Annotated in this window: 58 protein-coding genes and 2 tRNA genes (1 of these 60 only partly in view); 32 read left to right on the top strand and 28 right to left on the bottom strand. The window is 50.8% G+C overall.

The features are described from left to right. The 13 genes from FN808_RS13345 to FN808_RS13290 all read left to right on the top strand — a co-directional run. A protein-coding gene (locus FN808_RS13345; protein WP_142715103.1) for a RuBisCO large subunit C-terminal-like domain-containing protein crosses the window boundary here: on the top strand, positions 1-1,027 show its 3' portion. 95 nt of this gene lie to the left of the window's left edge; the window shows 1,027 of its 1,122 coding nt (coding positions 96-1,122); its start codon lies beyond the left edge, outside the window; it ends in the stop codon at positions 1,025-1,027. Then, complete coding sequence (locus tag FN808_RS13340; protein WP_142715102.1) at positions 1,017-1,481, top strand: cupin domain-containing protein; 465 nt, start codon at positions 1,017-1,019, stop codon at positions 1,479-1,481. The genes FN808_RS13345 and FN808_RS13340 overlap by 11 nt, the downstream gene beginning before the upstream one ends. 320 nt (positions 1,482-1,801) lie before the next feature. After that, positions 1,802-1,873 (top strand) — tRNA-Gly (locus FN808_RS13335). Between the two features lie 49 nt (positions 1,874-1,922). Next, positions 1,923-2,189: a GIY-YIG nuclease family protein gene (locus tag FN808_RS13330; protein WP_142715101.1), complete on the top strand. Its 267-nt coding sequence runs from the start codon at positions 1,923-1,925 to the stop codon at positions 2,187-2,189. Between the two features lie 128 nt (positions 2,190-2,317). Next, positions 2,318-2,584, top strand: a complete 267-nt coding sequence (locus FN808_RS13325; RefSeq protein ID WP_142715101.1) for a GIY-YIG nuclease family protein — start codon at positions 2,318-2,320, stop codon at positions 2,582-2,584. A gap of 128 nt (positions 2,585-2,712) precedes the next feature. Further along, positions 2,713-2,814 (top strand): GIY-YIG nuclease family protein, encoded by a 102-nt coding sequence (locus tag FN808_RS18945; RefSeq protein ID WP_185958408.1) that lies wholly within the window; start codon positions 2,713-2,715, stop codon positions 2,812-2,814. A gap of 141 nt (positions 2,815-2,955) precedes the next feature. Then, entirely contained in the window at positions 2,956-3,657 is a 702-nt protein-coding gene (locus tag FN808_RS13320) for a 3-keto-disaccharide hydrolase (RefSeq protein ID WP_221930050.1), read from the top strand. A gap of 229 nt (positions 3,658-3,886) precedes the next feature. After that, complete coding sequence (locus FN808_RS13315) at positions 3,887-4,978, top strand: aldo/keto reductase (RefSeq protein WP_142715100.1); 1,092 nt, start codon at positions 3,887-3,889, stop codon at positions 4,976-4,978. 226 nt (positions 4,979-5,204) lie between these two features. After that, complete coding sequence (gene purF / locus FN808_RS13310) at positions 5,205-6,707, top strand: amidophosphoribosyltransferase (protein WP_142715099.1); 1,503 nt, start codon at positions 5,205-5,207, stop codon at positions 6,705-6,707. After that, positions 6,707-7,291: a ribosome biogenesis GTP-binding protein YihA/YsxC gene (yihA, locus tag FN808_RS13305; RefSeq protein WP_142715098.1), complete on the top strand. Its 585-nt coding sequence runs from the start codon at positions 6,707-6,709 to the stop codon at positions 7,289-7,291. Before purF ends, yihA begins: the two co-directional genes overlap by 1 nt. 38 nt (positions 7,292-7,329) lie before the next feature. Further along, positions 7,330-8,928, top strand: coding sequence for a phosphoglycerate dehydrogenase (gene serA, locus FN808_RS13300; protein ID WP_142715097.1), 1,599 nt, complete (start codon positions 7,330-7,332; stop codon positions 8,926-8,928). 76 nt (positions 8,929-9,004) lie between these two features. Then, the gene (mce, locus tag FN808_RS13295; RefSeq protein ID WP_142715096.1) at positions 9,005-9,406 is read left to right on the top strand and encodes a methylmalonyl-CoA epimerase; all 402 of its coding nucleotides are present in this window, start codon (positions 9,005-9,007) and stop codon (positions 9,404-9,406) included. 138 nt (positions 9,407-9,544) lie between these two features. After that, positions 9,545-9,621, top strand: a tRNA-Pro gene (locus FN808_RS13290). Between the two features lie 271 nt (positions 9,622-9,892). On the opposite strand, the gene FN808_RS13285 is transcribed toward FN808_RS13290, so the two are convergent. Further along, entirely contained in the window at positions 9,893-10,537 is a 645-nt protein-coding gene (locus FN808_RS13285) for a hypothetical protein (protein ID WP_142715095.1), read from the bottom strand. 674 nt (positions 10,538-11,211) lie between these two features. Here FN808_RS13285 and FN808_RS13280 point away from each other — a divergent pair. The 3 genes from FN808_RS13280 to FN808_RS13270 all read left to right on the top strand — a co-directional run bounded on the left by FN808_RS13280 (position 11,212) and on the right by FN808_RS13270 (position 14,311). After that, a complete protein-coding gene (locus FN808_RS13280; RefSeq protein WP_185958407.1) occupies positions 11,212-11,901 on the top strand; it encodes a class I SAM-dependent methyltransferase in 690 nt (229 codons plus the stop codon). 127 nt (positions 11,902-12,028) lie between these two features. Next, positions 12,029-13,219 carry a C40 family peptidase gene (locus tag FN808_RS13275; protein ID WP_221930049.1) on the top strand — a complete coding sequence of 397 codons (1,191 nt, stop codon included), beginning with the start codon at positions 12,029-12,031 and terminating at the stop codon, positions 13,217-13,219. Between the two features lie 15 nt (positions 13,220-13,234). Then, complete coding sequence (locus FN808_RS13270; protein ID WP_221930048.1) at positions 13,235-14,311, top strand: N-acetylmuramoyl-L-alanine amidase; 1,077 nt, start codon at positions 13,235-13,237, stop codon at positions 14,309-14,311. 222 nt (positions 14,312-14,533) lie between these two features. Here the strand turns inward: FN808_RS13270 and nhaA are convergent, their stop codons facing one another. From nhaA to FN808_RS13245, 6 genes are all read right to left on the bottom strand, one after another. Next, on the bottom strand, positions 14,534-15,889 hold the full coding sequence (gene nhaA, locus FN808_RS13265; protein ID WP_142715092.1) for a Na+/H+ antiporter NhaA: 1,356 nt from the start codon (positions 15,887-15,889) through the stop codon (positions 14,534-14,536). 57 nt (positions 15,890-15,946) lie between these two features. Beyond that, complete coding sequence (locus FN808_RS13260; RefSeq protein ID WP_142715091.1) at positions 15,947-17,236, bottom strand: APC family permease; 1,290 nt, start codon at positions 17,234-17,236, stop codon at positions 15,947-15,949. Positions 17,237-17,242: 6 nt separating this feature from the next. Next, positions 17,243-17,590, bottom strand: a complete 348-nt coding sequence (locus FN808_RS13255; protein WP_142715090.1) for a DUF6787 family protein — start codon at positions 17,588-17,590, stop codon at positions 17,243-17,245. Between the two features lie 69 nt (positions 17,591-17,659). Beyond that, positions 17,660-18,103 carry a hypothetical protein gene (locus FN808_RS13250; protein WP_142715089.1) on the bottom strand — a complete coding sequence of 148 codons (444 nt, stop codon included), beginning with the start codon at positions 18,101-18,103 and terminating at the stop codon, positions 17,660-17,662. Between the two features lie 166 nt (positions 18,104-18,269). Continuing rightward, complete coding sequence (locus FN808_RS18940; protein WP_185958406.1) at positions 18,270-18,428, bottom strand: hypothetical protein; 159 nt, start codon at positions 18,426-18,428, stop codon at positions 18,270-18,272. A 303-nt stretch (positions 18,429-18,731) separates the two neighbouring features. Then, on the bottom strand, positions 18,732-19,673 hold the full coding sequence (locus tag FN808_RS13245; RefSeq protein ID WP_142715088.1) for a sugar phosphate isomerase/epimerase family protein: 942 nt from the start codon (positions 19,671-19,673) through the stop codon (positions 18,732-18,734). A gap of 175 nt (positions 19,674-19,848) precedes the next feature. Between FN808_RS13245 and FN808_RS13240 the strand changes: the two genes are divergently transcribed. The 4 genes from FN808_RS13240 (at position 19,849) to FN808_RS13225 (ending at position 21,419) form a co-directional block, all read left to right on the top strand. After that, the gene (locus FN808_RS13240) at positions 19,849-20,211 is read left to right on the top strand and encodes a hypothetical protein (RefSeq protein WP_142715087.1); all 363 of its coding nucleotides are present in this window, start codon (positions 19,849-19,851) and stop codon (positions 20,209-20,211) included. 152 nt (positions 20,212-20,363) lie between these two features. Beyond that, positions 20,364-20,567 carry a transglycosylase gene (locus FN808_RS13235; RefSeq protein ID WP_142715086.1) on the top strand — a complete coding sequence of 68 codons (204 nt, stop codon included), beginning with the start codon at positions 20,364-20,366 and terminating at the stop codon, positions 20,565-20,567. Positions 20,568-20,579: 12 nt separating this feature from the next. Further along, a complete protein-coding gene (locus FN808_RS13230) occupies positions 20,580-20,741 on the top strand; it encodes a DUF1328 domain-containing protein (protein ID WP_142715085.1) in 162 nt (53 codons plus the stop codon). A 174-nt stretch (positions 20,742-20,915) separates the two neighbouring features. Beyond that, complete coding sequence (locus FN808_RS13225; RefSeq protein ID WP_142715084.1) at positions 20,916-21,419, top strand: hypothetical protein; 504 nt, start codon at positions 20,916-20,918, stop codon at positions 21,417-21,419. Here FN808_RS13225 and FN808_RS13220 read toward each other — a convergent pair. The 3 genes from FN808_RS13220 to FN808_RS13210 form a co-directional block, all read right to left on the bottom strand. Continuing rightward, positions 21,411-21,761 (bottom strand): Rossmann-fold NAD(P)-binding domain-containing protein, encoded by a 351-nt coding sequence (locus tag FN808_RS13220; RefSeq protein ID WP_142715083.1) that lies wholly within the window; start codon positions 21,759-21,761, stop codon positions 21,411-21,413. The two genes, FN808_RS13225 and FN808_RS13220, sit on opposite strands and share 9 nt — an antisense overlap. A gap of 21 nt (positions 21,762-21,782) precedes the next feature. After that, a complete protein-coding gene (locus FN808_RS13215) occupies positions 21,783-21,989 on the bottom strand; it encodes a Rossmann-fold NAD(P)-binding domain-containing protein (protein ID WP_142715082.1) in 207 nt (68 codons plus the stop codon). A gap of 68 nt (positions 21,990-22,057) precedes the next feature. After that, positions 22,058-22,243 carry a hypothetical protein gene (locus FN808_RS13210; RefSeq protein ID WP_142715081.1) on the bottom strand — a complete coding sequence of 62 codons (186 nt, stop codon included), beginning with the start codon at positions 22,241-22,243 and terminating at the stop codon, positions 22,058-22,060. Positions 22,244-22,436: 193 nt separating this feature from the next. Between FN808_RS13210 and FN808_RS13205 the strand changes: the two genes are divergently transcribed. Both FN808_RS13205 and FN808_RS18935 read left to right on the top strand, forming a co-directional pair. Next, positions 22,437-22,811 (top strand): co-chaperone GroES, encoded by a 375-nt coding sequence (locus FN808_RS13205; protein ID WP_185958405.1) that lies wholly within the window; start codon positions 22,437-22,439, stop codon positions 22,809-22,811. A 91-nt stretch (positions 22,812-22,902) separates the two neighbouring features. Further along, positions 22,903-23,073 (top strand): hypothetical protein, encoded by a 171-nt coding sequence (locus tag FN808_RS18935; RefSeq protein WP_185958404.1) that lies wholly within the window; start codon positions 22,903-22,905, stop codon positions 23,071-23,073. Between the two features lie 8 nt (positions 23,074-23,081). Here FN808_RS18935 and FN808_RS13200 read toward each other — a convergent pair whose 3' ends face one another. Next, on the bottom strand, positions 23,082-23,711 hold the full coding sequence (locus tag FN808_RS13200; RefSeq protein ID WP_142715080.1) for an ABC transporter ATP-binding protein: 630 nt from the start codon (positions 23,709-23,711) through the stop codon (positions 23,082-23,084). Between the two features lie 222 nt (positions 23,712-23,933). On the opposite strand from FN808_RS13200, the gene FN808_RS13195 reads away from it, so the two are divergent. The 3 genes from FN808_RS13195 to FN808_RS13185 all read left to right on the top strand — a co-directional run bounded on the left by FN808_RS13195 (position 23,934) and on the right by FN808_RS13185 (position 28,717). Then, positions 23,934-25,571: a DUF8457 domain-containing protein gene (locus FN808_RS13195; protein ID WP_142715079.1), complete on the top strand. Its 1,638-nt coding sequence runs from the start codon at positions 23,934-23,936 to the stop codon at positions 25,569-25,571. Between the two features lie 20 nt (positions 25,572-25,591). Further along, positions 25,592-27,142, top strand: a complete 1,551-nt coding sequence (locus FN808_RS13190) for an acyl-CoA carboxylase subunit beta (RefSeq protein WP_142715078.1) — start codon at positions 25,592-25,594, stop codon at positions 27,140-27,142. Between the two features lie 201 nt (positions 27,143-27,343). Further along, the gene (locus tag FN808_RS13185) at positions 27,344-28,717 is read left to right on the top strand and encodes a replication-associated recombination protein A (protein WP_185958403.1); all 1,374 of its coding nucleotides are present in this window, start codon (positions 27,344-27,346) and stop codon (positions 28,715-28,717) included. A 47-nt stretch (positions 28,718-28,764) separates the two neighbouring features. On the opposite strand, the gene FN808_RS13180 is transcribed toward FN808_RS13185, so the two are convergent. Then, positions 28,765-30,207, bottom strand: coding sequence for an ammonium transporter (locus tag FN808_RS13180; RefSeq protein WP_142715077.1), 1,443 nt, complete (start codon positions 30,205-30,207; stop codon positions 28,765-28,767). A 218-nt stretch (positions 30,208-30,425) separates the two neighbouring features. Between FN808_RS13180 and FN808_RS13175 the strand changes: the two genes are divergently transcribed. Continuing rightward, entirely contained in the window at positions 30,426-30,992 is a 567-nt protein-coding gene (locus FN808_RS13175; protein WP_246068359.1) for an NADPH-dependent FMN reductase, read from the top strand. Between the two features lie 40 nt (positions 30,993-31,032). Here the strand turns inward: FN808_RS13175 and FN808_RS13170 are convergent, their stop codons facing one another. The 4 genes from FN808_RS13170 to sppA form a co-directional block, all read right to left on the bottom strand. Next, positions 31,033-31,737, bottom strand: a complete 705-nt coding sequence (locus FN808_RS13170) for a response regulator transcription factor (protein WP_142715076.1) — start codon at positions 31,735-31,737, stop codon at positions 31,033-31,035. Next, on the bottom strand, positions 31,727-33,415 hold the full coding sequence (locus tag FN808_RS13165) for a sensor histidine kinase (RefSeq protein WP_142715075.1): 1,689 nt from the start codon (positions 33,413-33,415) through the stop codon (positions 31,727-31,729). Before FN808_RS13165 ends, FN808_RS13170 begins: the two co-directional genes overlap by 11 nt. A gap of 235 nt (positions 33,416-33,650) precedes the next feature. Then, positions 33,651-34,493: an MBL fold metallo-hydrolase gene (locus tag FN808_RS13160; protein WP_142715074.1), complete on the bottom strand. Its 843-nt coding sequence runs from the start codon at positions 34,491-34,493 to the stop codon at positions 33,651-33,653. A gap of 6 nt (positions 34,494-34,499) precedes the next feature. Then, the gene (gene sppA / locus FN808_RS13155; protein WP_142715073.1) at positions 34,500-36,290 is read right to left on the bottom strand and encodes a signal peptide peptidase SppA; all 1,791 of its coding nucleotides are present in this window, start codon (positions 36,288-36,290) and stop codon (positions 34,500-34,502) included. Between the two features lie 107 nt (positions 36,291-36,397). On the opposite strand from sppA, the gene FN808_RS13150 reads away from it, so the two are divergent. Together FN808_RS13150 and alr are read left to right on the top strand one after the other, a co-directional pair. After that, positions 36,398-37,999 (top strand): phytoene desaturase family protein, encoded by a 1,602-nt coding sequence (locus FN808_RS13150; RefSeq protein WP_142715072.1) that lies wholly within the window; start codon positions 36,398-36,400, stop codon positions 37,997-37,999. A 13-nt stretch (positions 38,000-38,012) separates the two neighbouring features. Then, a complete protein-coding gene (gene alr / locus FN808_RS13145; RefSeq protein ID WP_142715071.1) occupies positions 38,013-39,086 on the top strand; it encodes an alanine racemase in 1,074 nt (357 codons plus the stop codon). A gap of 14 nt (positions 39,087-39,100) precedes the next feature. On the opposite strand, the gene FN808_RS13140 is transcribed toward alr, so the two are convergent. Next, a complete protein-coding gene (locus FN808_RS13140; protein ID WP_142715070.1) occupies positions 39,101-39,649 on the bottom strand; it encodes an FKBP-type peptidyl-prolyl cis-trans isomerase in 549 nt (182 codons plus the stop codon). 233 nt (positions 39,650-39,882) lie between these two features. Then, entirely contained in the window at positions 39,883-40,722 is an 840-nt protein-coding gene (gene tatC, locus FN808_RS13135; RefSeq protein WP_246068358.1) for a twin-arginine translocase subunit TatC, read from the bottom strand. A 315-nt stretch (positions 40,723-41,037) separates the two neighbouring features. On the opposite strand from tatC, the gene FN808_RS13130 reads away from it, so the two are divergent. Then, positions 41,038-41,211, top strand: a complete 174-nt coding sequence (locus FN808_RS13130; RefSeq protein WP_142715069.1) for a Sec-independent protein translocase subunit TatA/TatB — start codon at positions 41,038-41,040, stop codon at positions 41,209-41,211. A gap of 4 nt (positions 41,212-41,215) precedes the next feature. On the opposite strand, the gene glyA is transcribed toward FN808_RS13130, so the two are convergent. The 8 genes from glyA to FN808_RS13090 form a co-directional block, all read right to left on the bottom strand. Then, on the bottom strand, positions 41,216-42,514 hold the full coding sequence (gene glyA, locus FN808_RS13125) for a serine hydroxymethyltransferase (RefSeq protein ID WP_142715068.1): 1,299 nt from the start codon (positions 42,512-42,514) through the stop codon (positions 41,216-41,218). A 4-nt stretch (positions 42,515-42,518) separates the two neighbouring features. Next, positions 42,519-42,962, bottom strand: coding sequence for a ribose 5-phosphate isomerase B (gene rpiB / locus FN808_RS13120; RefSeq protein ID WP_142715067.1), 444 nt, complete (start codon positions 42,960-42,962; stop codon positions 42,519-42,521). Positions 42,963-43,222: 260 nt separating this feature from the next. Continuing rightward, positions 43,223-44,026, bottom strand: coding sequence for a ferritin-like domain-containing protein (locus tag FN808_RS13115; RefSeq protein WP_142715066.1), 804 nt, complete (start codon positions 44,024-44,026; stop codon positions 43,223-43,225). 35 nt (positions 44,027-44,061) lie between these two features. Beyond that, a complete protein-coding gene (locus tag FN808_RS13110) occupies positions 44,062-44,808 on the bottom strand; it encodes a ferritin-like domain-containing protein (RefSeq protein WP_142715065.1) in 747 nt (248 codons plus the stop codon). A gap of 326 nt (positions 44,809-45,134) precedes the next feature. Continuing rightward, entirely contained in the window at positions 45,135-46,031 is an 897-nt protein-coding gene (locus FN808_RS13105; RefSeq protein WP_142715064.1) for a DUF4249 family protein, read from the bottom strand. 2 nt (positions 46,032-46,033) lie between these two features. Beyond that, a complete protein-coding gene (locus tag FN808_RS13100; RefSeq protein WP_246068357.1) occupies positions 46,034-48,286 on the bottom strand; it encodes a TonB-dependent receptor in 2,253 nt (750 codons plus the stop codon). Between the two features lie 335 nt (positions 48,287-48,621). Then, positions 48,622-48,831, bottom strand: a complete 210-nt coding sequence (locus FN808_RS13095) for a hypothetical protein (RefSeq protein ID WP_142715063.1) — start codon at positions 48,829-48,831, stop codon at positions 48,622-48,624. A gap of 135 nt (positions 48,832-48,966) precedes the next feature. Beyond that, on the bottom strand, positions 48,967-49,542 hold the full coding sequence (locus FN808_RS13090; protein WP_142715062.1) for a DNA-3-methyladenine glycosylase I: 576 nt from the start codon (positions 49,540-49,542) through the stop codon (positions 48,967-48,969). Positions 49,543-49,629: 87 nt separating this feature from the next. On the opposite strand from FN808_RS13090, the gene ppc reads away from it, so the two are divergent. Further along, positions 49,630-52,425: a phosphoenolpyruvate carboxylase gene (ppc, locus tag FN808_RS13085; protein ID WP_142715061.1), complete on the top strand. Its 2,796-nt coding sequence runs from the start codon at positions 49,630-49,632 to the stop codon at positions 52,423-52,425. A 61-nt stretch (positions 52,426-52,486) separates the two neighbouring features. Here ppc and FN808_RS13080 read toward each other — a convergent pair whose 3' ends face one another. Then, positions 52,487-53,176: a uracil-DNA glycosylase gene (locus FN808_RS13080; RefSeq protein WP_142715060.1), complete on the bottom strand. Its 690-nt coding sequence runs from the start codon at positions 53,174-53,176 to the stop codon at positions 52,487-52,489. 300 nt (positions 53,177-53,476) lie between these two features. Between FN808_RS13080 and FN808_RS13075 the strand changes: the two genes are divergently transcribed. Next, positions 53,477-54,553, top strand: a complete 1,077-nt coding sequence (locus FN808_RS13075; protein ID WP_142715059.1) for a branched-chain amino acid aminotransferase — start codon at positions 53,477-53,479, stop codon at positions 54,551-54,553. 29 nt (positions 54,554-54,582) lie between these two features. Here the strand turns inward: FN808_RS13075 and FN808_RS13070 are convergent, their stop codons facing one another. Next, positions 54,583-55,512: a 2-hydroxyacid dehydrogenase gene (locus FN808_RS13070; protein WP_142715058.1), complete on the bottom strand. Its 930-nt coding sequence runs from the start codon at positions 55,510-55,512 to the stop codon at positions 54,583-54,585. 266 nt (positions 55,513-55,778) lie between these two features. Here FN808_RS13070 and FN808_RS13065 point away from each other — a divergent pair, with 266 nt between their 5' ends. Next, positions 55,779-56,549 (top strand): queuosine precursor transporter, encoded by a 771-nt coding sequence (locus tag FN808_RS13065; protein WP_142715057.1) that lies wholly within the window; start codon positions 55,779-55,781, stop codon positions 56,547-56,549. Positions 56,550-56,841 lie beyond the last annotated feature (292 nt).

Below are 56,841 nucleotides of genomic sequence, written 5' to 3'. Positions count from 1 at the left end.
ACTGCCTGAGAAGGTTCTGAGCAAGGCCATTGCGGAGAAGATCGTGGGCCGGGTCCGGCAGACCATTAAACGATCAGATGCCGTCTATGAAGCTGTTATTGCATGGCCTTTGGACAACGCAGGCACGGAAATAGCCCAGTTTCTGAATCTGCTGTATGGAAATATTTCCCTGAAGCCGGGCATAAAAATTCTCAGTGCTGACTGGTCATCCCTGGCAGACACCCTCTTTGTCGGCCCACGGTTTGGCATTGACGGTATCCGGGATCGCTTTCATATCTTTGACCGTGCCCTCAGTGCCACGGCCCTCAAACCCATGGGGAGTTCCGTTTCAGATCTGGCTGATCTTGCTTTCCGGTTTGCTGTGGGGGGCATCGACCTTATCAAGGATGATCACGGTATTGCCAATCAGAATTATGCCCCTTTTGTGAAACGAGTGGAGGCCTGTGTGAAGGCCATGGACCGGGCTGCCCGCCAAACGGGACAACGATCCCGGTATTTCTCCAATATAACAGCCGATGCCGGCGAGGTTGAGTACCGTTATCGCAAGGCTTATGAGCTGGGAGCAGATGGAGTCATGATTTGCCCGCATATTACCGGGTTGCCTGTGCTGCACCGGCTGGCCCGTCTGGATATAGACCTGCCGATCATCGCCCACCCGGCTTTTGCGGGGCCGTTGACCATGGACGAGAGCCGGGGCTTTACTCCGGATTTCCTGTATGGTCAGCTGTGGCGCGCTCTGGGAGCTGATTTTGTCATTTATCCCAATGCCGGGGGACGGTTTTCATACAATCTGTCGGAATGTATGGCCGTTAATGAATCCGCACGGCAACCTTATTCGCCTTTTAAGACTTCTTTTCCCATGCCGGGAGGCGGCATTAAAATAGAGAATATCGGCCGATGGACGAGGGCCTATGGCAAAGACAGCTGCCTGCTGGTGGGGAGCAGCCTATACGAGTATCCGGGAGGTATTGAAGCCGCTGCCCGACAGTTTACAACCCAACTGAAGGAGATCAATTATGAGAGCTAAATCAAAAGTGATAAAGGCCGACGACACCGGTTATGCCTGGGAGTCGGTAAGCCGGGAGGAATACAAAGGGGACCGCAGCTGCTACAAGGGGGTGCATCGCTGTTCCCTGCTGGGAGAAAAGGCGGACGAACAGCAGCTGAATTTTCAGACGAGATATTTTGAAGTGGAGCCCGGCGGATATACCTCTTTCGAATATCACCGCCACCCGCATTCGGTGGTGATCATCAGGGGAAGCGGCACCGTCATCCTCGGGAATGACCTCCATAAGCTCCACCTTCATGATGTGATTTATGTGACTCCCAACACCCTTCACCAGTTCCATGCCGACCGGGGTGAGCCGCTCGGCTTCATTTGTGTGGTGGACCGCTACCGGGACCGCCCCGTGCTGGCGGATGAAGAATATACCGCTCGAAAGATTCAGTCAAGCGAAGTACTGGAAAAAATAAGGCGCTGAGCTGGGAGATGGAGCTGCCTGCAGACAGTACATTAGGGTTTTGGCAATTTTTTAAAAATTAGAGTTGATATATATAGGATGAAGCCCTTATATTTGGGACTCTTTGAAAAGCGGGAATAGCTCAGTGGTAGAGCATCCCGATGGTTCGGGACCAAGGTTGGGTCTTCAAATCGGGACGGCCAACTGAAAAATTGATTTATTGATTGTTTCATTAAGCGGGAATAGCTCAGTGGTAGAGCATCCCGATGGTTCGGGACCAAGGTTGGGTCTCCAAATCGGGACGGCCAACTGAAAAATTGATTTATTGATTGTTTCATTAAGCGGGAATAGCTCAGTGGTAGAGCACAACCTTGCCAAGGTTGGGGTCGCCGGTTCGAATCCGGTTTCCCGCTCACAGTACAAGCCCTTGCAGAAGCCTGCAGGGGCTTTTTATATTGGGGCATGTTTTACACCTACATCATTTACAGTAAGACAAGAGATCAGTACTATACCGGCTCCACGTCGGTGGAAGTGGAGCTGCGGCTGAAACGTCATAATGAGGGCTGGACACGATCTACGAAGGCCGGTATCCCGTGGGAGCTGAAATACTACCGCTCCTTTTCAGAGAAGTCGGAGGCCCTGAAGTGGGAGTATGCCGTCAAGCGCCAGAAAAGTCGTGCTTTTATTGAACGGCTGATAGCATCTCCGGAAAATGAAATTGAGGGATAACTCAGCGGTAGAGCATCCCGATGGTTCGGGACCAAGATTGGGGGTGCTCCCGACCCTTCGGGAAATCCGGTTTCCCGCTCACAGTACAAGCCCTTGCAGAAGCCTGCAGGGGCTTTTTATATTGGGGCATGTTTTACACCTACATCATTTACAGTAAGACAAGAGATCAGTACTATACCGGCTCCACGTCGGTGGAAGTGGAGCTGCGGCTGAAACGTCATAATGAGGGCTGGACACGATCTACGAAGGCCGGTATCCCGTGGGAGCTGAAATACTACCGCTCCTTTTCAGAGAAGTCGGAGGCCCTGAAGTGGGAGTATGCCGTCAAGCGCCAGAAAAGTCGTGCTTTTATTGAACGGCTGATAGCATCTCCGGAAAATGAAATTGAGGGATAACTCAGCGGTAGAGCATCCCGATGGTTCGGGACCAAGGTTGGGGGTGCTCCCGACCCTTCGGGAAATCCGGTTTCCCGCTCACAATACAAGCCCTTGCAGAAGCCTGCAGGGGCTTTTTATATTGGGGCATGTTTTACACCTACATTATTTATAGTAAGACAAGGGATCAGTACTATACCGGCTCCACGTCGGTGGAAGTGGAGCTGCGGCTGGAAACATTGGTTCGCTGATGGTTCTCACCATAAATCTTTCAAAGGATTTGCACCTCAGTGATGGGATAAATAGATTGAGCAATTGAAATGCCTGTCGGGAATGTGTTCTACGGGGGATTGATTAACTACATTACAAGAATATAGAAAAGAAGGGAATTTATGATTAGACATTCTGCACTGATTGTTTCACTGACGATGATGATGCTTCTGTTCGGGGCATTCGTACTGGCACCTCCTGGTAATAGTCCGGAAACCAGCGGTAGAGAATGGATCTCACTTTTTGATGGAGAAAGCCTGAACGGCTGGGTTCAAAAGAACGGTACAGCCACCTATGAAGTGGTCGATGGTGTCATCCGCGGAACCACCGCAGAAGGGAGTCCCAATTCTTTTCTCTGCACATTCAACGAATTTGGTGATTTTGAACTGTATTTTGAGGTATTCCTACATGACAATGAGCTTAATTCGGGCGTCCAGATTCGATCTCAGACCCGTGAGCCAGAAGGAGATGAAGCCTATGGCCGGGTTAATGGTCCCCAGGTCGAAATAGAATCGAGCAGTACGGGCAGTCCTGAATCGGGCTATATCTACGGGGAAGGGGGCATTGGCGGATGGTTAATCTCTGATGATGAGCGAAAGCATCACAAAACCTTTCGGGATGGCGAGTGGAACCAGTACCGGGTAGTAGCCGAGGGCCCCCGCATCCAGGTGTGGATCAACGGAGAAAAAATCAGCGACTTGTGGGACGAAGAGGTATATATGACCCACCCGCGAGGGTTTATCGGGCTACAGGTGCATGGGATCTCTGAAAATGAGGGGCCGTATTCGGTTTCGTGGAGAAACATCAGGATCAAGCCGTTATAGGAAACAGATGTGTTTATTTATTGCCAGGCCGTTTCCGGGATACCGGGGATGGCCTTTGTTTTTGGCGATGGCCGTGCTTGTCGACTACAGGGAGGGGAGGCTTATGGATGAACAGGAGACATATCAGTCCTGCCATTCCTCTCTTTTTTGATTATGTTTAGGGCATAATTAATACAGGTATTTATCGAACAGGCATATTAACTGATTATCAAGACAAAGAGGAATAGCAATGAAGTATAGAAAGCTGGGAAATAGCGGACTCATCGTGAGTGAAGTGGGCCTCGGAACCATGCAGTTCGGCGAAGCCATGCAGATGGGAGGTCTCGGGCAGAAGGAAACAAACAAGATGGTTGATTTTGCCCTGGATCATGGTATCAATTATATCGATACCGCCGATGTATACAGCCTTGGTGAGAGCGAGAAGCTGCTGGGCAACGCCCTGAAGGGGAAGCGGGAAGAGATTGTTCTTTCTACCAAATGCCGGCTGCCGATGGACGAAAATGTGAATCACAGCGGGGCTACCAGGGTGAATATCATGCGGGAGGTGGAAGCCAGCCTGCAGCGGCTGCAGACCGACTACATTGACCTGTATCAAATGCACAGCTGGGATCCGTACACGCCGCTCGAAGAGACGTTGCGGGCTCTTGATGATCTGGTGCGACAGGGCAAAGTGCGATACATAGGGTTGAGTAATTATATGGCGTGGCAGGCATCTACAGCCCTGGGACTGCAGGAGCAGCAGGGACTGGAAAAATACATCACCGCCCAGATGTACTACAGCCTGGTAGGGCGCGATCTGGAGAACGATTTCATGTCGTTTGCCGACTATCACGATATGGGCATCATTGTCTGGAGTCCACTGGCCGGCGGTTTTCTGGCAGGCAAGTATGATCGTAACAACCCGCCGCCCGAAGGCACCCGCTTTGCCGAGGCTGGGCAGTTTGTCCCGTTTGATCTGGACAAGGGATTTGAAATTGTGGATACCCTCAAAGAGGTGGCACAGCGTCACGGGGTGAGTGCGGCAAGGACCGCCCTGGCATGGACGCTCTCGCGCGAGAACATCAGCAGCGTGCTGATTGCCGCCCGGAAGCTCGAGCACCTGGAGGATAACATCAAAGCCGTGGACCTGGAGCTTAGCGAGGAGGATCTGAAGCTGCTCAATGATGTATCTGATCCGGGAGTCCCATATCCCCGGTGGATGGTACTGCAGCAGGCCCAGGCTGAGGATCCGCGTGCTAAGACGCTGGAGCCGGAACGGTTCAGGGATGAAACGCCTTGGGAGGACCTCCGGTTCAAGAAGATGCCTCTTGAGGGCGATTAGCGTGAGAAGCTGGCTCATCCAGGGTCGCATTCGGGGTAGGACAGATCCCCGCTAAAATGAATAGGACCAGGCCTGCCGGGGCTCCAATCCCGGTGGGCTTTTTCTTTGCACCCCTGGGCCGACGGAAGGGGCTTCGGCTCATTTTTGCTGGTGATACGACTATCAATTACCGCCTATTTTTATTAAATTCTTCATCATTGAAAATATTTTACTACTTCCAGGATTCATGATCGACAAGCCACGAGATTATTGCGGAATTTTTGGGATTCAGAATCATCCCGATGCAGCACTTCTTTCCTATTACGGATTGCACGCGCTGCAGCACCGGGGGCAGGAGTCGGCCGGCATTGTAACCTCCTATTTTGATGAAGAAAAAGAACGGTGGATTATGCCTGCCCATCGCGACTTCGGACTGGTGTTGAATGTGTTTGACGACCAGGAGATGTTTAAGAACGAACTGAAAGGCCGGGCCGCCATCGGTCACAACCGCTATTCAACGACGGGAGCGGCCAAAAACCCGGCCAACATTCAACCCTTCAGGGTGCATTATCACAAAGGAAACATCGCTATTGGTCACAACGGGAACCTGGCTAATGCCAAACAGCTGCGTAATCGTTTCCGGCAGGAGGGGGTGCTCTTCCAAAGCACGTCTGATACCGAACTGATTCTTCACCTGATTTCGCACAGCCAGAAAGAAACACAGATTGAGCAGGTGCTGGATGCCCTCGAGCAGATCGAAGGGGCCTACAGCCTGGTTATGCTTACTGACGACAAACTGATAGCTGTGCGCGATCCCAATGGATTCCGTCCTCTGGCCCTTGGCAAGGTGGATGGAAGCTACTGTGTGGCCAGTGAAACCTGTGCTTTCGATATTATTGATGCCGAATACGTCAGGGACATTGAACCCGGCGAGGTGCTGGTTATGGATCAGGAGGCCGGTAGTGATTCGGAACCTGAATCCTATCACCTCGACCCGGAATACGGCACCGACACGAGCCAGTGTATTTTTGAATTTGTCTATTTCTCGCGTCCGGACAGCAAGATTTTCGGAGAGAATGTCGACAAGGTGCGCCGAAACCTGGGCAAGTACCTGGCCAAGGAACACCCGATCAATGAAGTGATTACCAAAGACACCGGCGATACGAAGCCTATTGTCATTTCGGTGCCCGACTCCAGCAATACGGCGGCCCTGGGCTATGTTCATGAAAACCAGAAACTCGGCTACGAATGCAAATATGAGATCGGGCTGATCCGAAACCACTACGTGGGACGGACCTTTATTTCGCCGGGACAGAAGTCGCGGGAACAGAAAGTGCGAACCAAATTCAATACCGTGAAGGGCGTTATAGAGGGGCGTTCGGTGATCATCGTGGACGACTCTATTGTCCGTGGCACCACCTCTCGCTACCTGGTCAGCATGATTCGTCAGGCAAATCCCGCGGAGGTCCATTTCCTGGTAAGCTCTCCTCCCGTTATCGGGCCGTGTTATTATGGACTTGATTTTCCCGATCCCAAAGAATTGATTGCCAACCGGTACGGCCGTGATATTGAGGAGATGGCCAAGGAAATTGGCGTGGACAGCCTGCGGTATTTGTCAGCCAGCGGATTGGTGGATGCCGTCCGGGAGTCTAACGTTTCATCCGGGGGATACTGTACCGCCTGCTTTACCGAGAAGTATCCCGTTCCGGTAAATTTTGGAATCGCCAAAGAAGAAAATGAGATTGTTTAATGGAGTTTAAGAAAGCCCACTTTGTGACAGGCGCTCCATCACTGGATGAATGTCCGGAGGCTTATTACCCGGAGATATGCCTGGCGGGACGTTCGAATGTAGGTAAATCATCGCTCATCAATGCCCTGATGAACCACAAGGGATTGGCCCGCACCAGTAATACGCCGGGCAAGACGCGGGAGATGAACTACTACTTAGTAGATGACAAGACCTACCTGGTAGATCTGCCCGGTTTTGGATATGCTAAAGTGTCGAAGAAAGAGCGGGAACGCTGGGGACGGGATATTCGTGCTTACCTATTGGAGCGCCCTACGCTGCGGCTGGTTATTCACCTGGTGGATATCCGGCATAAGCCCAGTAAGCTGGATGAAGAGTTTTTCTATTGGCTGGGCGCTCAACGCCTGCCGTTTGTGGTGGTTCTGACCAAAGGGGATAAACTCTCCCACAACAAGCGCCAGCAGTCCAAGGCCCGTGTAAAACGAATTCTGGATGAAATGAATATTGAGGTTCCCATTGTTATAAGTTCCGTGAAAGATAAAACGGGTATTGAGGAAGTAAAGAAATTGATATCTGAATTTGCATAATCAAATAAAACCTAAAGCTAACCGTATAATCCATTTCCATGTCATTTAGCATTCTTATCCTGGATAATGTAGACCCGCTTGCCGAAAAAGTATTTGAAGAGCGGGGCATTAACGTAACTCGCAACCACAATCTGAGTGGTGAAGAGCTGCACAATGAAATTAAGAAGTACGACGGTATCGTAGTGCGCAGCTCTACCACGGTGAGCGCAGATGTACTGAAAGCGGCCGAAAATCTGAAGGTCGTGGGACGAGCTGGTGTCGGTGTTGACAATATCGACATTGACGCGGCGACGGCCCATGGTGTGCTGGTCATGAATACGCCCGATGGAAATACCATCTCCACCGCCGAGCATACCTGCGGTATGATTTTAGCCATTGCCCGCAATATTCCCCAGTCGGTGGAAAAAGTGAAAAGCGGCGGATGGGACCGCAAGAAGTATATGGGGACGGAAGTGCACAATAAGACCCTCGGTATCATCGGTCTGGGTAAAATCGGGGGCGAGGTGGCCAAGCGGATGCAGGAGTTTGGTATGAACATCAAAGCCTATGACCCCTTCGCTTCGGTAGAGAAGGCCGAAAGCCTGAATGCAGAGCTGCTGGAGCTGGATGAGCTGCTGGGAGCAGCCGATTTTCTGACCGTTCATACCCCGCTGACTGAGAAGACCAAGGGGCTGGTGTCGATGGAGAACGCTGACAAACTCAAGGAAGGCGTATTCCTGATCAACTGTGCCCGTGGCGGGATTTACAAGGAAGAGGACCTTCCCCAGCTGATCGACGAAGGCTATGTCGCCGGGGTCGCCGTGGATGCCTATTCCTCCGAGCCTCCCACCGAGGATCTCTACGAGATTCTGAAACATCCTAACATTATCAGTACCCCGCACCTGGGGGCTTCCACCGAAGAGGCGCAGGAGAAGGTGGCCGAGCAGATTGCCCACCAGATGTCTGATGCCCTCGAGCAGAAGAGTTTCAAGGGAAGCCTGAACGGCAAGTCTATCGCCCTGACAACCAACAAGGAAGTACAGCCCTACTTGGCGCTGGCCGAAAAGCTGGGAACTGTGGCCATCCAGCTGGCCCCCGAGCATGCCAACGAGTTTTCATTTGAATACAGCGGTGCCTGCTCCAAATTCTCGGATGTGCTCACCGACTCTATTCTGAAGGGCATCCTCTCGCAGCATGTGAGCGAAGCCGTGAACCTGATCAACGCCCGCCATTATGCCGACGAGCGCGGGATGAAGATCAAGGAGACCAAGGCCGCTGAGACCAAAACCTTCAATGACCTCATCACCATTACCCTGGGAGATGATGCCGAATACCAGACCCTCTCAGCCACGGTCTTCGGCGATGGCGACTACCGCATCGTGGAGATTGACGGCTACGGCATCGAGCTTCGGATGGAAGGCGACATCGTGATGTACCAGAACGTGGACAAGCCCGGCATGCTTGCCAGCGTGAGCAACGCTATGGCCAAGCAGGGTATCAATATCGGTTCCCTGAGCCTGGGACGTACCGGCAAGGGCTCCAACGCCATTACAGCCATCTCGGTAGATAAGAAACTTGAGGAGGAGGAGCTGGAGCCGATCCTGGCACTGGACGGTATCAAGGCGCTGAAATACATTAGCCTGACGAATAACAAGTAGGGAGCTGCCTTTAGGATCCGGAATTCGGGCACTGACACCCGCCCCCGGATCCGGACTCCCTGATACATAACCGGCCATGAAAGACCTCGACCATATCGGCATAGCGGTGGCAGACCTCGAGCAGGCGATCGATACCTATGAGCGGCTGCTGGATACGGAATGCTACAAGCGCGAGACGGTGGAGCAGCAGCAGGTGGAAACCGCTTTTTTCCAGACCGGAGGCTCCAAGGTGGAGCTGCTGGGGGCGACCCATTCCGAGTCTGTCATTGCCCGCTACATAGCCCGGAAGGGCGAGGGCATGCACCATGTTGCTTTCGAGGTGGATGATATTCATGCAGAGCTCAAGCGGCTGAAGGCGGAAGGTTTTACCCCCCTTTCTGAAGAACCGAGCCGGGGAGCGGATAACAAGCTGGTGGCATTTGTACATCCCCGCGACAGCCACGGAGTGCTGGTGGAACTGTGCCAGAGCATTGACTGATCTGTGGGAGCGGGCCGGGCTGCCGGATTCCTCATTGGCAGATGTAACCTCGACCGAAGTGATCTGATCAAGGGGCAGAAAGTATGGAAATACGGTTGAGTTTTGTTGCCGACAGCCCTATCTTAAGCATTCTTATTTCGGGACGTGGCGCAGTCCGGTAGCGCACACGACTGGGGGTCGTGGGGTCGCAGGTTCAAATCCTGTCGTCCCGACCACGAATAAAGGCTTCAAGCCGCTTTAAAGCAGGTTTGGAGCCTTTATTATTTTGGCTTTTCTATCGGTAATAGCCTCCAGGATGCAGTCACTGCTATCCTATTGCTATCGAGATATACACGCTTCCCCATTTTAATTCTTAACTACAAAGTAAAGGTTTCGGTTGCGTTAACAATTCCATCGGTGGATGGTTTTCCGGTAACTTTTAGAGGCATTTGGATTATAATCGCATTTCTATAGAGGCAACTACCATTGCCTGATCTTCGATATTTCTCAGGGGCGGCGAGGTCGTGGCGGATCGGCCACAATGGGGAAAACTTCATACCTCAATACTACGTTTCTGGGGCCGCTTGGGTGTTGTTTATACTCTTTGATTTGAACTAATGCTACATTCTTGGCCGATGTCTTTAATGAGAATGCGTATCCGGGCAGAGGTGCACTGGTAATATGCGAAAGGTACAGGTATTTTTCGTCCTTCCTCCTGGGATGGGGAAATAAGTGTCGAGGCTCCAAATATTCACTATCTCTAATTTCACGATAGCCTACAGAGGCGAAATCTACAATACCGAATGGGAACCAGGTGACGTTATCATTGGCACGAAAACCTTCGTAACTACTCAAATCGATATTGAACTGTAGATCCCACGCGCCCGGGATCCTGCCCATACTCACCTGCCCTTTGTCAAGGTCTATATACCGGCCTCCCAGGATTTCAACTTCATGAATCCCATGGGAGATTGACTGGGGAGAAAATTCTCTCCACACTTTAAGCTGCTCTTGGTATTGTCGTTGTCTTTCGGCCTGTCTGGCGTCCATATACTGCAGTAGAGCAACCAAACCTCCTCCAGCTCCTATAAATGCAATAGCAACACCTATAGTCCATTTGAACCAAGAGCGCGAATTAGAATCATTACTCATAACAAGGATCCCTTTTATTATAAATCTAACTCGCCCTCCTCAATTTTCCTATCCCCATTATGATCTTGCCGATAAAAACCGTTTGTGGACAGCTGTTGAATTATTTGCTTAAAGCTCTTCTGGAATTGCTGCTTGAAGGGCCGGTGACCCAAAATTAAATAACGAGATAAAGATGTACTCAAATAATAACTCTCCCATCAATACCCTTTATCCTTTGGAAACCCCATCAGTCAGCAGTTGAAACTGCTGACTCCGGACCAATCAGATTTCAATTAAAAGTGAGGCTCACAACTGCTTGAGCACCTTTTATGTTATTTTATTGGTTATAGTTTGTTACAATGCGGCAATTGGTCCGCAAAAAGGTTGAAATCCTTACCAGAGACATCATGCAATCCAATAGGATACCGAATAGGCGGCAGCGCAGGCAACGGGGGTCTGGTTGGCATGCTCATGGACAGGCTCAAAACAGTTGGCTATTATCCCCGAGCCCATTGTGACCGCCAGGAAAGGACAGTCAAAAGCCTTTTCGCTCTGTTTATCTGTTATATTTGCCACCCCCATTATGAAACCGGGAGGGTCTTATGGTCGCTTTTCTAATATTATGCAAAACCTGCGGATTTATTATTTTAAGCGAAGGAGCGTGTTATACATCCAAAATTAATCCTTTGGCCGTTATGAGTGATCGCCGCCGGCAGGTTCCCTTTGATCCCTACTATTTTGAAAAGCAGAAGCAGGACGGGAGAGGACTATCCATGCAGGAAACATTCAGTGAGATTCATCACAACAATCACTGGCAGGGCGCAGAGTCGGTATCCGGGGAGGGATCCAGCCGCAGTCAGACCGACAAGCTTGCCCGGAAACTGCCGGAGCTATTAAAGGATTACGATATCGACTCCATGCTTGATCTGCCGTGCGGTGATTTCAGCTGGATGAAACACCTGGCGCTGCCCCTAACCTCCTACATCGGGGCCGACATCGTGCCGGAGCTGATAGCTGAAAATAAAAGGCGCTACGGCAGCGAGCAACGCTCGTTTGTGATGCTGGATCTTACTGCCGACCCCCTGCCCGCGACAGATCTGCTGTTCTGCCGCGACTGCCTGGTCCATTTTTCCTATGCCGACATCCACAAGGCGCTGGCCAACATCCGCTCGCACGCTATTGGCTATCTGCTCACCACGACCTTTCCCTCCTGCGAATCGAATGAAGACATCACGACGGGGGATTGGCGTCCGCTCAACCTGCAGGCCGAACCCTTTAACCTGCCGGAACCGCTTATGATCATCAGGGAGGATTGCACGGAGGGTAAAGGCCTCTACCGGGATAAAAGCCTGGCGTTGTGGAAGATTTCAAAGGTGCTGCTATAATAATTGTTTAGCGGAAAGAAGGCGATCTGCTCTAAATGCTTACATTAAGACTTGATACTTAAAGCAGAAATGAGCACCCTCTATTAATTGACAGAGAACAAGGATTAACACGAAGGAATTGATGGGCATGAAATTAATTGGGAGTATATGGGCGGCGGTGGTGGTCACGCTGGTAGCAGCCTGCAGTCCGCAGCAGGATCCGGGAATTGAACAGGCGATCAGTCATACGGGGGATCATTTTGCCCCCGACCGCCGCGTTGCACTCTTCGACATCTGGGCGGAGCAAGCCAATGGGGCCTGGATTCTGAAAGGAGAGACCAATAACGCGAAGGCGAAGGCAGCCCTGATGGATTCGCTTGCTGCCATGGGGATACCGGTTACGGACAGTGTCCGGGTGCTTCCCGCTGCTGAGCTGGCGGGAAAAACATTTGCCATTGTCAATAACTCGGTGGCCAATATACGGTCTCGCCCCTCACACCCGTCGCAGCTGGCGACCCAGGCACTGCTGGGCATGCCGCTGCAGATCCTTAAAAAGGAGGGGGGATGGTACCTGGTGAAAACACCGGACGACTACATCTCCTGGGTGGATGGCGGGGGCATTGCTCCAATGAATCAGTCGGAATATGAGGAATGGGCAAGCGCTCCCAAGCTGATCTATCTCCAAACGTACGGATTTTCCTACCAGGCGCCCGATGTGTCGTCGGGGAAGGTGACCGACCTGGTGGCGGGCAGTGTTCTAAAAATGGAAGGGAAGGCGGGCTCATTTTATGAAGTTTCGTACCCGGACGGGCGCCGGGGATATGTTGCCCGGCAGGAAGCCAACGTATTTGATCAATGGCAGCAGGAGTTGAAAACCAGTCAGACCTCGCTGCTTGAGACATCGAAAACCATGATGGGAGCCCCATACCTCTGGGGCGGTACCTCTACCAAGGGGATGGACTGCAGTGGTTTCACCAAAACCGTCTATTATATGAACGGGATGATCATACCCCGTGATGCCTCCCAGCAGGTCAGAGCCGGTACACGGGTGGACGACCAGAAGAAATTTGACCAGCTGCAGGTGGGAGACCTCTTGTTTTTCGGTGAGCCGGCAACCAACAGCCGTCCGCAGAAGGTCGTACATGTAGGTATGTGGATAGGCGATAGCCAGTTTATCCACTCGTCGGGACGTGTGCACATCAGCAGCGTGGATTCGACCGCCGATAATTTCGATGCCTACAACCTCGGCCGGTACCTGGAAAGTCGCCGCTATTTGGGAGACAGGCAGGGAAATATCATGCCTGTGGGTGCCATGTACGCCCTGGATGGACGTAACTGATAGGTTGGACCGAGGATGAAACTTTCAAACGTTAATGATAAGGTGACCATGATGCCACAGTTTTTCTTTCGCTTGTTTTTCCTGGTGTTGGTCCTGAGCTGTATTACCGGCCCGGGTATGGCCCAGCAACCGCAACATGTGCTCCAGGGAAAAACCATCTGTCTGGATCCCGGCCACGGGGGCACCGCGGAAACGGATCAGTACAGGGTGGGGCCGAGCGGCGAGCGTGAAGAATGGGTTAACCTGCGCGTTGGACTGGCCTTGGAGAAGCTGCTGGAAGAGCAGGGGGCAACGGTGGTGATGACCCGTGACGAGGATATTGATGTGCCGTTGGCCGAACGGGCGCAGTTGGCTGTTGAGCACGAGGCCGACCTTTTTGTCTCTATCCATCACAATGCCACTGCAGACCCTTCGGTCAATTTTCCCATCGTGTATTTTCACGGAAATGCATCGGAGAACAGGGCAGGGGTCCGCCTCGGCCGCTTGCTGATTAACCGGCTGTCGGTCGAACTTTTTGAGGATGAGAATCCGGCAAGCCTGGTCTCAGACCGGGTCATCTTCCCCGGCCGGGGAACATCAGTCTTGAGGGGCACCTACGGCATCCCGGCTGTGTTGGCGGAAGCGTCATTTTTTACCAATCCGGCGGAAGAGCAGCGACTGAAAGACCCGGACTATAATCAACGTGAGGCCCGGGCCTATCTTAAGGCGATCAAGTCGTTTTTTGCGAGCCCGCCCCCTCCCATTCATGAGAAGGACTCTCGTGTGGAAGTCAGACCGTTCCAGGTGCTGCAGGAAGCGGAACGCATGAAACCGGTGGCTCGAAAATGGAGATCGAATTTTATCAAGGGACGTTCATTGTATCAAAAGGGGGATACGCTTTCGCTGGAGCAAGCGCTGGATCTTTTTACGATATCGGCACGCAGTTTCCCGGACTCATGGCTGGCGCGGCAAGCTCATAGATACCGGGCCCGGATATTCGAAAAGGCCGGGGAACACCAGAAGCAGCGGGAGGCAGAAACCCGGGTGGAGGAGCATTATGTTCCCCTCTTGAGAAATGAGAGATATCTGAATCAGTTGAAAAAAGAGAACTGAGCTCACTTCCTGCACGGCAGCTCTCCAATGTCCGATCATCCTGTGGGCCTATGCTGAGCCATGGCTGATGGAATTCCTCTAAAAGCTACTGCACAAAGACGTCATCATCTATATCCCCCGGGAGGAAAGACCTCGAGGCAGTTGGTGAGGCAGAAGGCTGCGATGGTACATCCTGATCTTTCGAAGGCCATTCTTCTTATCCATTTTATCGTGCTGCCGGGGCTACTTGACCTCCGTACCCACGGCTTCTTCCGGCACGTCAAAAACCTGCTGTGTTTCGGAGCCGTAATGGGGACGGCGGCTCAGGAGAAGATAGCCGCAAATACCACTGATGATGGAACCGGTCAGGATCCCCACCTTCGAGAAGTCCAGGAACCCAGCATCAGTGAACGAGAGGTTGGCAATGAACAGCGACATGGTAAAGCCGATGCCTCCCAGCAGGGCCAGGCCGTAGACCACTTTCCAGGTCTCCCTGTTGTCAGACAGGCCCGAAAAATTCAGCTTGGTCAGCAGCCAGGTGGAGCTGAATATTCCCAGCTGTTTACCGAAGAATAACCCGAGGATGGTCCCCCAGGTCAGGGGTGAGTGGAAAGCCTGGTCGAGGATCTGGGGGTCAAAGACGACCCCGGCATTGGCAAAGGCGAACAGGGGCATGATGATAAAATAAACCGGAATATGAAGCTTGTGCTCCAAACGATGCAGCGGTGATTCTGTGTGCTCCATGGTTGCTTCCATATGATGCAGGGCCTGCTCGCGGGTCACCGGCAGATCCTTGTCCTGTGCCTGTGTGAACAGCTCAAAGCCTTCCCGGGCGTAATCCTTGAGGCGCTCCAGGCCCCATCCGGGTCGTGCCGGGATAGTGAACCCGAGAACGACACCGGCAATGGTGGAATGTACGCCCGATTCGAGGACCGCCCACCACATGATGAATCCGATTACCAGGTAGGGGCTCAGCTTGTTGATCTTCTTATAATTGAGCAGCAGCAGACAGCACAGGCATACGGCCGCAACTCCCAGGGCAGTTATGCTGATTTGGGCGGTATAAAACAGGGCGATGACAAGCACCGCGATAAGGTCATCAACTACGGCGATGGTGGTTATAAATACCTTGGCCCATACCGGTACGCGGGAACCCAGAACAGCCAGGACCCCGATGACAAAGGCGATATCTGTTGCCATGGGAATTGCCCAGCCGTTCATATAGGCAGATCCTCCGTTCAGGGCCCAGAAGATCAAGGCGGGCAAGGCGGCTCCGCTCATGGCCGCAAAAACCGGCAGCAGTGCCGATTTGAGGGTGGAAAGCTCCCCGTACTTCAGTTCACGTTTTATTTCGAGTCCCACCAGCAGGAAGAAGATCGCCATCAGTCCGTCGTTGATCCATTCGTGCAGCGGATGGTCGATTACCAGGGAGGCAATACCCAGCGTAATTTCCAGCTCCATTATATGATTATAGAGTTCATGCAGCGGGCTGTTGGCCACTGCCAGGGCTGCAAAGGTGGCAAAAAGCAGCATCATGCCGGCTGCGGAATCTTTGGCGAGTATTTTTTTTAGTGAGGTTATGAATGTTGATTTTGTCACGATATAAGCAGTTTAGTATTATGGTTTGATTCTTCCGGCTTTGTTTGGCTGCCGATGTCAGGCATCCTGTTGTACTCCTTTATATTCCGGGTGGAGGGCGATGTAAGCTTCCCGAATGCATAAGAGTCCCAGCGCGAGGGCTCCTGCTACATAGAGGGTCGCAGGATTCGACAGGTAGGACTCGTAAAGGAGTACGATCATGGCTAAAGCACATCCTACCGAGCCGACCAGCGGCAGTCCGGACTTCCATCCCTCAAAAATACGATGTTTGTACCCCATGAAGTTGACTATCGAAAAGACGAATAAAAACACCAGGCTTGAAAAGACAGTGATCTGTTCCAGGTTGCCCAGCGCCTGCACGGCAATGGCCAGGATAGCGGTGAGCAGGGTGAAATAGACCGGCACTCCCGAATGCTGTTTACGGGTAAGCTGGGAGGGCAATTGCCGATCTTCAGCAATACGTCTGGCGAGCCGGGAGATGGCAAAGACCGTAGCCAGGATAGCCGAGGATGTTGAAAATACCGCGGCCACCAGTACAATCACAATGCCTGCCTGGCCCAATACTGGTTCGGCCACCATGGCAAGTACGGTTTCCTTATGCTGGGCGATTACTTCCGGAGACAGGGAGCCGGTCAGTACAAAGGCGATCAGCATATACAGTACGAGGACCGTGGGAATGGAAATGAGCACCGCTTTGGGCAGATTCTCCTTGTGGTTCTCAATGGTGTTGTAATCATATGTGAGCAGCTGGAATCCCTCGTAGGCCACAAAGACAAGAGCTGCAGCCTTGATGGTGCTTCCCACGCCCTGATTAAAGACCGGGTATATCTTGCCGGGGCTTACGTTGATAAAACCGATGGCTGCCAGGCCAAGCAGAATGGTGATCTTGGTGTAGACCAGCAGGTCTTCGGAGGCCCCGGACTCACGCACACCACTCAGGTTCAGCATTGCAATGAGCAGCACAACGGTGCTGCCCAGCCAGAAGCTGGACCCCGACCCAAAACCGAAAAGACGTCCTGCATAGGCGCCAAACGTATAGGCATAGAGGCTGATGGTAAAAATATAGCCGAGCAGCAGAAACCAGCTGATGGTACCCGCAAAACGGACACCGGCTATTCGTTCGATAAAAATGAATTCGCCGCCGGATTCATCAAAGTCAATGGTTAGCCGGGAATAGACCACTCCGGTGATAAAGGCCAGTAATCCCCCGGTACCGAGGCTGATAAATGCTGCGTTGCCCGAGGTGGTTACGGCTTCGCCCAGTATGGCGAATATACCTCCACCCACCATTCCCCCAATAGCCATGCCACAGGCATCGAAAAGTGAAAGTTTGTTGGATGAGGCCATGCGTGATCACCTCAATATTACAATGATGATGCAAAATATTGCACTTAGCTTGCTGAGCCATTTTTTCAGCCGGCTGAAATTCTTTTTTTCAAAGTGCCAGACGAATTCAAATTGTCCCAGAATAGTTCCATACAAAAGGAGCAGGATCTGGTAGGAGGGGACGACTACCAGCAGCCAGGCTGCAGCTTCTTCCCAAAAAGGGGTATACTTTCCGAAACCCAGAAGGTTGAATACAAATCTGCGTATGTAGAGTACGCTCATTCCGGATATGGAGAAAATAAACAGGATCAGGGCTACCTGGCCGGAGTCTGTCAACCCCCAGCGGTTTTTTAAGTGGTCTAATAATTTCTGCATAGGAAAATCTTTTTAATAGGAAGTGCCTGTAGCGGTACAGGTTGTGTTAGCTGGCAAGCTCAGAAGTTCCTAATGCAGCAGAATAACCGTGGTGAGACCGAGCAGGACTGGATTTATGACCTGCGTAAGCCGGTTGAGGTACAGTTGGGGCGATTGAAAATTCGCGAAAAAAGCATGAGTCGAAAGCTCTCCGCGTTGTTTGTTATTGTTTTCGTTATCGCTGTTACTGCTCTCCTTCTCTTCAGCCAGGTACAGCGGATCCGCCAAATCACGGACCGGTTTGTCCTGTGCCTCATAGGAGCTCATCCCATGTCGGAGTGATAGATAAGCCGGGTCCAGGGGAGGGGGCTCATGAATGATCTGGGATACGGCAGTCTGGCTGGTTTTACTTTTTGGGCCCGAAGAACTGGAATGAAGAAGAGCCGGCAGCGTCAGCAGGATGGAAAGCAGGAGGAACATTGACAGCGCCCGGCCGTGCGGATTCCCGTAATATGTCTCTTTACCGTATTTCATATGTCATCGTCAAATACTAAGGTAAGAATAAAGCAGACAGGATAAAAGTAATAGGGCAGGGTACTTGATGAAAGAGGGCACTGCTGGGTATTTATATCCGAATACTACTTCTATTTTCTGTCTAGAAGGGCCCGTTTTATCTCTGGCGGACCACTAGAAAGGAAGTTTACCAGAGCACCCAGTAGAGCAGGAGCAGGAGGATCATCACCCAGACAAGAATTTTGATGTGAATGGGCTGGCGGGGAAATTCATAGCCGCAAATCGGGCAGACATCAGCCTTCCGGTCTGTCTCCATGGCGCAGGCGGGACATTCCTTTTTCTTCATAGGCAATGGTCAGTATTGGGGTGAGTTTAGAATCAAAAGTAACAAAGGAATGTCTGGAAAAAAAAGATTGCGCAGCCTGTTCAAGGGCTGCGCAACACAATGTCATGTACCTAAATTATTATCAGTAGTAGGATCCATATACTGGACAATCCTTACAAAAAAATATTATACCCCTCTTCATAGGTTCTGAGTGAAGGGGTGTGACTTTGGTTAAGATGTGGGTTCACTGTTTCGCATACAAATTAGGAGTCGTCGGTAAAGGCATTTTGGGAGAAAGGGCTACACCGGAGTACAAACTGGATGCTACACCCCGGCCTGTTCGATGACCTCGAGGGTCTTGCGGAGCCCGGTTTCGGCTACTTCCTGCAGGTCACGCTTCCAGTAGTCCGGGTTGTAGAGTTCCAGTGAAACACAGCCGCGATAGCCCGTTTGCTTCAGGTCACTCAGGATGTCGGGCAGCGGCAGCACGCCGTCGCCGGGAAAAACGCGATGTTTATCCTCCAGCTGATCAATGGACGGATCGGCGGGTGCGTCGGCAAACTGGAAGATGGCGATGGCATTGCCGTTGAGCATGGAAAGTCCTTCAAAGCCGCCCCCGCTGATGTGCATATGGTAGGTATCGGGGATGATCCGGGCTTCCGGGTGGTTGGCGTTGAGGGCCGCGGCCATGGCCTCCCCCATTGTTTTGAGGGGGAAAAATTTAACGAAGACCAGGGCCGGCTTGATGCGGTAGTCGTTGAGACCAATCTCTATAATATCTCGGTAGCGTTTGGCCACCCATTCCAGGTCATAGTTTTCGCCAACTGTATTGGGGATCGTCTGGATATGCTCGGATCCGATGTCGGCAGCCATCCGCATTCGCCGGCGCGTGTCCTCAAGGGAGGCTTCCCATTCCTGCCGGGTGGGCGGAAGGGCATTCCACAGCCCGATGACGCTGGGCACGAACAGACCGCGACGGCGGATTTCTTCGCCAAGGGCTTTCAGGTCGCCTCCCTTCTGTTCATATTCTTCCAGTTCGCCGTCCCAGGGTTCAATAGCGTCGAAACCGGCATCGGAAGCAATGGCTACTTTATCTTCCAGGGAAGCGGGTCGGATGGTCGCAGTATCAAGGCAGATCGGCCAGGGACTCCGGCCGTCCTGGTATCGATTCTCCTTGGAATGCGCAGATGTGGCTGCGCCCGGAGGGGCCAGGGTACTGCCAAGGACGCCTGCGGAGGTAAGAGCGAAGAAGGTCTTGCGGTCCATGATACAGTTGTAAATCTTTTGGTTGAAGATCGAGTGAGATTGCGTGCACAGAACAATAGATACGACCTATTTTTCAAAATTCGAAATGGGAATATCAGTATGGCATGAAAGCTGTTGGGATTATATCTTGGTGCGGCAAGCACAGGACAATTTTAATCAATACCATCAGGATATTATGAAACGGCAGACGAGTGCGATTATCAGGGAAATGACTGCTGATGGCAAGCGGGTACCGCTGCCGGAACCTGTGAATATTGAACTTGAGTTCTCGGCCATTGACACCGGCGGCGGGTTTCATGATCCCATCCTGGATTTCAGCTTCCGACTGCCTGTGGACAATGCAGGAGCTCTTGAGGGTCAAGAGGTGAGTGTTTCCATGCTGCTGGTGGACCCGACGGACGGGGACAATACGCTACGACTGAACTACAGGGGGAGACTGGCCATCCGTTCTGGCAACAAGCTGGAGAGCATGGGACGCCTGAAGGACGAACAGGTAAGCCGGGCCATAGTGAAATTTATTATGCGCAGTCTCCGCTGAGGAGTTTTGTAATGTCATCGATCCGTGCTTAAGGCTTCTGGTTAGCAGGGGGTGAACAGAGCTGTAGTAAGCTTCTGTTATTATTTCTTTTTTATCTGGAACAAAAGTGATTATTATACATACAATCTTCTAACCAAATAATCGGAGTGCACATGAAGAAACTGGGATATATCATTGCAATTGGCGGATTAATTGGACTTATCTATACCGGGATCAACTATGCTAACAGTACCGAGCATGTGAGTGCCCTGGGCGTTGACGTAACTGTCAGCCAGGGTGATCCTACAGCGATGATTATTTCTGGGATTGTCCTGGTTGCAGGAATTTTAATCGCATTCGCTGCCAAAAATAAATAAGCGGAGGTCATTATGTTACGCTGGACTATTACTTTCTTAGTGATTGCCATTATTGCTGCAGTGCTGGGATTCGGAGGAATTGCCGGTGCCGCTGCCGGTATTGCAGAAATTCTTTTTTATATCTTCCTGGTGTTATTTGTGCTTTCGCTTATCTTTGGACGGGGTCGCCCGTAGTCGTAATCAGGCGTCTACCTGAAAAGGGAACAATTTAAAGCTGTCTGACTTATAAAAGGTAGGTACAGGCAGGTAATATCTGGTATGGGAAGTACCGGAATGGAGAGATTATTTGTTATACCTGCTGGCGGAAAATGCCATGCAGATTGAAAAGGTGAGAAAAGGATTAGCATTATGTACATAATTGATACCAATAAACAATACGATCTTATTAGGGAAATGAAGCAGCTTCGCAAAGACAGCAAGAAGCTTGAAGTGTATTATCATCACCCCTACACCAACCAGATGTGGAAAAGTTTTTTCCCGCTTTCGGATGGTGAGACGCTCGGCCCCAAGTTATTGCGACACGAACCCCTGCCCAAGGATGTGGAAGAATGCCTGGATATTTGCCTGACCGAGGACGTACCTGAAAACGCCCAAGGATTGGGCATTGAGTGGTCAGCCTATACCTCGCTGTGGCCCCAGATTATCAAGGTGCTTGAAAAAAATTATTCGGATTATCTGAGGGGGCAGCTGAAGCTTTTTCTGAATCACCTGAATATGGGGGAGGTTGAACTTCCGTCCAGGAAGGAAGAGCCCGTGGCGGGCAAATTTACGCCCATCAATGATGAACAGCTAAACAATCTTATCTGGCGGTCGCGTAAAGTTCGCATGAAACGCTTTTTTGTATTACGATAGAGACGGCAGTTCCTCACTTATTGTCCACATTTTTTTTGTCAATACATCCTGGAATGCTATCGCTGCGGGTGCTTTGGGTTTGCGGTCCTTGAAATATTGGCCGCTGATATTGGCGACCTGGTCGGAGGCAGCGAGGCAGACTGCAGTGTCTGCCTTCTGTGGTGGGAATCCATAAAGGACCACTGAGCATGTAGCATAGCCGCGTCGGCCAGCCGGCGTCTTCGGCAAGTTAGTGCTAATGATCAGCGGGTGCAGGCAGTTGACGGTGGTATCCTGCAGTCGTTTGGCCAATTCATGGGTAAACATGATATTACAGAGGTTGGAAAATCCATATGCGTTCATTGCGGTAATTCCTTTTCCAATCTACAGATTATTCAAGTCAAAAAATCGGGCACCCAGCCCGTGAGCTTCGGAAGAGAGGGTTACAAGCCGGGCAGTGTCCGCCCGCCGGAGATGTTTGGTAATTATATTTGTTAACAGAAAGGGAGCCAAATGATGGATGGCCAGGTTTTTTTCGATGCCTTCCGGGCTTTCTTCCCGCCGTTGGGGAATAAAGCCGATGTTGTTCACTAGGACATTTATATGATTAAAATCTCCGGTAATCTATGTTGCCGCCCTGCGGATATCATACTGCAAGCTCAGGTCAGCAAAGACAATTTGAAGTCCGTCGTGACCGGTATCCCTTGCATGGCCTGCAGGACATGCTGCTTGTTACGGCACAGCATCAGTGTATAAGCTCCCTGGCGGGCAAATGCACGAACAATCTCTTTTCGAAATCCGGAGCTGGCCCCGGATACAACACATAGCTTGTTGGACAAATCCATACAGGCGTTCTATTTTTAGCTGAAATTGTTATTCGAATTAAGCAGTAAAGAAGTTAATTTATAACATTGTATATCAACGGAAATTACCCAAAAATGGTTGTATGTCTTGCCGATTTACGAAGCAGGATACTTCAGATGGAGAAAGCCGTTTTTGCATAACGTCAGTTAACTATATCACGAAATCGTAGGACGAATGATTCAAGAATATCTTAATTCTGTAGATAAATTCATTGTTGTCGGAGACCGTGTGCTTATCAAGCCGCGGGATATGGAGACGCGGACCAAAAGCGGTCTTGTGTTGCCGGCAACCGTCAAGGAAAAAGAGGATATACACAGTGGCTACGTGGTTAAAACCGGGCCGGGGTATCCTATCCCCTCCAATGAAATTGATGAATCCTGGAAAGAAAATACCAGTGAGACGAAATATATCGGAATGCAGGCGGAGGAAGGAGACCTGGCGATCTTTTTGAAGGACCAGACCCACGAGATCGAGTTTGAAAATGAGAAATATCTCATATGTCCCCACCGGGCCATCCTGCTGCTGATTCGTGATGATATAGCGCTTTAAACGGCGGTATTCCGGTCATCTCAGCACTAGATTGAGGGCATGAGGATATGCTTTGTTGTTGCAAAACCACAAACAGAACCATCACTATACTATGAATACACACCCGAAAGAATCCGCCAGCAATGAGGAGGCAGCCGGGCGCCGCTGCGTGTATTGTGGTACCAAGGCTCCCCTGGTCTGGGTGCATGGCCATGGGCAGTGTGCCCGGTGCGGTATCAACGTCGAGGAGTGCTGCCGGGGAGAAACCTGCCGGATGGATTAAATGCTCACTCAGAGGAACGTCTGCTTTTCGACAGAGTATACTTTTTCGCAGAGGGCCAGTTCCTGCCGGCTGTTGGAGGCCAGCACCAGCAGCTTGTCGTTTGCCTGAAAGTCGGCGGCGATATCGGTGACCAGGCGTTGGCCGGCTTCATCCAGATTAGAGCCCGGTTCGTCCAGTAGAAGAATATCCGGCTGATGAAAGAGAGCCGAAGCCAGGCGCAGCCGCTGCTGCTGTCCCGTGGAGAGCTTGCCGTAGGGCTGCAGGGCCGCTGATTCCAGTCCAACTCTCTGAATCCACTCTTTGATCTGCTGGTCGGCTGCGGGCTGTCGCCGCACTTTGGCCAGGAACTGGAGGTTTTCAATACTGCTGAGCTCGTCGTAAAGGTTGATATAGGGTGCGGCATAGCCCATCCGCTTGCGGACCTTTCCCGGTGGCAGTTGCTCTTCCCCTTTGATCCAGTAAATGGTACCACCGGTGGGCGGGAGAAGACCGGACAGGCATTTCAACAAGGTTGATTTTCCCGAACCGTTTGACCCCGCAATGCCCAGGGCGCTGCCGGAATGCTCAAGAGTGAGGTCACGGAAAATATTTTTTGGACCAAAAGACTTTTTTAGCCGTTTAACTTGTAGCGTAATCATAACCAAAGATAGAATGTGGTGTCCAGACCGCGAACAATAAACCGGCCGTTAAACTATGAAATTTTCAACTAATTTCATGCCTCGTATCCATTTTGTTTGGAAGAGTACTGCGACCGGGGCAGCGTCGGTGGCAATACATATTTCATAAGATTCATAGTATTTAACATATTGTATATTCTTTGGTTGTATAGACGAAAGGCAGACAATATATTTCTCCGAAAAATGATGAACCAGACCATCCAAAAGACCACAAAAAAACTGATCGATCTTTTGCCGGAAGAGCAAGAGTATTATCGGCTGGACGATCTTCACGCCTGGGGTTTTCCCCCTTTTATTGTCCAGCGGATCCAGGTAGAGCTGGAACGCAACCTGGCCGAGTCCATGATCCTGCCCAAGACCGACTGGGCCAATACCGAGTCGGAGGCCGTACTGGAGGCCTGGCAGCAGTTTGTTCAGGCTATTCGGGCCGAAGCACGGTTGCCGGCCAGCTATGCCAAGGCGGTTATCGAGACGTCCGTGGAAGATACGCTGGATATGCTGGTGCAGCCCAGGGAGAATATCCCGGATGTCATCTTCGGCAATGACGACACGCTTGCGTACGAACAGCTGTGTGAGCGCATCAAGGCCGTTGTGGTCTACCCCCACTTTGCTACGCTGGTTCCTCGCTACATGCAGAAGAAAGGGCTTGACAGATTGTCCAGGCACCGATGTGAAGAACTGATCCGGCGTGCTGATGAGCGCCTGACCGACAGTTACTCCCCCCTGAATTGGGCCCAGATGCTTGATCCACTGTTTAACTTGTCGGGGGGCGAAATTGATCCCAGCATGTTGCGCCTGTTTTTTGAGGACAAGAAACGGGAGAGGCTTGCTGAGACCTTCGATCAGATGGACAGGGCATTGACACGGGCTGAATTCATAGAAGTATTATCTGCTCCTGATACCGTGGCGACGAGGAAAGAAGTGCCGGAGCCCACGGTCCTGGAGACGGGAGAAGAACCCAAGGCGCCAGCTGATCGGTCTCGTGTGGGGGATCCGGCAGGCAGCGCATTGACCGGTCAAAGGGAGGTAGGAGAATCCGATGATGATGAGGCAGAGGAGTCAGGGGATGTTGAAGTACCGGAACAGGCGTATCCAGAGGTCATCGGCGAGGTTCCTGACCAGGAACCGAAAGAAGAGCCCGTGTCGTCTGAAGAGGAACCCGAACACGGGGAAGACTGGGCCAGCTTGTCAACGTCCGAGCCGTCTCGAAACGGGGGGGATCATTCGCTGAATGCTATTTACAACCGGGAGGAGGAACCGCTTGCTTTTCAAGGGGGGGAAGAGCCTCCGTCGGATGAAGGGCCGGAGGAAGTGGTCGAAGAAGATGAGCATGCCGAAGAAGAATTTTCTCATGAGCGTGAGTGGTCGGAAGAGACTGAGGATGAAGACCGGCCCATCTGGATGAATTTTATGAATGAAGAAGAAAAGCAGGCCCTGGAATCGGAACAGCAGCAGGAAGACGAGCTGCTGCTGCATTTGGGGGAAAGTCAGGAGGAATCCGAAATTGAATCAGAAGAAGGCACGGACGATGAAACACCAATGGTTGATGTGACCGAGGAGGGGCAATCCGAAACACCTCCTGAAGTTGCGGAGCTGAAAGAACAGCTTTCAATGGAACGCAGCCGGTTTATTGAAGATCTCTTCGGGGGGTCGGAACGTGCCTATGAGGAGGCAATTCAGGAGATTGCAATGCTGAGTAATTGGCGGGGAGCCAGCCGGTACATTCAGCGGGAGGTCTTTCAGCGCAATATGGTTGATATGTACTCCGAGTCGGCTATCGATTTTACGGATGAACTGCATAACTATTTTTCAAAAAAATAAAACTAAAAACAGGGTGTTTAATGGCTTCGGATAACAAGGTGGAACGGCTGCAGCAAAAACGGAAAAATGCCCAGAAAGGGGGCGGGGAAAAACGGATTCAGAAGCAGCATGACAAGGGCAAGCTCACCGCCCGTGAGCGTATCGATTTGCTTTTGGATGAAGGCACGTTCGAGGAGTTGGATCCCTTTGTGACCCACCGGAGCCAAAAATTCGGTCTGGAGGAGAAGAAAATTGCTGGTGACGGGGTCGTGACGGGCTTTGGTAAGATTCACGGCCGACCGATCTATGTCTTCAGTCAGGATTTTACGGTCATGGGGGGCTCCCTTTCCGAAACTCATGCCGAGAAGATCTGCAAGGTGATGGACCTGGCGATGAAAAACGGGGTGCCGATCATCGGGCTGAACGATTCGGGGGGGGCACGAATACAGGAAGGGGTGGCTTCGCTGGGAGGGTATGCCGAGGTATTCTGGCGTAACAGCATGGCTTCGGGTGTGGTGCCCCAGCTGTCGGCTGTCATGGGCCCCTGTGCGGGCGGAGCGGTATACAGCCCGGCGCTGACCGATTTTATCTTTATGGTCAAAAATACCAGCTATATGTTCGTAACCGGACCGAATGTGGTCAAGACGGTCACCCATGAGGAGGTCACCTCTGAAGAACTGGGCGGGGCCAGTGCACACAGTACCAAATCCGGGGTTGCGCATTTTTCTGAAGATAATGATGCCATCTGTCTGAAGCAGATGCGGGAGCTGTTGACCTATATTCCGCAGAACTGTGAAGAGAAGGCTCCGCGCAAAGAACCCAGGGCCCCTGATTCGGCGAAGGCACAGAAACTGGACGATATTGTGCCAGACAGTCCCAACAAGCCGTATGACATCAAGAATGTAATTACCGGCATTGTCGACAAGGGCTCTTTTATGGAGGTACATGAGCATTATGCAGAAAATATTGTGGTAGGCTTTGCACGCATTGACGGGCGGAGTGTGGGAATTGTTGCCAATCAACCGCTGGCCTTGGCCGGTGTGCTCGATATTGATGCTTCGCTGAAAGGGGCTCGCTTTGTCCGTTTTTGCGATGCTTTTAATATTCCCCTCCTTACCTTTGAGGATGTTCCGGGCTTCTTGCCGGGCACTGACCAGGAATGGGGGGGGATCATCAAGCACGGAGCCAAATTACTTTATGCATTCTGTGAGGCGACCGTGCCCAAGATGACGGTGATCACCCGGAAAGCCTATGGCGGAGCCTATGATGTGATGAATTCCAAGCATATCCGTGCCGATTACAATGTAGCCTGGCCCACAGCAGAAATTGCGGTGATGGGCCCCAAGGGAGCTGTGGAAATCATATTTCGCAAGGAGATTGCCGCTGCAGATGATCCTGAAGCCCGGGAGCAGGAACTTATCGAATATTACAAGGAGGAATTTGCCCATCCCTACAAGGCTGCAGAGCGGGGGTTTATTGATAACGTCATCCTGCCGAGTGAGACGCGGGAGAAGCTGATACACGCCCTGGAAATCAGCGAAGACAAAGTGGATCAGATTCCACAGAAAAAGCATGACAACCTGCCGCTATAGTAATGGAAAAGAAGAATTATTTTTCTAGCTAAACCGTTCTGTGATCAGGTGCCAGCTATATACTTAGGCTAGCCGACTCGTCCGTGCGGATTATGTGCAAAGCACTTTTGTACAGATGTGTGCTGTCAAGAATATGATCAGCCCGGGTTTTGTTATAATAAAAGATCATCTAACTCAAATTCTAAATCCCCGTTTCATCTGATGGATCTATTCAATGAAAAATCGAATACCGGCCGGGACCAAAAGGCGGATTACGTGAATCCACACGAGCCCCTGGCAACACGTATGCGTCCCCATTCCCTGGAGGAATTTGTGGGACAGAAGCATATTGTGGGGGAAGGCAAGATGCTGCGGCGAATGATTGAGTCGGGGGTTATCGGATCGCTAATCTTCTATGGACCACCCAGTTCGGGCAAGACTACACTTGCTCATGTCATCTCCCGTGAGATTAATGCCCAGTTTGTGGTGCTTAATGCGGTGCTGGACGGGATCAAGGATCTGAGACAGGTGGTGGCAAAGGCTGAGAAGATTCAACAGATGAACGGGCAAAAGACCATTCTTTTCGTGGATGAGATCCATCGCTGGAACAAGGCCCAGCAGGATGCCCTGCTTCCACACCTGGAGTCGGGGGTCATCACGCTGATTGGGGCAACCACGGAAAATCCCTTTTATACGATGGTGAGTCCCTTGTTGTCGCGATGCCAGCTTTTTGAGCTCTATGATCTGACCAGGGATCATGTGCTTTCGATGATAGACCGGGCGCTGGCAGAAGAGCAGCGGGGGTTGGGAAAAAAGCAAGTCGAGGTCAGCCAGCCGGCCCGGAATCACCTGGCCGAATTTGCTGCGGGTGACATCAGGAATGCATTGAATGCCCTCGAAGTGGCTGTGCTATCAAGCGATACCAATGAGGATGGTGTGATCCGCATCGATTTGGATATCGCAAAAGAGTGCATCCAGAAGCGGAGCGTACGCTACGACGGGACCGGGGATGAACATTACCATTTTGCCTCGGCATTTATTAAGTCCATGCGCGGATCTGATCCTGATGCGGCTCTTTACTGGATGGCGAGTATGCTGGAGGGAGGGGAAGACCCGAACTTCCTGTTCAGGCGAATGCTGATATTGGCTTCCGAGGATGTGGGCCTGGCCGACCCGCACGCCCTGTCGGTGGTGAATGCAGCACACGATGCTTTTACGAAGTGCGGAATGCCCGAGGGCCTTTATTTTCTGGCTCATGCTTGTATTTACCTGTCCCTTGCTCCCAAAAGCAACAGTACAGGGGCGATCTTTTCGGTTCAGAGTGAAGTTCGGAATAACGGTACTGGTCCGGTGCCGGCCCATCTTCGTGACAAGACGGCCAACTCCAAGCAGTCGCGGTACCTGGGGGTGGAGAATGCATCCGACGACTATGTCTATCCCCACTCCCATGATTATCACTGGGCCCCGCAGCAGTATCTGCCGGAAGAGGTCCGGGAAAAAAGCTGGTATGAACCGGGGAATATCGGTCGCGAGAATAAGCTCTGGACCAGGCTGCAGAAGATCAGAGAAGCTTATGAGAATAGCCGAAAAAAGTAGGCCAGACCCTGTCAGAAGCCTGGCCAGGAAAGTATAGTTTTGCCTTATTACCGGGGATCCAACGGTATGTCGATTTTCTTGTCTTTTACCAGTGCAAGTTCCTGTTCGAGATCGAGATCCAGCATTTTACGGGCATCGTTGACACCAAAGAAATCGGGATAGGCGGAAGTACCGTGTTCGTTTTGGTCAAGACCGTTGAGTTCCTCAGCTTCAGATACACGCAACCCAATAAGACGGTCGGCCATTTTGCATACGCTCCATGTTGTGGCGGAGGTCCAGGCAAAGATGGCTGCAATTCCCAGGGCCTGAACCAGAAGCTGAACAGCGGATCCACCGAACAGTAAGCCGGTAAATGAGCTGCTGTAGGGGGGCTGAGCGAAGAGGGCTACCGCCAGTGTGCCCCACACTCCCGCAAATCCGTGTACCGGAATGGCCCCTACCGGATCATCAATACCTTGCCTCTCGAGCAGTCGTGTTCCGAAGAACATGATCATGCCGCCTGCCAGGCCGATAACAAGGGAGGAAGCAGGGGAAACAACGGAAGCCCCGGCCGTGATGGCAACCAGCCCTGCCAGCGCCCCGTTGAGCGTGTAACCGAGATCGGGTTTGCCCACACGGGACCAGGCGGTGATCATCGCTGCCAGGGCACCCCCAGCGGCGGAAAGAGTCGTTGTGACGGCAATACGAGCCAGGGAGACATCGGCACCATGCGTGCTTCCGGCATTGAAACCAAACCAGCCAAGCCACAGAATGAAGATTCCCAGCGTACCAAGGGCCATGCTGTGACCGGCAATCGCATTGACTTTTCCGTTGGAGAACCTTCCTATGCGGGGGCCCAGGATATAGGTGCCCGCCAGCCCCGCCCAGGCTCCCACCCCGTGAACAACCGTGGATCCGGCAAAATCATAGAATCCCAGCTCGGCAAGCCAGCCGGAACCCCAGACCCAGTGCCCGACGACCGGGTAGATTAGTGCCGTGATGCAAACGGTGATTAAAAGATAGCCGGCAAAGGTGGTCCGTTCGGCCAGGGCGCCGGAAACGATGGTGGCAGCCGTGGCGGCAAACATGGCCTGGAAAAACCAATCAGCATACATCCATGCATCAAGGGTGCCATCGGATTTTATGGCATCGGAAAGAAAAAAATTGCTGAATCCGAACAGCCCCGAAATGTCAGTGCCATACATAAGGGCGAAGCCGACGGCCCAGAAGACAATGGAACCGAGCGCAAGGTCCATCATATTTTTCATCATGATATTGGCAACATTCTTGGCCCGGGTGAAGCCGGTTTCAACAAGAGCAAATCCTGCTTGCATGAAAAAGACCAGGAAACCGGCCATGGTAATCCAGAGAAAATCGGCAAAGCTCTTATTCGGGGATGGATCAAGGGCTGCTGCTGAAACCAGGGCCGTTTCATCTCCGGCAAGCATAAGCCCGGGAAGAAAAAGGATGAAGGCCCCCAGTACAATAGAAGTTTTAACAGAACGGTTCATTGACAGTATAAAGTTAGGATAAGGAGTCGTATTCGCTTTGGATATTAATTAATTTTATTAATAAATAAAAATAAATAAGATTAAAGATATTGTTTTGATAAATAAATAATGTTCTGATGGCAAATGGTGCAATATTGCTAAGCTTTTGTCATCATATGTATTATTTTATGCAGAAATGGTATCTTTCGTCCATCTTAAAACAGATCACTTGGCTATAGATGATTGATTTACGAATTATCAGTGGTACAGATCGCCCCAACTCGAATGCGCTCCGGGTATCGCGCTACCTTCAGAAAAAATACGGACAGGAAGGGGTGAAAGCTGAAATTATTGATCTGCAGGAGTTCCCGATTGAGCAGGTGAGGGGAGGAAGATACGGAGAGAAGCTGCCCGAAGTGGATGCTTTTGTTGACCAGGCGGTGCAGGCCGACGGGCTGGTATTTGTTTGCCCCGAATATAACGGCGGGTACCCCGGGATCCTTAAGCTTTTTATCGATTATTTTCCATTTCCCAAAAGCCTGCACAAAAAGCCGGTGGCCCTGGTGGGCGAAGCAAATGGTGCTTTTGGGGCACTCAGGGCGGTGGAACAGTTGCAGCAAGTGGTTGGATATCGGAACGCGCATGTATTCCCGGAACGCGTATTCATTCCGCGGATCAACAAAAATTTTGATGATGAAAAGGGGATCAGGGACGCCTTTCAGCAGGAGTTGCTGGAATCACAGATTAAACATTTCATCCCCTTTGTATGCGACTTTAAGGAAGGGGGTATTCCTACGGAAGGATGAACTTACATCATCGGCCTGCAACCTTTTTGGATGCTTCTTTTCAGCCCATTTTCAACATATAACCCACCCCGTGCAGGGTAACCAGGTATTTGGGATCGTCGGGATGCCGTTCCACTTTGGAGCGGAGCTTTGAGATATGCACATCCACCGTTCGCGTATTGGTACTGAATTCGTAACGCCAGACGTTTTCCAGCAGGGCATCCCGGGATACCGGCTCGTTGGCGTGAGCTGCAAGGTAGCGGATAAGCTCCACCTCGCGCGTGGTCAGTTCCATCTGGCCCCGGTCCGGATGTTCGGCACGTGCATTTTTCAGGTCAATATGGATATCGCCCAGATCCAGCTTATTTACGGGTTTGGACTTGGCGTAATGATCGGAGCGGCGCAGACGGGCCTGGATACGGGCCAGCAGTTCTTTTACCCCAAAAGGCTTGGTCATATAGTCGTCGGCCCCGATATTCAGGCCGGTCACCTTGTCGATTTCCTGGTCCCGGGCGGTCAGCATGATGATAGGAAAGGTATAGTTCATCGAACGCACTTTTTTACAGACATCATATCCGCTCATGCCGGGCAGCATCAGGTCCAGAATCATCAGGTCCAGGTCTTCATTTTTGACAATTTCCACCGCTTCATCTCCCTTCTCTGCTATAAAGGTCTCATAGCCTTCGTTTTCAAGGGTATCCTCAAGGGTAAAAACAAGACTGGGTTCATCTTCTACGATGATGATTTTCTTTGCGTCAGCTGGCATACTTTTCTGATTCTTTTGTTAAAGAGGGAGGGGCGCCGGATGAAGATTCTTTCCCGGGGGGGACTTTGACCAGGACGGGAAATGTGACTTCAAACACTGAGCCTTCACCCACGGTGCTGTCTACGGAAATGGTTCCCCCATTCAGTTCAACCAGGTTTTTTACGATCGAAAGTCCGAGTCCATGGCCCTTTGTCTGAGCTGTCAGGGTATCCTCGCCCCGGTAGAACTTGTCAAAAATCTGGCTTTTGACTTTCTTCGACATCCCAATGCCGTGATCTTCTACTTTAAGGCTGATATGTTCTTCGTCCGCCTCAAGGAAAATACCGAGGTACTGTTCACCATTGCTGTATTTCATGGCGTTTTCAACCAGGTTGCTGATAATGGTATCAAAGCTGTCGGTATCCACCATTGCCACCGGAACATCATCGGCGATAGCGGTTTCAAGCGTAAAGTCTCGTCCCTTGATGATAGGCTCCTGTTCGTCGATATAGTTGTGTACCAGCTGGCCCAGATGTACCGGCTTGGGTTCGATAAGGGATTGACCGGCGTCAGCCTTGGCAACGTCAAGCAGTTTTTCAATCATTTTTCGCAGCCGTACGGCCTCATTGTAGATATGGGTGCCATAATTTTTAAGTCTGCTTTGGTCTTTGACCCGTCCATCAGAGAGATTTTCTCCGGCCGCCTGCATCACGGCCAGCGGCGTTTTCAGTTCGTGAGTCACATTGGCAAGGAACCCGGCCTGCCGTTCGGCCAGCGCCCGTTCTTTCTGGGCAGAGATAAACATAAAAACAAGGGAGCCAAGCAGCAGTAGTACCGCCGCACCGAGTACAACCAGATTCTTGAACAGGGAAGAGTTGGAAGCCTCTATCGTCGGGGTGTTGGTAAAGGAAACTTCCAGCTTCCAGTTGTCAAAAAAATCGGGAAAGCGCTGTTTAAACTGTATCTTGTCGCGATCGTAGGGCACATCCGGGTTGCTGCTGGCAATAATTCGATTGTTGGTCCAGTCGCGCAGCCATACGTTCATACCCGACTCGCCGGGATCTCCGAAGCGTTTAACCAGTTCGCTGGGCAAAAAATGATTTTGAAGATAGTCTTGGTTCAGCGGCATGGTCAGGTAGCCAAAAATGGTATGTTCGGAGGGATCGATAAAAACAATGGTGATACTTTGGTTGGTATCGAAGATAACCTTGTTGTTGTACTTGTGATCCTGCACCAGGGCCTTTACCTGGGTACGAGCAGTACCCATGCCGTCGCAGACGATCGCCGGGTAGTCATCTTCCCATAGAAGTTCGTCCCTTTCCTTGTGATATTTCAGGATCGAGCGGCCTTCCCCGCAGTTTTTCAGGCTTGCAGGGATAAAATAAATATCATTAAAGATGGAATCGGTAGCTGCTTGCGCAATTCGTTTTTTAATGGGTTTGGTGAACTGGTTGTTCTGCTGGAACTGTGATTTAAGCCGCTCCATACTGGTGGAACTCAAGCCCCAGAAGGGTTTGAAAAACCGATAGCGAACCCGGTCGGAGAATTCAGCTACCTGTAGTTTTTTGGGCTGACGGTCGACCTGAATGGTGCTCTCATGGAGCTCGTAAAGGGAGTATACATTCATACTCGTGAGGCCCAGAATTGCTATCACCCCGGCAGCCAATAAAATCCAGCGTAAGGAACCGTAACGTTTCATAACACCCTATTTTTCATAGTTGATCGTATAAAAATAAGCATCAAATTATACAAAGTTTAGGGCTTAACATTTTTTTGCACTTGTAGCTACCAGTACTGGCTTTTTCCCGGACGATACGGATGCTGCTTCATCAATAAGGGAAAAACAGGCAGAATATTGTGTAACACCGTTGTACCGGCTGCCGATCCCAATGTATGAAAACAGGATTAACTTCCTGGTAATGGTTTCTTTCAGCTCAATGGCCAGGGATGTTCGTCAAAACGTACTGCTTGTCACGGTCTTTAATCAGGCGCCCGGATTGGGCATGCCTGGAATGATAAAACAGCAGGATGGCCTGCTCCTGATAGACTTTTCTGAGAAGCCGAATTTTTTCCTGTTTAGCCTGGATGGGGTCATAGTCAAAGCGGTGGGTATCATAATGATTAAGGCGCAGGGAGGAGGGGATCAGTTCTCCCGGGTAGCACGCATGTTCTCCTTCGCTTTGCATGAATACGATGTGATGACCGGGGGTATGTCCCCCCGTTTGAACAAGCGTGATGCCTTCAAGAACATCCGTGGTCTCACCGCTTAGCAATTGCACCCGCCGGTCTGCCATCAACCGGTAAAATTCGTCCAGCTGATACCCTGCGCCGGGTAGAGAAGGACTGCCGGTAGCCGTGGAAAGTGCATAGGCCCATTCCTCTTTGTGAAGATAATAAGTGGCATTGGGGAAAGTAGCCCGGGTTACAGAATCACGATCGGTGAATGAACAGCCCAATGCATGGTCGTAATGCAGATGGCTGAGAATGACGTGCGTAATATCCTCCGGACTCAGCCCGAAGATCGCCAGGTTGGTCCGGACGTTCGATACGCCCGTATAGCTGCTGCCCGCATCCAGTCCCCATCCAAGGCCGGCATCAAGAAGAATGTTGTTCTCATCCTGCTGAACAAGAACAGGGTTGATGCCTGTGATGGCAGAGTGGCTGCCTGCGCTCTCCGCCGGGTTAGCCTCACCCAGGGAACGGTTGATGTGGCCGTCGTTAAAAATCTCGAATTTACCTTCACTTAGTAATTCTATGTTCAATGATCCGATTTTCATGGGCAGCTACTGAATGTTGATATCGAATGGAAAAAGGGTAAGGGCACGACGCTGTTGGAAAAGCGACAGATCCCGTCGCAGTTCCTGAGGCCTCAAAAAGGAAGGCCAGCTGCTGTCTACAAGGGCTTTGATCTGAGAATTGGCAGAGCCCATCAACAGTTCATAAAACGACTTGGGCTTTGGATATTTTTCAACCCGGTATTGGCTGATACCGGCTTTCTCTCCGGCAATGCTGATGGCCTCGCCCAGCCCGCCGAGCACGTCAACAAGTCCATTCTCATGAGCCGCGGCCCCTGTCCATACGCGTCCCTGTCCCAGGCTGTCGGCCTGTTCGATACTCATGTTGCGGTTTTCCGCCGCCTTGGTAATAAATGTTTGGTAAAACTGATCCACGAATAACTGTAAGGCCTGTTCTTCGTCCGGCGTCAGGCTGCGGTTCTGGGAAAGCCAGTCGGCATGTTCATGGGTCTTGACCTCGTCAAAGGTCAGTCCCAGCTTGTCATTGAAGAGCTGCTTGGCGTTGAATTTGGTTGCAAAAACGCCGATAGAACCTGTGACAGTCGTTGGCTCGGCAACAATGGAATCAGCGGCCATGGAAATATAATATCCGCCCGAAGCGGCCACGCGCCCCATTGATACGATAACCGGCATCTGTTCTTTGAGTTCCTGTACTTTCCGCCAGATTAAATCGGAGGTGCTGCCCGCACCACCGGGACTGTTGACGCGGAGGACCAGCGCTTTAATATCGTCATCTTCCGTTATTTTCTTTAGCTGCTCATCAATAAAGTCGGCCGTGATTAGCTGCTGTTCATTAAAGGGCGAGGTTGAGTTGACATCGGGCATGATTGGCCCCCTGGCATAGAGGACCGCAATTTTATCAGAGGCAGAAGGGGGCGTAAGACCAGCTGATTCGGAAGAGACATTGGCATACCGACGGTTGGACACCGTTTTCAGCGATGCATCCTCTTCGACTCCAACACGCTGCCTGATCAAATCCTCCAGCTGATCGGCATACAAGAGGGAGTCAACCAGATGTTCATCATAGGCGAATTTCGAGGTGAGCCGGGGTTGCCCGTTCATAAGTGCGTCCAGCTCTTCAGCGGTACGGCCGCTCTTTTCGCTCACAGCACTCATAAATGTCCGGTGAACCTCATCCAGCAGCTGGGTGAGCTGATATTCGTTTTCATCGGACAGGTCTCTGCGGTAATAAGGTTCTACCGCTCCCTTGTATTTTCCGTGGCGGGTTACTTCAGCTTCAACGCCCAGTTTTTCTAACAGTCCGTCATAGAACATGACCTGGCTGTAGAAACCATCAAACTCGAAGAAGGTTTCCGGTGCGGAGAAAATAGAGTCTGCTGCAGTTGCTAAAAAGTACCCTTTTTCATTATAGCCAATATCGCCGGTGTTTGCATAGACAAACTTATCGGAACTGTCGCGGAAGGCACTGATCATCCGGTGAGCCTCCTGCAGGTTCGCCCATCCCTCACTGATGAAGTCAATCTGCAGCCATACTCCCCTGATATTGTCGTGAACCCGTGCTTTAGCCAGATTTTCTTTCAATGTTTCCAGCGACACCTTATCATTGCTGCTCTGGTTGAATACTTCCTCCCAGGGGCTGGTAACCGAGCGGTCGGGCAGGGCCCCGCGCAAACCAATCTTGAGAACAGAGTTGTTTTGCACGTATGGTTCGGGCTGCCGGGAGCTGCTGGAAATGGTAACGACCAGGATAATTAGCAGGAGACCTGCCGCCAAAAAAAATCCCACCATAGTGGCGATGAGTGTTTTAAAAAAATTCATAAGTGCTTGGATTGGATCAGTGATTTCAAAATTAAAAGATCGTGAATTTTGTAAGTTGTAGGATACGAAAAATCTGTAATAATGTTAGAAACTGAAATGGGGTCATAATGAGCAGACAAGATGTGGTTGTGGTGGGATCGGGACACAATGGGTTGGTTACAGCCTGTTATCTTGCCAGGGAGGGGTACAGGGTCACAGTGCTGGAACGGCGCGAGATGCTGGGTGGAGCAGTGGCAACAGAAACGATGTTTCGTTCGGGGCAGTATCCCCGTGGTTTTCGCGTGGATGTGGGATCGTCGGTTCATATCATGATCCATCAGACCGGCATTCTCGAGGAATTGGAGTTGAAAAAGTATGGTTTGGAGTATATCAGTATGGATCCGATGATGTCGTATCCGGTGCCGGACGGCAAGGGGGTCATCCACTTCTTCAAAGATCTGGATCGAACCCTGGAATCCATAGCTGAGGTAGCCCCGGAGGATGTGGGAAACTACCGGGAGTTTATCCATTTTTGGGAGCGGGTTAACAAAGGGGTTCTCAAGGCTTTCATGGTGCCGCCCAGTGGAAAAAACCTGTTCGTGGAGCTCGCCAAAGGGCAGATGCGTGACGGCACGATGTTCAAGAAGGGGGAACAAACCAGCGGATTGCAGAAAATTCTGAGCAGCTACGGCAAAGTGGTGGATGATGCGTTTGAAAGTCCCTACATGAAAGCAGCGCTTACCTGGTTTGCGGCCCAGTCGGGCCCCACGCCTGATCATCCGGCCACTGGTGATTTTGCGGGCTGGCAGTCGATGTTGCATCAAAGCGGGGCCAAGCATCCCCGTGGGGGCAGCGGCATGCTCACCCAGGCTCTTGCACGTTGCCTGGAGTCTCATGGTGGAACTGTAGTTACCGGAACGCCAGTCCGGCAAATTCTGGTTGAAGAGGGCAAAGCAGTGGGCGTCCGAACCGAGGAACGAGAGTATCGTGCCGGAATTGTGATTTCCAATGCACATGTGCAAACAACAATGATGGGACTGGTAGGCAGAGATCATCTGCCTGCGAGTACCTATAGGAAAATTGAAAATATTAACGTGGGAAATGGCTTTGGCATGGTAATTCGGTGCGCGGTGGAAGAGTTGCCACGCTATGAGGCCTGCCCTGATGATGCCTATGTCCACAACGGGATGCAGTTGCTGGCTCCCTCGGTGGCGTATATGAATAATGCTATTGGCGATTATCTCAAAAAGCGACCGCCGGAGGATCCGGCCGTTCTGGCTATGACATTTTCAAAGATTGACCCGGAGGTTGCCCCGAGCGGGGGACACACCCTGTATGCCTGGGCCCAGTGGCATCCATATGCATTGCAGGACAACTTGCACTGGGACAATATCCGGGAGCGGGAGGCGCAAAAGATTTATGATGTGGTCTGCCGTTATGCCCCCAATATGAAGGGGAAGCTGATCGACTGGTACATTCAGTCACCGTTGGATATCGAGCGCAAGCACGCCATGCCCCGCGGGAATGTTATGCATGTGGAGATGAGCTTTGATCAGATGTTCATGTTTCGGCCGATTCCCGAGATGAGTGAGTACAAGACACCCATTGAACATTTATACCTGTCATCCGCTTCCTGTCATCCGGGAGGGGGGGTATTTGGAGCAGCGGGCTATAATGCCGCCCGTGTCATATTGAAAGATTTCGGACAAACACCCTGGTTTAAATTTTAATCGATGTTTTACCATGATTAGAAAATCTAATTCTACGGTAACCGTAAATCATCGTCTGTTGTTAAAAAATCTCGCGACATTTAGCAGGTTTTTAGATCCAGAGACAAGGATCATGGCAGTGGTCAAATCTGATGGTTATGGACATGGAGCCGTTGAAATAGCACAGACCCTGGATGCGAAAGTACAAGCCTTTGCTGTAAATGCCATCCAGGAGGGTATTGAACTTCGCGAGAACGGGATTGCAAAACCCATTCTTGTTTTTGAGGTGCCGCAGCAGAAAATGGTATCACAGTACCGGGTACATAACCTGACAGCCACGATAAGCTCCAGAGAACACTTCGAATGGGTTCCCAACGGGACTTCCTATCACCTTAATTTTGATACGGGTATGGGACGGCTGGGATTCCTCCCCTCACAGGCCGAAGAGATTGCTCAGATGGTCCGGGAGTACAGCGAGCTTTTTTGTACCGGAATATACAGCCATTTTGCTACCGCGCATGAACCCGGGTTCCCACTGGTATCCGAACAGCACGATATCTTTCGAAAAATCCAGTCGCACTTCCCGGAAGAATTAACCGCACATATCGCAAACACCGGGGGCACGGCTTTTTATGATACCAGCCGGTTTAACATGGTTCGCCTGGGTATAGGATTATATGGCTATGCGCCGGGTGACATCACCATTGAGGGATTGGCTCCGATCCTGAGATGGCATTCATTTATCGCCCAGACCAAGAGAATAAAAGCAGGGGCATCGGTAAGCTACGGGGCCGAATGGCAGGCTCCGGCAGATGGATACCTTGGCATTCTTCCAGTCGGATACGAGGATGGACTCAAGCGAGGCTTGTCGGGCCGCCAGTTTGGGGTGCACATAGGCGGGAACACCTACAAGGTGGTGGGTACGATTACAATGAATTACTGTATGGTATACCTGGGTCAGGATTACTATGAGCCGGGTACGGAGGTTGAACTCCTGTACAAGGGCAATGATGCCTACGAGTGGGCCCGGAAACTGGATACGATTCCGTATGAAATCCTCACAGGAATCGATAAGCAGATTCCAAGAGAACATCTTCAGTACGGGTAGGCCGCTGTTTCTGGCTACAGGATTTCTACCAGTTCGATGTCAAAGCGGAGGGTCTTGTCTTCCAGGTCACTTCCACTGTAGTTCTTGTCAGGATCACCGTATCCAAGCTCGGGAGGTATGACCAGTGTTCTCTTCTCGCCCTCCGCCATGCCCAGCAGCCCGCGTCGGAATCCATCGATAAGGGGATTGATGGTCTGGCCGTTGGCAGATGTTTTCGGTACCGGGGTGAGGTTTTGTAAAATGGCCGGTGATTCCGAGCCATTCTTATAGCTGCTGTCAAAGGCTTTGCCATCTTCCGTGCGGCCGGTATATCGTACGTATACCTGGTCGCGGGCCGTTACGGTCTTTTCAGGTCGCCCCTCGCCTTCTTCCAGTACATAGATGGTAAGCCCGTCGTCTGTGGTAGTGTCGTCTACGGCCTGTGCCGTGTCATAAGGTTCGGGCGGGGTCAGCTCCACTTGCCGGTAATAGGACGGGCCATCACCGCAGGCCTGAACCAGAAAGATGGCCAGCAGAAGGGGAGTGAGAAAAAGGAAGGTAGATTTTTTATTGAACGACATCATCTAAGTAAAATTCTTATGTCCTTGAATTTCGGGGAACAGATTAAAGCTGAATACGGTGTCCTGCAATATGATACCTACTTGTTATCAGGGCCGCTGTATATGGTATGCCGCCCGTCTGGTAGTACGGCTGTTCCGCTGTTCCATAAAACTTATTTACACCGCATATGTCATCCCTGAATGTAAGGTTTTTAGAACGGGCAGGAAAGCCGCAATATTACAGGTTATAATACGTATCAGGCATCACCGAATGCCTTGTCGAGTTCTTTTTTTCGCTTGCGGACAGCAATTTTGCTGATCCAGATCGAAAGTTGGAAAAGCAACACCAGGGGTATGGCAATCAGGACCTGGGATACAGGGTCCGGGGGGGTCAGGAATGCCGAAAGAACAAAACAGAAAATAATGGCGTGGCGCCGGTAGCTGACGAGAAACTCGGGCGTCAGCAGTCCAAATTTCGACAAAAAGTAGCTGAGCACCGGCAATTGAAAGATGACCCCGCAGGAAAGAACCCACATGGTCAGTGAGCTGAAATATTCATTAATATCAAAGTCGTTATGGATGGCCGTGGATATCTGGAACTGAGTGAAAAACTGCAGGGCAAAGGGAACCAGTACAAAATAGCCGAATGCCACTCCAAGCAGGAAAAAGAAAGTGATAAAGAGCGTATGCCCCCGGGATTTCCATTTTTCACTGCTTTCCAGGGCCGGTTCAATAAAGGCCCACAACTGGTAAAAGAATATGGGAGAGCCTATAATGCCCCCCAGCACAATAAGGGTGCCCCAATAGGTGAAAAACTGTCCCGGCAGCTTACGGCTTTGCAGGGTCAGGTCGACAGCATCGATACCGAGCAGGCTATAGACGATAAAGTCGGAGTTTGTCGGTCCCAGGATGACGACATCAACAAAAAAGTCGCCAAAGATGAAGGCAATAAGAACACCAATTCCGATTCCTCCCAGTCCTTTGAGGATGCGCCAGCGAAGTTCTTCCAGGTGATCCAGAAAAGCCATGTCTTGTGTTCGATCCTCCGGCATCTTCGCAGCGGGCGGATTCTTCGTCATCGTTTCTCGTTCTTCCACAAATCTAATGAATTAAATACGAAAATTATTAAATGAATTAACCATCACAGATGATAGTGTCTGTTCAGGCCTTATGCAATAGACAGATGAACTTTTATTGCAGTTCGGCTTCAATCTGTTCTTACAGGAGGTGTCACGGGAACAACAAAGAGGTGTACAAAGTTGCCTCTGAACAATACCTCTTCAATGGCCGGCTTCCTAAGCTACAATACGGTATGCAAGGCTATATTTTTACGAACTAAAATTATTTTAAATGCTTCGGTTTTGTTAAACTGTATGAAAAGATAATAACACTTTCACTTAAAACGTACTTTTATGACTTTTGGAGCAACGGAAATTATTATTGTTGTTGCCGTTATCATCCTGTTTTTCGGGGCCCGGAAAATACCTGAGCTAGCACGCGGTATTGGTCAGGGTATTAATGAATTTCAGCGTGTTTCAAAAAAATCAAAAAATGAGGATGAAGACGCGGACGGCAACAAGAAATAACGTGTTAAGCAGTTACAAAATTATATAGCGGGAAATCCCGGCACATGTCGGTAACCTCTTTTCGTGTATCGGCGATGGTACTCTCGTCAGCGGGGTCTTGGAGAACCCGATCAATCAGCTCTGCGACTTTGACGAATTCATCTTTGCCGAAGCCGCGGCTCGTCATGGCGGGAGAGCCAATGCGGATGCCTGAAGTTACAAACGGGCTCTCCGTATCAAAAGGAACCATATTTTTATTAAGGGTGATGTTGGCTTCTTCAAGCGCCTGTTCAGCCGTTTTACCTGTAAGTCCTTTGTTCCGAAGATCAATGAGAATCAAATGGTTGTCAGTGCCGTCGCTGACTAATTTATAACCCTTATCCATAAAAGCCTCGGCCATGGCGCTGGCATTGGCTTTGACCTGTTCCTGATAAGTAACAAAATCGTCTTGTAGAGCTTCCTCGAATGCAACGGCCTTGGATGCAATAACATGCATCAGGGGACCTCCTTGAGTACCGGGAAATACGCTGGAATCAAGTACTTCGCTCCAGTTTTTTGTTCGTCCGGACTTGCGGGCAGTTACTCCCAGGGTGTTTTCACCATCTTCCCCCAGCAAGATCATTCCACCCCGGGGGCCTCGCAGTGTTTTATGGGTGGTTGTCGTCACCACATGGCAATAGGGCAGGGGATTGTTCAGCACGCCCGCAGCAATAAGACCCGCAGTATGGGCCATGTCCATCCAGAGGTAAGCCCCGACCTCGTCGGCAATTTCACGGAACGCCTTATAGTCTAAATCGCGGGGATAGGCTGAAGCCCCGATGGAAATAAGTTTGGGCTGGACCTCTTTTGCCTTGCGCCGAACCTGCTCAAGGTCAATCTGGCCCGTTTCTTTATTCACACCATAAAATTCGGAATGATAGAGCAAACCGGAAAAATTAACCGGTGATCCGTGGGTAAGGTGCCCCCCGTGCGAGAGGTCCAGTCCCAGAAGTGTTTCTCCGGGTTCCATAAATGCCAAATAGACCGCTGCATTCGCCTGGGCACCGGAATGCGGCTGTACATTGACCCAGGAAGCACCAAACAGTTTCTTGGCTCGTTCGCGGGCTTTCTCTTCGACCTTGTCAACCACTTCGCATCCGCCATAATAGCGTTTGCCCGGCAATCCTTCGGCATACTTGTTCGTAAGAGTGGATCCCATGGCTTCAATGACCGCTCTGGAAGCAAAATTTTCAGATGCAATAAGCTCTAAATTATTATTCTGCCGTTCTTTCTCCTCATCGAGCAATTGATAGATGGCGGGGTCCTGTTGTGAAAGTGGTTTCATGAATTTAATTGTTCTCGGTTAGGCTTTTGATTTTGTTGATGCGTCGTTCGTGACGCCCCCCGTCAAATTCAGCTTCGAGCCACGCTACAATGATTTTCTTCAGCTCGTCGGATTCCAGCTGACGTCCCGGCAGGCAGAGGATATTGGCATTGTTATGCTGACGGGTCATGCGAGCAGAATTTTCATCATAGACCAGGGCTGCACGTATATTGGGGTACTTGTTGGCGGTCATACACATGCCCTGTCCGCTGCCGCAAACCAGGATCCCCTGCTCGTGCTCACCCTGGTTTATCTTTTCAGCAACTTGAACAGCGTAATCGGGGTAGTCCACTGATTCTTCGGTATGCGTACCATAGTCTACCGGCATGTATCCAAGTTCTTCAAGCAGCTTTTTGACTTTTTCCTTGGTTTCAAAACCGGCGTGATCGCTTGCTATGGGTATAATCATAACAGTTGTTTTTCTTAATTTTCAGAACTCCATAAATATCTCGAAAAAAATCCTAAGACCAAAGGGAAGGAGAAGGATAAAGCCGTATTTTTTATTTTTCTTTATTCTGATTCCGGAATGTCTTTCTTGCTTTGTCATCCCGGGAGAGCTGATTGTGATAGGCGAGCAGGGAAACTTCCGGCTGATCGTGGGGAGGCAACGGAATAAAAAAAGGGACTTCCAGCCAGGAAGTCCCTTGTCGGGGGATAAGTACAGGATGTTCAGCCCTCGATGAATAAACTTGCAACACTGTTTACCTGATCCATGGTAAGCGGCTCGTCCCAGGCTTCAGTAATGCCGTTGGCATCGATTTCGGTTACAGCAGTGACATTCGCTTCGGCCTGGGTCGTGCTGTCTTCCCCGGCGTAGACGGCATCGGCCTGTGAAACCCCTTCAATACCATTATCCTGGGTGATCCATCCTTTCGAGCCCCGCATTCTCCGTACCTGTGAGGCGTGTCGCGCTTCCACGGAGTGAATTTGCAGCGCTGCTGTCAATACCGCTGCTGAGCCTGCAACATTACCCGCCTGTCCTTTATAGGCCCGCACGCCGGTGTCCTCGAAAGCCTGCGAAAGAGCGAGAAACTGGGCGTAACTGTTTAAGGGATCAAAGGTGCCGCCAGCCGTAAAGTCAAAGGCGGGCTCTTCAACAGGGGTTCCGCCCAGCGAGTTGATCGTATCCTGCAGTACCAGGGTATGGGCTTCCTCGTGTTTTTCTATCTGTGCAAATATCGCCTGATCTTCGGCATCGATGACGCCTGAAGCAAGGCCCTTCTCATAGTACCGGTATTCCAGGAACTCCAGGGTGAGCGCAAAATTCAGGCTAGAGATAATTTGCCCTGAGTCCTGAGCCCGGGCCGGGCCGGCTAGCGTACTAACTGCTCCGAGAGGCAGGGCCGCAACAGCCAGCTTTTTGCTGAAATTGCTCAACTTTCCCAGCGCATCCTTTCGGCTCAGAAACTGATCTTTGACTTCTTTGTCTAATTGTGCAGTATCGATTTCGTTCAAAAGTTTTAATAAACCCATAATAATCACTCAATTATTTTTGAATTAAATAGTGGCTATGCAGACGGAAGATTACTGGCGTCGATTTCCTCTTCGATGAAGTTTGCTGCGGCTGCAAGAACATCGGCAGGCAATAGAAAGCGATCGAGGCCGGTCTCCGGATCGACGATGTCATCACCCGCAAAGGAGGCCCCGCCATTGAGCAGGTCACGAACTGCCGCCGCATGGCGTGCCTCAACAGATACAATTTTACCGGCCTGTACCAAATAGGGAATGCCGTCTGCGCTGATCAATTGTCCGGCACCATTATATGCTGAAACTCCGAGATCCTCGAAGGCGACGGCTGTTTCCAGAACGCTGGTACGATCGGAAAAATCAATGGCTTCAAAATTGGGCGTCAGGCCCGGAATAATGGCATCTTCTCCGGCATCCCGGCTGATAGCTGCTTTGAAAAAGTCGCGGTGTGCCACCTCATGTTTGCGCAGGTCTTCGAGCACCTGCTTTTCTTCATCGGTCATCCCGCTGTACGGGGTGTTCATGACTTCGGTATAGAAGGCGGCCTCCAGCTGTTCAAGCGCATAGGCATAATTCAGAATACCCACGTCGCCCGAGCCCAGCTTAACGGCATCTTCCGACATGGGGGGTCCCATCGGGTTATTGTCGTCCCCGCATCCATACAGTCCGACAGCAAGAGCTCCTGCTGCTGATGCACCGGCATACTTGAAAAAGTTTTTCCTGGAAATAGTATTAGTATTGCCTGTCAGTGGATTGCTACGTTCAGGCTTCTGCTTGTTATCTGCCATAATGGTATCCTCGTTTTATGTTTGAATGAGTTAATTCAATACAGTGATTCGAATTAATTGTCAGCGTGCTACACCGTACTGTACGAAGTGTTTAGAGCAGCGGATTTATTTTTTTCAAAAAAAGATTTTCAGTTTTTCAGGAAGGGGGGCAACCCGTGGAATGGGTTCAAGATATTACAGGAAGGGATTTCTGCTGTAAGATTGCCGTCAAACGGAGAGTGGCACAATGGTCATGACGGATGAAGAGTGGAAGATAGGAGATTATTGTTGGTGAATGGCCCGATTTTGTTCGCAAGGGTGCAGCCCCGGGAGCGGCGGTTCAGGGATCAGGGGCTGGGCCTTAGAATCTGGAATCGGTTTGTATCGCTGGCCAGGCTTCCAAAAATTCCTATTCCTCCATTGATGTTGTAGCGTATATTCTGAATCTCACCGGGAGAAAGGCTGGTGCCGCCGGTCTGTACGCTCTGGGAGCGTAAGAAATCATACATATTATCGTCTATGGCGTTGGCAACCACGGCATTGTGGCCGTAAAAGGAAAAAGAGATCCAGGGTACCTTGAGGCTGATATTATTGTCGGAATTCCGCTCGTAGTTGCCCTCGTTGATGATCCCCGAGGAGTTGATGTAAAAATTTTCAATGCTGTTGTCCTGTTCCTCAACCAAATCAGCATAAAAAGGTGTCAGGTTTGTAGAATCCGTTTCTTCAGCCACGATGGTGAAAACATAGTAGGTTTGGCGGTCGGTGATATAACCGCTTGGCGTTGTTGTAATTTCTATTTGCTCATCACCCTGGTATACATAACGATCGGACAACTCGTCGCGGTTCACTGTTTTAAAATCGCCGGGCACGAATGTCTTGGCTTCAATACTGTCGCCGCTGGGCAGGGTAACAAGAAGCTGGTAGAGCTGTTTTTCCCGGACGGTGGCGGATTGTACGGGAGCATAGATACCGTCTTTGCTGAAGGTGTAGGGATATCTTCGGCGAATCGTGCTGTCGGCATTGAGCCATCGTACTTCTACTTCGGCATTGTCGATGGCGGCATCCTTGTAACTGTATTCTTCCTCGAGCGGAACGGTTTTGCTGAGCAGAACTTCCGGGAGGGAATTGTGGGCGACGAGATAGGATTCAACGACATAGTATTCCTTGTAACGGTCCTGCTGGTATAACTCACAGCCGTAAAGAAGGGTCACGCTTACCATTGCGAGGAAAAGAATACGATACATAGCTAAAAATTCAGGGTGTAAGAAATTGAAGGAAGAATCGGCAGAAGCTGCACGGCATCGCGTTCAGCCGGGTTCTCATCCAGGTCGTAATTATAGAACCAGATATTTCGCCGCGAGTATACATTGATGAGCTGGAACTGCCATTGTGCCTTCCCCCGTCCGAAGAATGTACCGTTCCGGTTGAAGCCGACATCAAGACGGTTGTAGGCAGGGAGCCGGGAGGCATTCACTTTGCCTACAATCAACTGCTGCTTGCTGTTGGCTGTCGTTGGAAAGTTGAATGCTGCTGTTCGTCCCAGGGGTTTGGTATAAGCCTGTCCGGTCGCATAACTAAAAACAGCTGAAGCTGACCATCGCGAACTGAGTTCATAGTTCACTACCACATTCAGGTCGTGGATACGGTCATATTTTGGCGGGTAATAGCGTGCGCCCTGTTCTTGGATGGGGGCATTGAAACCGGGAAACTTCCGGCGCGTAACTCCGAAGGTATAGCCCGCAAAACCGGTTAGCTTTCCCACTTGCCGTTCAAAAAACAGTTCGGCCCCGTAGGCGTATCCCCGGCCAAATCGGAAGGTTTCTTTATAGGGGAGGCCGGCCTGGTCGGGCAAAAAGGGATCGGGTTCAAACAGGTTTTCCATTGTGCGATAGTAAAATTCCACGTCCAGGTTGTAACGCTCCCAGGGAGAGGTCTTGAGCCCGATTACATACTGGTTGCCCGAGGCCGGGGGTACCTCGTCATCGGCGGTGAGCCATATATCAAAACCGGTAAATGCTTCGTTGGAATCGAGGGTCAGAAACTGGTGATAGCGGCCATAGGCCCCTTGAAGGCGTATACGGTCGGAGGGGCGGTATTCGACAGCCAGGCGCGGGGCCAGCCGCAGGTATCCACCTTCGCTGAATCCATTGAGGCGAAGGCCGGGCGTAAGGATAAACTGATTATTCACCTCCCATCGATCCTGGATGTAAAAGGACCCGTATTGGGAGTGAGTGCGGGAACGGAAGGTGGGTTCGCCGTCGAATTTATCCTGGAGTTTCAGGGTCAGGAGGCCGGTCCAAAAGCCTGCCGACAGTTCATGGCGGTCGTCGGGGTAATATTCGATGTCCCCTTTGGCCGAGAAATCGTAAATGTTGTTGGAGCGTTCAAACGGTGTCGCCGCAATATTGAACGAGGGATAGTTGAAGTAGCGGGAACCGGTGAGTGTGAAATTTGAAAACACTTTTTCAGAGAAAATATGGGTCCATGTCCCGCTCAGTGTCTGGTTGCCGTATTCCAGATTAATGCCCGCATCTTCGGCAAAGGGGAATTTGAGGTTGTCGCTTCCGCTGTAGAATGCCAGCGATAGTTTGTCATCGCCCGTGGCATCAAAATTGACTTTTCCATTTATGTCGAGGAAGGCGAAATCTTCGGGAATATTATCCTGGGTTTGTTGCAGGATTGCCAGCAGGGGCTCGAGGGTGGATCGGCGCAGGGCAAACATCCAGGAGCCTTTTTTAAAGGGGCCTTCCACCGAAGCCCGGGAGGCCAGCATGCCCAGTGTAATGGATCCCTCAAACTCATTGCGGTTGCCATCCTTGTTGAAAATAGTCAGCACCGAGCCGAGTCGACCGCCGTATTTGGCCGGGTATCCTCCCTTGTAGAGACGCACGTCTTTGACGGCATCAGGATTGAAGGTGGAAAAGAATCCAAAGAAATGGGACGGGTTGTAAACGGTGGTGCGATCAAGCAAAATGAGTGTTTGGTCGGGACTTCCGCCCCGGATGTATAATCCGCTCGAGAAGTCAGAGGCGGCCTTGACGCCCGGAAGCAACTGAAGGGAACGGAACACGTCGGCCTGGAACACACTCGGCACTTTCCTGATGAATTCGGTCTTGACCTGTGCGGTCCCGATGGCCCGCTGTTCCTCCTGCTCCCTTTCCGACTGCACCACTACCTCATCCAGCCGGTAACCCTTCTGACTAAGCCGGATATCGAGGCGGCGGTTTTCCGACGGTTGCAGTGTTATTTCGCGGCGATACTGCTGGTAGCCGATGTAGGAGACGACGATGGTATAGACACCGGGTTCAATATTTTGCAGGCTGTAGTAGCCCGAGGTGTTGGTGGTGGTTCCCTGGCGCCTATCCAGTAAAGCTACATTGGCGGCAATAAGGGTCTCCCCGGTGGCTGCATCGGTGATATAACCACTTACGGAAGCTGATTGCTGGGCTGAGGCAAGCAGGGGGAAGAGCATCAAAAACAGAAGGGCGGTTTTTTTCACGTCTTGAAAAGGTTTACATATCATATGATGATATTGTGAGCTGATGAGCACACAGCGGTCCGTTAGCAAAAACTACGAATTTAATTGCAAAGTTTTGACCACAACAGGAGGGTATTGCTAGGGCGGTCCGTGGATGAAGCATCACCCTGTATCGGAGACTCATTATGCGACGTCTATCAGCTGCATTCAGTGCGCGCGCCCACATACGCCTCTCTGCTGGCAAGCTCCCTGATGATGATCAATAGATTCACGTACACCGCCGGGGAGCGGTCTGCTCGAACAGTCTGGTACAGCCTTTGCGTGATTCCCTGAGCATGATGGGGGGACAGGGAAAATTACTCAGCGTTTTCGTTTCTAAGAAACTCCTGGGTTATTTTACGGGTCTGTTCTGCTCCCATATACTTTTCCAGATCATACAGGGAGACCCGCTTCTTGCCTTCATCAAAAGAATACGTTAAGTGGCCATCTTCGATTTCCTTTTTTACCTCACTGGCGTCCATATCCAGCATTTTACCAACTTCTTCCAAAGAAAATGTAGAACGCATATTCTAAACAGATTTGAATAATAATAATCATTTGCATTTCGAATGTAGGCTAAAGATAGAAAAAATGAACTTTTTTGCTACATGAAATACAGCATTTGAGGGAAAGATTATTTTTTGAGCCCGAATTTTGTGCGTTCAGGCCATCTCTTTTACCTGGGCATATCGAAAACAGGATACCAGGTGGTCATTGACCAGTCCGGCCGCCTGAAGGTGGGCATACATGGTGGTGCTGCCTACAAATTTAAAGCCCCGCTGCTTTAGATCCTTGCTGAATGTATCCGAGAGTTCGGTGGTTGCAGGAACCTCTTCAAGCGTGGTCCAGTTGTTCTGTATCGGGGTCCCGTCAACGAACGACCAGATGTATTGATCAAAGCTGCCGAAAGCTTCCTGCACCTCGAGGAAGCGCCGGGCATTGTTGATTGCCGAACGAATTTTAAGCTTATTGCGAACAATTGCCGGATTATTCAGGAGTTTCTGAACGTTGGATTCGTCAAATTCTGCCACTTCCCGGACCTTAAAGTTAGCAAACGCCTGTCGATAGCCCTGCCGCTTTTTAAGGATGGTACTCCAGCTTAATCCGGCCTGTGCGCTTTCTAGGGTCAAAAATTCAAAATGAGTGCGGTCGTCATGCACCGGCACGCCCCATTCCTCATCATGGTAACGGATATATTCTTCAAAGGTGTCTTCGCACCATGAACAGCGATTTTTCATAATTGCCTTTTTGATAAATGAAGGTTAAGGTTGGGCGTATCCGAATGTATTTATAATTAACGTATCAACAATAAAGGTATCAAACCGATGCACTGGGAAAAACTCGTTGACCAATTTGCCGAAAAAAGTGATATAAGTAAAGTTCTCTCAAACCAGGTGGAATCGCTGACGCATTTCCTGGAGAAGGTACTGAGTCGAAAGGAAAATGATGATTTTCTACAAGAGCTGGTGGCTCTTCCCCAGCTGGCGGCCCGGGCGTTCGACGAAGGCGATGAAGATGCATTTCAGGAGATGAAGGGGCAGATATCAGATCTGTCCACCGATGAGATTACGCGTCTTCTGCGTTATTATACGGTCTTTTTTCATCTCATGAACTCCCAGGAACAGCGAGAGATTACCCGAATTAACCGGGAGCGGGCTATTGAGATGGATCCGGAATCGCCCCGCAGGGAAAGTATCGACGAAGCTGTTCACTTCCTTAAAACGGAGGGCTTTTCGGCCCAGGAAGCAGCAGAGGTGATTGGGAAGCTTGATATTCAGCCCACCATTACGGCCCATCCCACCGAGGCGCGGCGTCACAGCGTGTTGCTGAAACAGCAGAGCATTACCAGGATGATTAACGAGCTGCGGCAGGGCGATCTGACTCCGGACGAACGGACAGCCCAGACGATGGAGATCCTCAACGAGATTCACCTGCTGCTGGCCACCGATGAGGTGCGCACCGAAAAAGTGACGGTGGAGGATGAAGTTGAAAACGGGATGTTTTACTTTATGAACGCCATCTGGGAAACCGTGCCGGTGCTCTACGACGACCTCCGGAATGCCTTCCGCACCTATTATGATGAGGTCCCCGACTTTTCAACAATTTTACAGTACCGTTCCTGGATCGGGAGTGACCGCGACGGGAATCCCAACGTAACCTCGGAGGTGACCTGGGAAACGATCCTGGAGCAGCGCGAGAATGTAATGGAGCTGTATCTCCGGGAACTCGATGAGCTGCGCCGCTATCTGAGTATCTCTCAAAACAAATTTGCAATCTCAGACGAGCTGGAGGTTTCGCTTAAAGAAGATGAACAGTTCGACACGCTTTCGGAGCGGTATCAGCGCCTGTACAAGCAGGAGCCATACCGGCGAAAGGTAACCCACATGATGCATAAGCTGAGACATCAGCTTGAGGTACTGAAGAATGAGGACCGCAGTTATATCATTGAAGAAGCCAAACGATACACGGCAGAAGATTTTATTGACGAGCTGGAGCTTATTGCAGAAAGTCTGCGAGCATCGGGACTGGAAGAAGTGAGCTCCTATGGCAAGCTTCATCACCTGATTGTTCGTGCCAAAACATTCGGTTTCCACATGGCCGCCCTGGATATACGCCAGCACAGCGGTATTCACGAAAATACCGTATCGGAACTCCTTTCTGTTGCCGAGGTTACCGACAATTACGGGGACCTTTCCGAAGAGGAGAAGCTGGATCTGCTAAACAAGGAACTGAGCAACCCGCGGCCCCTTTCGCCGGTCCGGATTCATCTGAGTGATGAGACGACCCAGATGCTGAAGGTCTTCTCTTTGATCGGGGAGATGCTGGCGCTGGATAAAAACAGTTTTGGCAGTTACATCATCAGTATGACGCACGGGGTGAGCGATATGCTTGAGGTGCTGGTGCTGGCTAAAGAGGCTGGCCTGTGGAGCGAAGAGGATGGCAGGGTAGAAAGCGATATCGATGTTGTTCCGCTCTTTGAAACTATTGAAGATCTTGAAATGTGCGGAAAGCTGATGAGCAAGATTTACGAAAATGAACTCTATCAAAAACAGCTCCAGGCCCGGGACAACTTCCAGGAAATTATGCTCGGCTATTCCGACAGTAACAAGGACGGCGGGTATTGGATGGCCAACTGGGCCCTGGATAAGGGACAGCAGAGCCTGGGACGCGTGTGCCACGAGTATGGGGTGGACTTCCGTCTTTTCCATGGTCGCGGAGGAACCGTCGGACGGGGCGGTGGTCGTTCGAACGAGGCAATTCTGGCACTGCCCCCCATCAGCAACAACGGGCGCATCCGCTTTACCGAGCAGGGCGAAGTGATCTCCTTCCGGTATTCCCTTGCACCTATTACGCGGCGTCACCTCGAGCAGATTGTCAACGCTATGATCCGGATCACGGTCGCTGAGATGGACTCGGTACACCAGCAGGATCAGTTTAACGAAGCCATGGAACAGCTTTCACAGCGATCCATGAAGGCTTACCGAAGCCTGATTGATGATGAGGATTTCTGGAAATGGTATACCACGAAAACGCCCATTGAGCATATCAGCCGGCTGCCGATTGCTTCGCGCCCGGTCTCGAGAGGAAGTGCCAAGGCTGCTGATTTCGATAATCTTCGTGCCATCCCCTGGGTATTTGCATGGACCCAGGTCCGATATAATGTGCCGGGCTGGTACGGGGTTGGCGTGGCGCTCCAGGAGATGATCAGTCAAGGGGAGGATGCCCTGGAGAAGCTGCAGGAGTGGTATGGGCAAAATATCTTTTTCAATTCCATACTGGATAATGTGCAGCGCGAAATGGCGCGGACTCATATCCCGACCTCAACCATTTACGAGGATATCGATGACGGCAGTTTCCATGAACGGATAACGGATGACTTTAACAAGGCCGAGGAGGCCATCAAGGCGATCACCAAGCAGGAGTATGTGCTTCAGAACAGCCCGGTCATTAAAAAATCCATCCGGTTCCGTAATCCGTTTACCTACCCGCTGAATATGATGCAGGTGGAACTGCTGGATCGCTGGGCGGATGACGTGGATGAACAGAACAAGGAGCCTCTGCGCAATGCGATCTTCCTGAGTATTAACGGGATTGCCGCAGCCATGCAGAGCACCGGCTGATTTGCAACTGCGAACCAAGCATTGAAGAATCGGGGTTGGCTAACCGCTAAACCCTGGCTCTTTATTCTTCTTTTTCAATCAATGCTTTCATCTGGCGCCGGAATTTGGGCGCTCCGCCGTTAGCGGGATGTCGCACCGGAACGTACGATATGCCGAATTCGGTCAGGCTCTGTTCGCACTTTCGTCCCACCGCAATGCGTTTGGCGCCGGGAAAAAGGGAAAGAAACAGTTCAAGAGAAGGGTATCCCTGTTCGAGTTCCTGGTCGGTAGGGGTTCGGTTGCTGAGCATGCCGTCGCAGGGATCGTATGGATGCCAGGGAAGGGCATTCCACAGCACTGCCTCATAGGGATCAATCCCCAGCTTGTAGAGGGCTTTCCACATGATAGTTGCAGTGGGTTCAGACATGCCTTGGGCTTTCAGGTCCGGCTTGCTGGTCCGCTGCGGCTGCACCGACTTGAAAGCACCGTCGGAGGGAATGCCATGTACAGGTTCATGATGCCCCAGCAGAATTCGTTCGGAGGTCATGGCAATACCCGTGAAATGTCCGCCCTGGTAGCCGAGTGCTTCGGCAATGAACAGGTACCTGGCCTTGCTTATGCGTTCCGAAAGGTAGGCCCGGAGCTGGCGTCTTCGAATTGCAGGGGCGTCGTTATGCTGGTCATGATGGGAATCGTGCTGATACCAGGGGTTGAAGAAGGCTCCTTCAGGCGTTTGCTGAAGAAGTTCAAAAAGGGAATCGATCTTGTTCATGAGGTGGAAAAATACTTATAAGTAGTAAGTTATGATTGGTCCGGCATCGGTTTTTTAGGGCCTGAAATATAGGGTACAGATAATCCATTGGAAAAGAGATTCCCCATTTTTAATGAGTCGGACTTGATTAAAATTGAGTGCATGCATTATTAAAAAATAAATGGAATAAACCAGAATAAAAGCTATTTTAAACAAGCGCAGTAAATGCCTGCAGGCTATTCTCACAAATAGTTATTATTAAAAAAGGAGACCATTTACTGACTGTTATACCGTCAAGCTTTGACAAAAATCATTTTTGCTATGATTACCGATACTGCAATTGACATCACAAAAACAACACAGAGCCGCCTGGAAAAGGTTGATTTCGATAACCTGGGATTTGGCCAGGTGTTTTCCGATCACATGCTGGAAGTGGAGTATGCAGGTGGCGAATGGAAACAGCCCAGGATCAAACCCTACGGGCCTATTGAAGTACCGCCGGCCCTTCATGTATTTCACTACGGACAGTCGGTGTTTGAAGGTGCCAAGGCGTACTACGTGGATGAGGAGACGGTCAACCTTTTTCGTATCGAAAAAAATTATGAGCGTATGGCCCGCTCGTGCGAGCGTATTTGCATGCCGCCTGTTGATCGAGATACGTTTTTGAAGGGAATTTCCACGCTTATTGATTTGGACAGCAAGTGGGTACCGCGCAAAGAAGGCGATGTGTTGTATATCCGTCCCTTCGTGACTGCTTTTGATTCGGTCATAGCCGCCAATCCCTCCGAAACCTACCGGTTTTATGTAATCACCTCGCCCGTGGGGTCCTATTACAGTAAGTCGGTAAAATTAACGACCTCTCGAAAGCACGTACGTGCTGTCAAAGGTGGTGTGGGAGCCGCCAAGTTTGCCGGGAATTACGGGGGGAGTTTCTATCCGGCAAAAAAAGCCAAGGAAAAAGGCTACGATCAGATCCTCTGGCTGGATGCTTTTGAGCACAAGTACGTGGAGGAAGTAGGAACCATGAATATCTTTTTTGTGATCGACGGGGTGCTGGTTACACCGAAGCTGGAGGGAACCATTCTGCCCGGTGTCACGCGCGACTCGGTAATTCAACTTGCCGAGAGCTGGGAGATACCGGTCGAGGAACGACGCATTGCTATCCAGGAGGTTATTGAGGCCGGAAAAGAGGGAACCCTTGAAGAGGCTTTTGGGGCCGGAACCGCAGCAGTCATCGCCCCTATTGAGGAGATTCATCACAGCGGAACAACGGTGACCCCTCGTGAAACGGATCGGGGTCCGGTGGGGCAAAGACTGTACGATACTATCTATGACATTCAGCGATCGCGGGCAGAAGATCCCTTTGACTGGGTTCGGCCCGTAAAGGTAAGCAGCTAATGGGCCTGATGACGGGCTGGTGGCCGTGATTAATATCCTAATGTTCGATTTACCCTCTGTTTTAACGCCAGTCCTGACAGGGCTCGTTTATAATTGTCTACGATCTGCTCGGCGGCCTCGGGGGGATGCGTTATACTGGCCGCATGCGGGGTGATCATAATATTGGGGCGATTCCAAAAGGGATGCTTGTCAGGCAGGGGCTCCTCGGAGAACACGTCGAGCCAGGCCCCCCGCAGCAGGCCGCGATCGAGTGCATAAATAAGATCTTCATCCACCAGGTGTTCTCCGCGAGCGGCATTAATGATCCAGCCGGGAGATTTCATCTGCTTGATGAGATCAAGATCTAATATGCTTCGGGTCTGGTCGGTGAGCGGAAGGAGGCAGATGAGTATTTGTGATTCCTGTAAAAAGTCGGGCAGTTCGTCCCTCCCGGCATAGCAGGTAATTTTGTCAAGTTGTTTCGGAGTTCTCGACCATCCTGAAACGGCATATCCGAGTTTCGCCAGCTGCCGGGCCACGGGGCTCCCCATCTCGCCCAGTCCCATCACGCCAATGGACGACTGGGAGGGGAGGGTATGATTGTGGATTTGCCACTGCTGCTGATCTTTTTGCCGCAGGTATGTCATGTAATGGCGGCGAATGCTAATGACGGCCCCCAGTATATATTCGGTCATTTGCTGTACCAGTGTGGAAGAGACGATCCGGCAAATCGGGATCTCCCCGGGAAGGGCATCATCGGAAAGCAGGTGGTCTACGCCTGCCCCGAGCGAAGAGACGGCTTTCAGGTTCGGGAAGCTGTCCAGGATATGGCTGGGCTGGTTCCAGCATACGGCAAACTGGACCCGTTCTTTGTCTTCAATGGCCGGCCACAGGTCAATTTCAATATTTGGATCAATCCGGTTAACCTGGTCCACCCATTCCGACATATTGCGATCGGGAGCAATAAATAGAAGTGACATGGCGTGACTGGTTTTCGGTGAATGAGTGAGAATGTGGAGAAGTATACAAAAGCCTGTATAGTGATGCTACATTCTTTCGTCCCTTCTGCCTGGTATATGTGTTTCAATGATTACGCCAGAACATCCAGCTTTCTATATGCATCAGCCGGCCGGCCCGGAAGCATAAGCCAATGCAATTGTATTTTCACTTGAAAAGTGATTTTTTATATCCGGGTTTTTGTGTCAATGTATTTTCAATAAAGCGGCAACAGCCAGAGATAAATAATATGGATGAGGAAGATTCAAAGCCGGTGGCAACCTACAAAAGGGATGCGCTTTTCCTTACTCTTGCCGGTATTTTTTTGACATCACTGGTGCTGGGAAATGTGATAGGAACGACCAAATTTGTCACAATATTTTCTCTCGAGCTTTCGCCCTGGCTGCTGGATATCATTCCGCCACTCATCAGGGAGAACAATATATATACGATGAGTGTACCGGTGGGCGTGATCGCCTATCCCTTTACCTTTCTGGCTACAGACCTGCTGTCGGAGCTGTATGGACGTAAAAAAGCACAGCTGGTGGTCTGGGTCGGATTCTGGATGAATGTGTTTATGTTGTTGCTGATGAGCGTAAATCACTGGCTGCCCAATACGGCCGGGGTGAGCGGTGGACTTAATCTCTTTGAAGGAGTTTATGATTTTATGGTAGGCAACACGATCGCGAGTATGATTGCATACCTGGTGGCCCAAACGGTTGATGTTCGCCTCTTTCATTTTTGGAAAAGGCTGACCAGGGGCAAGCATCTCTGGCTGCGCAACAATGCATCCACAACCGTGAGCCAGCTGGTGGACTCCACCGCCATACTGAGCATTCTTTTTGTGGCTGGAAATCTTGGTCAGGAGGTGGATACAATTGGCAAATTGAGCATCTTAATTCTCAATTCTTACCTCTTTAAATTCTTCTTCGCACTATTCGACACACCACTTTTCTATTTGGGGGTCAGATTGTTCCGGAATTTTGAAGAAGACCCGAGTGAATACAGCCTTCATCCATGATTTTTTTAGACAAAAAGGCGCTTTAAATAACAGGAGAAGGGATAAGGAAAATTCTTAAAATAAATACGAGAAAAACATTGACACGAACCACCAAAATGTCTTACATTAGGAATCCAATTTCGAAACGGGGTTGAATCCAGCAGCAATTGAGTTCAACTCCGTTTTTTTGGCTCAAAATGTTGGGTCAAATCGAAGTTTTTGTTCTTTAAAAATACTGAAAGAATATACAGACGATCGCACGTCGAGCCCTTGTCGGGCGGCCGGGAGGCTGCCCAGATAAGAGAAGACATCG

This window comes from Fodinibius sediminis (assembly GCF_900182555.1).
Classification (GTDB): domain Bacteria; phylum Bacteroidota; class Rhodothermia; order Balneolales; family Balneolaceae; genus Fodinibius; species Fodinibius sediminis.
This window is presented reverse-complemented; position numbering and strand designations above follow the sequence as displayed.

Coding starts and splice junctions, on each gene's coding strand:
- FN808_RS13340 (WP_142715102.1), top strand. CDS start 1,017: ATGAGAGCTAAATCAAAAGTGATAAAGGCCGACGACACCGGTTATGCC.
- FN808_RS13330 (WP_142715101.1), top strand. CDS start 1,923: ATGTTTTACACCTACATCATTTACAGTAAGACAAGAGATCAGTACTAT.
- FN808_RS13325 (WP_142715101.1), top strand. CDS start 2,318: ATGTTTTACACCTACATCATTTACAGTAAGACAAGAGATCAGTACTAT.
- FN808_RS18945 (WP_185958408.1), top strand. CDS start 2,713: ATGTTTTACACCTACATTATTTATAGTAAGACAAGGGATCAGTACTAT.
- FN808_RS13320 (WP_221930050.1), top strand. CDS start 2,956: ATGATTAGACATTCTGCACTGATTGTTTCACTGACGATGATGATGCTT.
- FN808_RS13315 (WP_142715100.1), top strand. CDS start 3,887: ATGAAGTATAGAAAGCTGGGAAATAGCGGACTCATCGTGAGTGAAGTG.
- purF (WP_142715099.1), top strand. CDS start 5,205: ATGATCGACAAGCCACGAGATTATTGCGGAATTTTTGGGATTCAGAAT.
- yihA (WP_142715098.1), top strand. CDS start 6,707: ATGGAGTTTAAGAAAGCCCACTTTGTGACAGGCGCTCCATCACTGGAT.
- serA (WP_142715097.1), top strand. CDS start 7,330: ATGTCATTTAGCATTCTTATCCTGGATAATGTAGACCCGCTTGCCGAA.
- mce (WP_142715096.1), top strand. CDS start 9,005: ATGAAAGACCTCGACCATATCGGCATAGCGGTGGCAGACCTCGAGCAG.
- FN808_RS13285 (WP_142715095.1), bottom strand. CDS start 10,537: ATGAGTAATGATTCTAATTCGCGCTCTTGGTTCAAATGGACTATAGGT.
- FN808_RS13280 (WP_185958407.1), top strand. CDS start 11,212: ATGAGTGATCGCCGCCGGCAGGTTCCCTTTGATCCCTACTATTTTGAA.
- FN808_RS13275 (WP_221930049.1), top strand. CDS start 12,029: ATGAAATTAATTGGGAGTATATGGGCGGCGGTGGTGGTCACGCTGGTA.
- FN808_RS13270 (WP_221930048.1), top strand. CDS start 13,235: ATGAAACTTTCAAACGTTAATGATAAGGTGACCATGATGCCACAGTTT.
- FN808_RS13260 (WP_142715091.1), bottom strand. CDS start 17,236: ATGGCCTCATCCAACAAACTTTCACTTTTCGATGCCTGTGGCATGGCT.
- FN808_RS13255 (WP_142715090.1), bottom strand. CDS start 17,590: ATGCAGAAATTATTAGACCACTTAAAAAACCGCTGGGGGTTGACAGAC.
- FN808_RS13250 (WP_142715089.1), bottom strand. CDS start 18,103: ATGAAATACGGTAAAGAGACATATTACGGGAATCCGCACGGCCGGGCG.
- FN808_RS18940 (WP_185958406.1), bottom strand. CDS start 18,428: ATGAAGAAAAAGGAATGTCCCGCCTGCGCCATGGAGACAGACCGGAAG.
- FN808_RS13245 (WP_142715088.1), bottom strand. CDS start 19,673: ATGGACCGCAAGACCTTCTTCGCTCTTACCTCCGCAGGCGTCCTTGGC.
- FN808_RS13240 (WP_142715087.1), top strand. CDS start 19,849: ATGAAACGGCAGACGAGTGCGATTATCAGGGAAATGACTGCTGATGGC.
- FN808_RS13235 (WP_142715086.1), top strand. CDS start 20,364: ATGAAGAAACTGGGATATATCATTGCAATTGGCGGATTAATTGGACTT.
- FN808_RS13230 (WP_142715085.1), top strand. CDS start 20,580: ATGTTACGCTGGACTATTACTTTCTTAGTGATTGCCATTATTGCTGCA.
- FN808_RS13225 (WP_142715084.1), top strand. CDS start 20,916: ATGTACATAATTGATACCAATAAACAATACGATCTTATTAGGGAAATG.
- FN808_RS13220 (WP_142715083.1), bottom strand. CDS start 21,761: ATGAACGCATATGGATTTTCCAACCTCTGTAATATCATGTTTACCCAT.
- FN808_RS13210 (WP_142715081.1), bottom strand. CDS start 22,243: ATGGATTTGTCCAACAAGCTATGTGTTGTATCCGGGGCCAGCTCCGGA.
- FN808_RS13205 (WP_185958405.1), top strand. CDS start 22,437: ATGATTCAAGAATATCTTAATTCTGTAGATAAATTCATTGTTGTCGGA.
- FN808_RS18935 (WP_185958404.1), top strand. CDS start 22,903: ATGAATACACACCCGAAAGAATCCGCCAGCAATGAGGAGGCAGCCGGG.
- FN808_RS13200 (WP_142715080.1), bottom strand. CDS start 23,711: ATGATTACGCTACAAGTTAAACGGCTAAAAAAGTCTTTTGGTCCAAAA.
- FN808_RS13195 (WP_142715079.1), top strand. CDS start 23,934: ATGATGAACCAGACCATCCAAAAGACCACAAAAAAACTGATCGATCTT.
- FN808_RS13190 (WP_142715078.1), top strand. CDS start 25,592: ATGGCTTCGGATAACAAGGTGGAACGGCTGCAGCAAAAACGGAAAAAT.
- FN808_RS13185 (WP_185958403.1), top strand. CDS start 27,344: ATGGATCTATTCAATGAAAAATCGAATACCGGCCGGGACCAAAAGGCG.
- FN808_RS13180 (WP_142715077.1), bottom strand. CDS start 30,207: ATGAACCGTTCTGTTAAAACTTCTATTGTACTGGGGGCCTTCATCCTT.
- FN808_RS13175 (WP_246068359.1), top strand. CDS start 30,426: ATGATTGATTTACGAATTATCAGTGGTACAGATCGCCCCAACTCGAAT.
- FN808_RS13170 (WP_142715076.1), bottom strand. CDS start 31,737: ATGCCAGCTGACGCAAAGAAAATCATCATCGTAGAAGATGAACCCAGT.
- FN808_RS13165 (WP_142715075.1), bottom strand. CDS start 33,415: ATGAAACGTTACGGTTCCTTACGCTGGATTTTATTGGCTGCCGGGGTG.
- FN808_RS13160 (WP_142715074.1), bottom strand. CDS start 34,493: ATGAAAATCGGATCATTGAACATAGAATTACTAAGTGAAGGTAAATTC.
- sppA (WP_142715073.1), bottom strand. CDS start 36,290: ATGAATTTTTTTAAAACACTCATCGCCACTATGGTGGGATTTTTTTTG.
- FN808_RS13150 (WP_142715072.1), top strand. CDS start 36,398: ATGAGCAGACAAGATGTGGTTGTGGTGGGATCGGGACACAATGGGTTG.
- alr (WP_142715071.1), top strand. CDS start 38,013: ATGATTAGAAAATCTAATTCTACGGTAACCGTAAATCATCGTCTGTTG.
- FN808_RS13140 (WP_142715070.1), bottom strand. CDS start 39,649: ATGATGTCGTTCAATAAAAAATCTACCTTCCTTTTTCTCACTCCCCTT.
- FN808_RS13130 (WP_142715069.1), top strand. CDS start 41,038: ATGACTTTTGGAGCAACGGAAATTATTATTGTTGTTGCCGTTATCATC.
- glyA (WP_142715068.1), bottom strand. CDS start 42,514: ATGAAACCACTTTCACAACAGGACCCCGCCATCTATCAATTGCTCGAT.
- rpiB (WP_142715067.1), bottom strand. CDS start 42,962: ATGATTATACCCATAGCAAGCGATCACGCCGGTTTTGAAACCAAGGAA.
- FN808_RS13115 (WP_142715066.1), bottom strand. CDS start 44,026: ATGGGTTTATTAAAACTTTTGAACGAAATCGATACTGCACAATTAGAC.
- FN808_RS13110 (WP_142715065.1), bottom strand. CDS start 44,808: ATGGCAGATAACAAGCAGAAGCCTGAACGTAGCAATCCACTGACAGGC.
- FN808_RS13105 (WP_142715064.1), bottom strand. CDS start 46,031: ATGTATCGTATTCTTTTCCTCGCAATGGTAAGCGTGACCCTTCTTTAC.
- FN808_RS13095 (WP_142715063.1), bottom strand. CDS start 48,831: ATGCGTTCTACATTTTCTTTGGAAGAAGTTGGTAAAATGCTGGATATG.
- FN808_RS13090 (WP_142715062.1), bottom strand. CDS start 49,542: ATGAAAAATCGCTGTTCATGGTGCGAAGACACCTTTGAAGAATATATC.
- ppc (WP_142715061.1), top strand. CDS start 49,630: ATGCACTGGGAAAAACTCGTTGACCAATTTGCCGAAAAAAGTGATATA.
- FN808_RS13080 (WP_142715060.1), bottom strand. CDS start 53,176: ATGAACAAGATCGATTCCCTTTTTGAACTTCTTCAGCAAACGCCTGAA.
- FN808_RS13075 (WP_142715059.1), top strand. CDS start 53,477: ATGATTACCGATACTGCAATTGACATCACAAAAACAACACAGAGCCGC.
- FN808_RS13070 (WP_142715058.1), bottom strand. CDS start 55,512: ATGTCACTTCTATTTATTGCTCCCGATCGCAATATGTCGGAATGGGTG.
- FN808_RS13065 (WP_142715057.1), top strand. CDS start 55,779: ATGGATGAGGAAGATTCAAAGCCGGTGGCAACCTACAAAAGGGATGCG.